This is a genomic window from Citrobacter sp. CK188 (genome assembly GCF_030333525.1).
GTDB lineage: Bacteria > Pseudomonadota > Gammaproteobacteria > Enterobacterales > Enterobacteriaceae > Citrobacter_B > Citrobacter_B koseri.
The window spans coordinates 1-57,671 of sequence record NZ_JAOWFU010000036.1; the positions used below are offsets into that span (position 1 = coordinate 1).

Sequence of the window (57,671 nt, forward strand, 5' to 3'; positions counted from 1 at the left end):
TTTGCTCTTTAAAAATCTGGATCAAGCTGAAAATTGAAACGACACACGTAAAGTGTGTATGAGTCTCTCAAATTTTCGCAACGCGAAGTGTTTCACGAAACATCTTCGGGTTGTGAGGTTAAGCGACCAAGCGTACACGGTGGATGCCCTGGCAGTCAGAGGCGATGAAGGACGTGCTAATCTGCGAAAAGCGCCGGCGAGGTGATATGAACCCTTGACCCGGCGATGTCCGAATGGGGAAACCCAGTGTGATTCGTCACACTATCGTTAGCTGAATACATAGGCTAACGAGGCGAACCGGGGGAACTGAAACATCTAAGTACCCCGAGGAAAAGAAATCAACCGAGATTCCCTCAGTAGCGGCGAGCGAACGGGGAGGAGCCCAGAGCCTGAATCAGCTTGTGTGTTAGTGGAAGCGTCTGGAAAGTCGCACGGTACAGGGTGAAAGTCCCGTACACGAAAACGCACAGGCTGTGAGCTCGATGAGTAGGGCGGGACACGTGGTATCCTGTCTGAATATGGGGGGACCATCCTCCAAGGCTAAATACTCCTGACTGACCGATAGTGAACCAGTACCGTGAGGGAAAGGCGAAAAGAACCCCGGCGAGGGGAGTGAAAAAGAACCTGAAACCGTGTACGTACAAGCAGTGGGAGCCTCTTTATGGGGTGACTGCGTACCTTTTGTATAATGGGTCAGCGACTTATATTCTGTAGCAAGGTTAACCGAATAGGGGAGCCGAAGGGAAACCGAGTCTTAACTGGGCGTTAAGTTGCAGGGTATAGACCCGAAACCCGGTGATCTAGCCATGGGCAGGTTGAAGGTTGGGTAACACTAACTGGAGGACCGAACCGACTAATGTTGAAAAATTAGCGGATGACCTGTGGCTGGGGGTGAAAGGCCAATCAAACCGGGAGATAGCTGGTTCTCCCCGAAAGCTATTTAGGTAGCGCCTCGTGAATTCATCTCCGGGGGTAGAGCACTGTTTCGGCTAGGGGGCCATCCCGGCTTACCAACCCGATGCAAACTGCGAATACCGGAGAATGTTATCACGGGAGACACACGGCGGGTGCTAACGTCCGTCGTGAAGAGGGAAACAACCCAGACCGCCAGCTAAGGTCCCAAAGTCATGGTTAAGTGGGAAACGATGTGGGAAGGCCCAGACAGCCAGGATGTTGGCTTAGAAGCAGCCATCATTTAAAGAAAGCGTAATAGCTCACTGGTCGAGTCGGCCTGCGCGGAAGATGTAACGGGGCTAAACCATGCACCGAAGCTGCGGCAGCGACGCTTATGCGTTGTTGGGTAGGGGAGCGTTCTGTAAGCCGTTGAAGGTGTGCTGTGAGGCATGCTGGAGGTATCAGAAGTGCGAATGCTGACATAAGTAACGATAAAGCGGGTGAAAAGCCCGCTCGCCGGAAGACCAAGGGTTCCTGTCCAACGTTAATCGGGGCAGGGTGAGTCGACCCCTAAGGCGAGGCCGAAAGGCGTAGTCGATGGGAAACAGGTTAATATTCCTGTACTTGGTGTTACTGCGAAGGGGGGACGGAGAAGGCTATGTCGGCCGGGCGACGGTTGTCCCGGTTTAAGCGTGTAGGTGTGTGCTCCAGGCAAATCCGGTGCACTTTAACACTGAGGCGTGATGACGAGGCACTACGGTGCTGAAGTGACAAATGCCCTGCTTCCAGGAAAAGCCTCTAAGCATCAGGTAACACGAAATCGTACCCCAAACCGACACAGGTGGTCAGGTAGAGAATACCAAGGCGCTTGAGAGAACTCGGGTGAAGGAACTAGGCAAAATGGTGCCGTAACTTCGGGAGAAGGCACGCTGATATGTAGGTGAAGTGGTTTACCCATGGAGCTGAAATCAGTCGAAGATACCAGCTGGCTGCAACTGTTTATTAAAAACACAGCACTGTGCAAACACGAAAGTGGACGTATACGGTGTGACGCCTGCCCGGTGCCGGAAGGTTAATTGATGGGGTTATCCCTCGGGAGAAGCTCTTGATCGAAGCCCCGGTAAACGGCGGCCGTAACTATAACGGTCCTAAGGTAGCGAAATTCCTTGTCGGGTAAGTTCCGACCTGCACGAATGGCGTAATGATGGCCAGGCTGTCTCCACCCGAGACTCAGTGAAATTGAACTCGCTGTGAAGATGCAGTGTACCCGCGGCAAGACGGAAAGACCCCGTGAACCTTTACTATAGCTTGACACTGAACACTGGTCCTTGATGTGTAGGATAGGTGGGAGGCTTTGAAGTGTGGACGCCAGTCTGCATGGAGCCGCCCTTGAAATACCACCCTTTAATGGCTGGTGTTCTAACGTGGGCCCGTAATCCGGGTTGCGGACAGTGTCTGGTGGGTAGTTTGACTGGGGCGGTCTCCTCCTAAAGAGTAACGGAGGAGCACGAAGGTCAGCTAATCCTGGTCGGACATCAGGAGGTTAGTGCAATGGCATAAGCTGGCTTGACTGCGAGCGTGACGGCGCGAGCAGGTGCGAAAGCAGGTCATAGTGATCCGGTGGTTCTGAATGGAAGGGCCATCGCTCAACGGATAAAAGGTACTCCGGGGATAACAGGCTGATACCGCCCAAGAGTTCATATCGACGGCGGTGTTTGGCACCTCGATGTCGGCTCATCACATCCTGGGGCTGAAGTAGGTCCCAAGGGTATGGCTGTTCGCCATTTAAAGTGGTACGCGAGCTGGGTTTAGAACGTCGTGAGACAGTTCGGTCCCTATCTGCCGTGGGCGCTGGAGAACTGAGGGGGGCTGCTCCTAGTACGAGAGGACCGGAGTGGACGCATCACTGGTGTTCGGGTTGTCATGCCAATGGCACTGCCCGGTAGCTAAATGCGGAAGAGATAAGTGCTGAAAGCATCTAAGCACGAAACTTGCCCCGAGATGAGTTCTCCCTGACTCCTTGAGAGTCCTGAAGGAACGTTGAAGACGACGACGTTGATAGGCCGGGTGTGTAAGCGCAGCGATGCGTTGAGCTAACCGGTACTAATGAACCGTGAGGCTTAACCTTACAACGCCGAAGATGTTTTGGCGATTTGAGAGACGATTTTCAGCCTGATTACAGATTAGTGTTTAATGCCGGAGGCATTAGACGAACAGAATTTGCCTGGCGGCCGTAGCGCGGTGGTCCCACCTGACCCCATGCCGAACTCAGAAGTGAAACGCCGTAGCGCCGATGGTAGTGTGGGGTCTCCCCATGCGAGAGTAGGGAACTGCCAGGCATTAATTAAGTGAAGAGGCCATCCTGAGGGATGGCCTTTTTGCGTTCATGCGTCCGGGTGCATCCGGATGGCGGCCGCGCCTTATCCGGCCTACAGACTGTGTGCAAAATACCCGGGATGTTTTTACAGGCCGGATAAGGTGTTCACACCGCCATCCGGCATATATGCGCTGTTCTGCCGGATGACTATTCCCTCCGTATACTCCTAAATCGTTTTCCTGCTAACTAAAATATCGATCTCTGTCACAAAATAAATAATAACAATTATATAACATTTCATTCACTAAAAAAGACAGTGAAAAGCACCGACGAGCTCGGGTGGATCTTTGGCGGGAGTATATTTCTAATGACTGAAAGCAGTGTAACTGTAAACGGGTCGCTGGCAAGCAGTGACACCCGTCGTCGCGTATGGGCAATTGTGGGGGCATCATCAGGGAATCTGGTCGAGTGGTTTGATTTCTATGTCTATTCCTTCTGCTCTCTCTACTTTGCGCACATCTTTTTTCCTTCGGGAAATACCACCACTCAGCTTTTACAGACAGCCGGGGTTTTCGCCGCAGGCTTCCTGATGCGTCCCATTGGCGGCTGGCTTTTTGGTCGGATTGCCGATAAGCATGGTCGTAAGAAATCAATGCTTCTCTCTGTTTGCATGATGTGTATGGGCTCGTTAGTCATTGCCTGCCTGCCGGGGTATGCCACGATCGGCACCTGGGCTCCGGCTCTTCTGCTGTTGGCTCGTCTGTTTCAGGGGCTGTCTGTTGGAGGAGAATACGGAACCAGTGCGACCTATATGAGTGAGGTAGCTGTTGAAGGCCGCAAAGGTTTTTATGCATCGTTCCAGTATGTCACTCTGATCGGCGGTCAGTTACTGGCACTGCTGGTTGTGGTTATCTTGCAGCAAACGCTGGAGGAATCTTCCCTCAGAGAATGGGGATGGCGTATTCCTTTTGCATTGGGCGCCGTACTGGCCGTTGTCGCGCTTTGGTTGCGTCGACAGTTGGATGAAACCTCAAAACAAGAAACCCGCGCGCTGAAAGAGGCTGGATCGCTCAAAGGACTATGGCGTAACCGTAAAGCGTTTATCATGGTACTGGGATTTACCGCTGCGGGTTCGTTGTGTTTCTATACCTTCACAACCTATATGCAGAAGTATCTGGTGAATACCGCCGGTATGCATGCCAATGTCGCCAGCGGAATCATGACGGCAGCACTGTTTGTCTACATGATAATTCAACCCCTGTTTGGCGCCCTTTCAGATAAAATCGGCCGACGGACATCAATGCTCTGCTTTGGCGCTCTGGCTGCGCTATTTACCGTACCTATTCTGTCAGCATTACAGAATGTCACTTCACCTTACGCAGCCTTTGGGTTGGTGATGTGCGCCCTGTTGATCGTGAGTTTCTACACCTCAATCAGTGGGATCCTGAAGGCGGAAATGTTTCCTGCCCAGGTGCGGGCATTGGGGGTAGGGCTTTCCTATGCGGTGGCGAATGCGCTGTTCGGCGGCTCTGCGGAATATGTTGCGCTGTCTCTGAAGTCCGTTGGTATGGAGACATCATTCTTCTGGTATGTGACCATTATGGCTATCGTGGCATTTCTGGTGTCGCTGATGCTGCACCGCAAGGGAAAAGGGTTACGTCTCTAGTTCCGCGCCATTTGCCAGACGGCGTAACCTGTGGTTGCGCCTGCAACATCCCAGGCGAAGTCTTTCCAGCTCCAGCCGCTCCCTCCGGGGCGGCTGTCCCACATCTCTTTTGACGCACCGAGACTAATGGAGAACAGCAGCCCAACGGTTGCACTGCGATCGTGGCTCATTCCCTGATGCCGGGCATACTCATTCCCGGCGGCGGAAAGCATGGCTGATGCAATGAAGTGTTGCGCTTTATCCTGCCCGCTCCAGCTGTCATTGGACATATGGCTACAGCCTGAGAGCAACAACATGCCAAAAAGTATAAGGAAACGCACCGTGACCCTCACAGGAAAAACCCCGTCGCAGGGACGGGGCTTTTTGATTTACAGAATACGGCTGATTAATCTGTCGATTCGAATACGACGGAGTCTGCGGATGAGCTTACGGACTTTGACCGGATAGTCAGCGATGCTTTGTAGATCGCGGTAATGCTTAACAACCGTGGTGTGAGTGCGGATAAGCTCCAGCTCTTTCTCTCTCTGGGGAGCAAGTTCCTGTTTTGGATCGTGAATCAGAATTGCGTTTTCCAGATCCAGACGCCATGCTCGCGGGTTAAGGTTGTTCCCGGTGAGCAGCATCCACTTATCATCAACCCACATTCCTTTCAGGTGATAAGTATTGTCGTCATCTTTCCACAAACGCACTACGAGCTGATCGGTGTTGACGTAATACTGCAAGCGGCTGAGGAAGCGACGCAGGTTAATCTCGTAGAGATAGGGAAGCGCGCCGATGATTTTAAACGGCTCATCCTCAGGGATATAAAAGTCGTTGGCGGTTTTATCACCCACGATAATCTCAACCTTTTTCCCTTCGCGCAGCAGTTGGATGATGTTACGAACCAACAGCGCAGGCAAGTTGAAATAAGGTGTGCAAATTGTGAGCTTATGCTCTGCGCAGGGCATAAGATGGAAAATGGTCTTGTTCAGCAGGCTCGATTTTCCCAGCCCAACCAGTGGTGTAACGGAAAGTTGCTCGTTGTCGGCATCGCCCTGGAAATGGTATGACGCATCGCGCAATTCCTGGCGATACAAACGAATGTCGTTTTTAATCTCCGGGCTTTTCGGACGCTGGGCACTGTCCAGGCGATTTACGCCGCGACCGTTAAGCAGATTCTGCGTGACCCACTCATACATGATGTCGGCCATCTTTGCATTACGAATCAACTGGTAACGATCATAACGATATTTATCATGCTGATGCAGATAGACGTCGTTCAGGCTGGCACCGCTGTAAAGGACGCTATCATCAATGATAAAGCCTTTAAAATGCAGTACGCCAAGCGCTTCACGCGTGTTAATCGGCACGCCGTAGACAGGAATATCGATGCCTGGGTTTTCTTGCGCCATTCGGCAATACCAGTCAGCGTTGGTATTAGACGCGGCTGCGCCAATACGTCCACGCTGAGCGCGATGCCAGTCGACAAGTACCCGAACATCCAGCTCAGGACGCTGCCGTTTAGCCTCATAGAGCGCGTCGAGTATGCCCTTGCCGCCGTCATCCTGTTCAAGATACAGGGCAATAATGCAAATACGCTGCGTCGCGCTGGCTATCTTCTCCAGCAGAGTCTCCCTGAAATTAGCGGGAGCATAAAAGAAATCTACATCATCAACTGGCTGAGAGATCTTAGGTAGTTGGGCAAGGTGTTGTTGATGTTTATTACGCTTAAATTTTGACAACATCACAGTGCATTTCTTCTCTGTTCATTGAAGGGTCCTCTGTGCTATGCAGACGACATAAGCGAGCAATGATAACACCAGTACCCGTTAAAGTGGTCAACATTTCCAGTACCTTACTCACGATTCCTCGTATTGGGCCAGATTCAGCGTCAGCCCAACAATCCCCTCTTCGAGCTGGATATCAACATCAAACCCGAGCTTTCGGGCCAGTGCCACCATGCCGCGATTGTTTGGCATCGTAATGCCATTCAGGCGTCTCAGTCCGTGATCTCGGGTATAAGCAATCAATTTTTCCATTAATCGCCGGCCTAATCCTAACCCTTTGAGATCTGAGCGAACCAGCACGGCAAATTCTGCATCAATGTTATCCGGGTCGGAGATAGCGCGCGTTACCCCGAGGATCTCTTCAGTTTGATCAATACGGCGCACGGCAACAAATGCCATTTCCCGATCGTAGTCGATCTGCGTCATGTTGGCTAAATCTTCATGAGTAAATTCATTGATCTCGCTAAAATAACGGTAATACAAATCCTCTTTTGTCACCTGAGAAATGAACTGCTGTAGATAAGGCTCATCTTCCGGCAGGATAGGGCGAAACAGGCAACGTTCGCCGTTTTTCATCTCAACCCACTCTTCAAGCTGCTGCGGATAGGGGCGAATAGCGAGTCGGCTCTCGTTGTCGCCATCATAAGGGGCGATATCCAGCGTGACGTCCAGCGCGGTAAACTCGCCAGCAGAAGCCAGCAAGGGATGGATATCCAGACGCTGAATTTCCGGGCAATCGACAATCAGGTTCGAGACCTGTACCAGCAGCTGGCTTAACCCTGTGATATCCAGCGGGCGTAGCGCGCTCCGGCCACGAATTTTTTTACTTTTGATTCCCTGAATAACCAAATAGCGCGCCAGATTCATGTTTAACGGCGGCAGCGCGACGACGGCCTGCTCTTCGGGTCGCCACTCTACGCCGCCTTCGCCAAGCATAATCAGCGGCCCAAAGACCGGGTCGTGTTCGACGACGACGCGAAGTTCCTGCGCGCCGGCACGGTTCGCCATACTCTGGACTAACAGACCGTGAATGCGCGCCTGAGGCCAGGCCATTTTTACACGATCGAAAATGGCATTCGCGGCTTGCTGAACTTCCGTTGCCGTGCGCAGATAGAGCATTACCCCCTGAACTTCCGATTTATGCGGAATATCCGGCGAACGCAGTTTTAACGCTACCGGGTAGCCAATTTGCTCGGCGATATGCACTGCTTCCGCGCTGTCGCCAGCAATCCAGGTGGGAAGCGTGTGTAACCCATACGCCTGCAGGATGGGCTGAACTTCATGGGTATCCAGCGATGTTGCGCCCTCTGCAATCGCCTGCTGTAACAGGTTATGCGCTTGAGCCGTGTCTGAGGTCAGGTTGCCTGGCAACACCGGGGTTTCCCGTAATTGCTTCTGGTTACGCCGGTATTCCACCATGTGCATAAAGGCAGTGATGGTGCCTTCCGGTGTTCGATAGGTAGGTAATCCCGCTTCACTGAACATTTTGCGGGCTTCCTGAGAGGAAAACTCGCCGCACCAGTTGGTGAGTAAGGTGACGAATTTCCCTCTGGGATGATGTTTCATCGCTTCAATGAGCGCGTGCGCGCTTTCGGTGCCTGGTGCGGCGGCGCTGGGTGAGTGGATCACCATCAGCGCATCAAAATCCTGGCTGGCGAGTAAGATATTCAGCGTTTTGACGTAGTGTTCACAGCTGGCATCATCACGCAAATCCAGCGGGTTGGCGATATCGACGTGAGCAGGTAGCGCTTCGCTTAGCTTAAGTCGGATCTCTTCGCTCAGGGTGGCGAGTTTGCCGTTGCGCGACCACAGCTCATCCAGCGCCAGCGCGGCGGGCGCAGCGCCATTGCTGATGATCATCAACCTGTCGCCACGTAATGGCCGCATATGACTCAGCGTTTCGACCGCCGAGAAGAGTTCGTGAGTATCCTGCACGCGTAAAAGCCCCGCACGCTGGATGGCGGCATCCCATGCCGGGTCCATGCCGACACTGGTATTTAACAAACGTTGCGCCGCCGGGCTGCGACCGCTTTTAATCACCAGAATGGGTTTATTTCGCGATGCGCTACGGGCGGCGGAGACAAAGCGCCGCGCGTCGCTCAGATGTTCGAGATAGAGCAAAATGGCGCTGGTTTTACTGTCGCGCGCCAGATAATCCAGCAGTTCATCAACATCAATGTCCAGACTGTCGCCAAGCGCGATAAAATAAGAAAAGCCCATCTCCCGCTGTTGCGCCCAGTCGAGAATCGTATTGGAGACGGCGGCGGATTGCGAAATAAACGCGAGTTTTCCACGTTTGATCGGAACCGGAGAGAAACTGGCGTTAAGCCCTTGCCAGGGGGCGAGTAAACCCAGGCTGTTTGGGCCGAGTAGTCGCATTTTATAGCGTTGGGCACATGCCAGAAGTTCAGCGTGCTGCGCTGCGGGCGCCGACAAAATAATGCAGGTTTTACAGCCTTTTTCCCCCAGCGCCTCCAGCAACGCGATATTACGGCTGGCGTTGGTGCACAGAACGGCGAGATCCGGTGTAAAAGGCAAACTGGCGACGTCGGGCCAGGCCAGGACGCCTAAGACGGCTTTCCATGCGGGCGTTACAGGTAATACCGGGCCATTAAAGCCTCCTGCCAGCAGGTTACGCATCATCAGGTAACCTGCGCGATTGGGCTTCATCGACGCCCCTAGCACCGCTATCGATTTTGGTCGCAGTAGTGCTTCCAGTCCTCTCTGACTCATGCCGATCTCCCTTACGCAGAAGTGACCGAATGATTTTAAACGCTTTCTGCTGTTCCTGTTGTGACGCTTCCCTGATGTTGCGTTTTTCCTGCCAGATAGCGCGTTTTAAAGCGTGAGAAGTGATCGCCTAAATGGGTTGCCGCGGCCGTGTCGCCCGCCAGATCCAGCAGCGCTATTGCCACTTCGGCAGTGCAATACTGCCCTTCGGCATGAACTTCTCGCAGGTGATAGGCGGAAAGACGCGATAAATCAACGGAAATAACCGGCAGGTTATCGAGATAAGGGCTTTTACGGAACATTTTGCGCGCTTCCGGCCAGGTGCCGTCGAGCATGATAAACAGCGGCGGTTTTCCGGCTGGTGGCGTGAAAATGACCTCGCGTTCTTCCCCGGCATAGGAGGCGGGGAATACGACCATCGGCTGATAATCCGGGTTGTTAACCAGATCGAGCAGCGCCTGCGGCGGTTCGGTACGCGACCATTGAAAGGCCGTTGTATCCGGCAGAATATCGGCAATCAGACGCCCCGTATTGCTGGGTTTCATTGGCTCGGTATCAAACATCACCAGACAAAAACGGCTTGTCGCCTGAGAAGGCGAGAGCGTATCGCACAGGCAGAGTTTCAACGGGAGCAGACAGCGCTGACAGCGACGAATGCGGTTTCCTCTGGCAAGAAAAGGACGCGTGGCGCGTGCGAGGCGTTCGGCGCGTAACTGGAGAACAGCGTTATCAGTCATGGAAGAATACAGTGAAAAACGCTATTGTCGCAGAGGTGAAAACGGGGCACAAGATGCGCCCCGTGGAGATTACAGCGATTCGTTCAGCCAGCTGTCAAATGGCGCTTTAGGAACTGCGCCATTTAACATGTCGATGACTTCGCCGTTCTTAAAGATCATGATGGTCGGGATGCTTCGGATACCGAAACGGGCGCTGAGTTCACGTTCCGCTTCTGTGTTAACTTTCACAAAACGCACCTTACCGCTGCGCTCTTCCGCGACATCTTCAAAAATCGGGGCAAAGTTACGGCATGGGCCGCACCACGGCGCCCAGAAATCGACCACCACAGGGAGATCGTCTTTCAGCAGCTTATCCAGCGTTTCACCGGTCGCATTAATCACCTCTCCATCGAACAGGTCGTGACCACAGCGTCCACATTTTGCCGCATCCTGAATACGATCATCGGGAATGCGGTTGATTGCCTGGCAGCTGGTACAAACGGTATTCATAACTAACCTCTGGATGAGTAGGGTAGACTTTTCCGGCAATCACGCCGATATGTTTCCAATATGTTACATATTATCGATGAGACTGTTTTAAACAACAATGTGTTTTATTCAATGAGTACAATAGTCATTAGCTTTTAAATGAAATAATGGCTAACCGGGTGCACATCGGGTAATCTTCGCGCTTCGCGCAGCGCTGGTGGAGAAAAGCATGAACGATGAATTAAAGAACAAAAGCGGCAAGGTCAAAGTGATGTATGTCCGCAGTGATGATGACTCTGATAAACGCACCCATAACCCGCGTACCGGGAAAGGGGGAGGCCGTCCAGGAAAGTCTCGTACTGACGGTGGCCGTCGCCCCGCCCGCGATGCTCGTGATGAAAGAAGCGGTCAGATTCGCGATCGTAAGCGTGAAGACTCACCGTGGCGTACCGTTTCCCGTGCGCCAGGCGATGAAACGCCTGAGAAAGCCGATCACGGTGGAATCAGCGGTAAAAGTTTTATCGACCCTGAAGTTTTACGTCGCCAGCGTGCGGAAGAGACCCGTGTCTACGGCGAAAATGCCTGTCAGGCCCTGTTCCAGAGTCGCCCGGATGCGATTGTCCGCGCATGGTTCATTCAGAGCGTGACCCCTCGCTTTAAAGAAGCGTTACGCTGGATGGCGGCTAACCGCAAAGCGTACCACGTTGTGGATGAAGCTGAACTGGCGAAAGCCTCTGGAACTGAGCACCACGGCGGCGTTTGTTTCCTGATTAAAAAGCGTAACGGTACGACCGTTAAGCAGTGGGTAAGCCAGGCGGACGCGCAGGATTGCGTACTGGCGCTGGAAGATGTGGCTAACCCGCACAACCTTGGCGGCATGATGCGTAGCTGTGCGCACTTTGGCGTAAAAGGTGTGGTGGTACAGGACGCGGCGCTTCTTGAATCCGGTGCGGCGATCCGTACGGCGGAAGGCGGCGCGGAGCATGTTCAGCCGATCACGGGCGACAGCATTGTGGATGTGCTGGATGATTTCCGTCAGGCGGGTTATACGATCGTCACCACATCCAGCGATCAGGGCAAGCCGTTGTTTAGTACGGCGCTGCCAGCGAAAATGGTGCTGGTGTTAGGGCGTGAGCTGGAGTCCCTGCCGGAAGCCGCGCGTGAACCTGGCGATCTGTGCGTGAAAATTGATGGCACCGGAAATGTTGAAAATCTCAACGTCTCTGTCGCAACCGGCGTATTGCTGGGCGAATGGTGGCGTCAGAATAAAGCATAATCAGGTGTAAGTGCCTGATGGCGCTGCGCTTATCAGGCCTACGGCAATGATTCGTAGGCCGGGTACTCGGCGTAAACGCCTGATGGCGCTGCGCTTATCCGGGCCTGCGGTAATGATTCGTAGGCCGGGTAAGGCGAAGCCGCCACCCGGCGCAAAGCAAAAACTTATTCGCTCTCTGCCGGTAATACCGGCATCCAGTCAATCGGCTTCTCGCCGTGCTGCTCCAGCCACTGATTCGCCAATACAAAATGGTTACAGCCAAAGAATCCCCGATGTGCCGACAACGGCGACGGATGCGGCGCTCTCAACACGTAATGGCGCTGGCGATCGATAATCGCCCCTTTCTTTTGTGCGTGCGAACCCCAGAGTAAAAAGACGACCCCTTCACGATGTTCGTTAACAAGGCTGATCACTTTGTCTGTAAAGGTTTCCCATCCCAGACTGGCGTGAGAATGCGCCTGGCCTGCGCGGACGGTCAGCACGGTATTTAATAACAATACCCCCTGACGCGCCCAGCTCTCCAGATACCCATGAGCAGGGCGGGTAAAGCCCGGTATGGACGTTTCCAGTTCTTTATACATGTTCAGCAGAGAAGGCGGTGTGGCAATACCCGGACGAACAGAAAACGCCAGACCATGCGCCTGCCCAGGGCCGTGATAAGGGTCTTGCCCCAGAATCACCACTTTGACATCACCGAGTTCAGTGAAGCGAAACGCGTTAAATACATCCTTCTGTGGAGGATAGACTGTCATTCCTGACTGACGTTCGCCCGCAACGGTATGGAGTGTGTTAACAAAATAGGGCTGCTGCTTCTCATCTGCCAGCACATCGTGCCAGGTTAAATCGGTGGCCATCTCGCTCTCCTGCGAATTTTTCAATCTGCATAGCTTAACTGCTTATTTCTATGGTGCAAAATCGCGTGCGTCACAAACCCGGCTACCCCTTAAAGATAGTTGAAAATTTATGTAAAAAGTTTATGTGTGGATATAGCGTAAGTTGATGTAAAACAATAAATTCCATACAACACCCTCTTTGCGGTGTGGTTTTTGTTGATTTAAATCAAAGAATCAAGGGTGTGTGAGGGGTATATATACACTCAAGCAACAATGGTTTTACCAATTGGCCGCGAACAGGCCGATCATAATCAAACACTTTTGCCGGGGAGGCATCACATGATTACAGGTATCCAGATTACTAAAGCCGCTAACGACGACCTGCTGAATTCTTTCTGGTTGCTGGACAGCGAAAAAGGCGAAGCACGTTGCATCGCAGCGAAAGCCGGTTTTGCCGAAGATGAAGTGGTTGCAGTGAACAAACTGGGTGAAATCGAATACCGTGAAATTCCGATGGAAGTAAAACCGGAAGTTCGCGTTGAAGGCGGTCAGCACCTGAACGTTAACGTTCTGCGTCGCGAAACGCTGGAAGATGCCGTTAAGCACCCGGAAAAATATCCGCAGCTGACCATCCGTGTTTCTGGCTATGCCGTGCGTTTTAACTCCCTGACGCCGGAACAGCAGCGCGACGTTATCGCTCGTACCTTTACTGAAAGCCTGTAAGGCTGACTGATAACATAAAAACGCCGGGTTAGCCCCCGGCGTTTTTTTTACTCTTCGTTGGACTGCTCCTGCGCGTCCGTACCCGTACCAGCAGGCTTGCGGCGTTTACCAATGTTTTTGGTATCACGGTGACGTTTCTTCACGCGCGGCTTCTCTTTTTCTTGTTTTTTCTTCTCAGCACGTTTAGCCAGCACTTTCTTGGACGGCTTGCCGGTCAGTTTTTCGCTCGGCGCACGAGTGGTTGGACGCAATTCATCAATGACGCGCGCTTTCAGCGTCTCTTCAATATAGCGACCCACTTTTCCCAGCAGCAGATGGTCATGCGCTTCTACCAGGGAAATCGCCGTTCCTTTACGCCCTGCACGTCCGGTACGGCCGATACGGTGCAGATAGGTATCGCTGCTGCGTGGCATATCGAAGTTAAAAACATGGCTTACATCAGGGATATCAATCCCGCGAGCGGCGACGTCGGTCGCGATCAGCACGTTCACGCGGCCATCGGTCAGACGTTTGATCGCTTCGTTACGCTTACCCTGTACCATCTCGCCTTCGAGATAGCAGTTATTGATGCCTGCTTCGCGCAGCCAGCCTGCCAGCTCATGTACACGCTCACGTTTACGCACGAAGACGATAGAACGGGTGGCTTCAGGTTGTTTTAACAGGTGTACCAGCAAAGCCGTTTTGTGCTGGATGTCATCGGCACGGTAGTACCATTGATGAATCTTTTTGCGTTCGCGGGTAGACGGGGTCGCTGAGACCTCGACCGGATCTTCCAGCAGACGTTCAGCAAAATCGTTAATCGCGCCGCCTTCCAGCGTAGCGGAGAACAGCATGGTCTGTTTGCGCCAGCGGGTTTCACCTGCGATATGCTCGATATCCTGGGCGAAGCCCATGTCCAGCATACGGTCGGCTTCATCAAGAATCAGCGTTTCAACCGCGCGGCAGTCAAAGTTTTCTTCTTTAATATATTGCAGCAGGCGACCCGTGGTGGCGACCACAATATCCTGGTTCTCGCTGAACACCTCGGCATGGTTCATATAAGCCACGCCGCCGGTGATTGTCGCAATATCCAGATGGGTGTGTTTCGCCAGTTCACGGGCGTGATCGGCAACCTGCATCGCCAGTTCGCGGGTCGGCGTAAGGATCAGAATACGCGGCGGACCGGATTTTTTACGCGGGAAGTCGAGCAGGTGCTGCAACGCTGGCAGCAGGTATGCCGCCGTTTTACCGGTGCCTGTCGGCGCAGAACCGAGTACATCACGCCCATCGAGCGCAGGCGGAATGGCGGCAGCCTGAATGGCGGTCGGGCGAGTAAAGCCTTTATCCTGGAGGGCATCCAGCAGGCTTTCATCGAGTTCAAGTTCGGAAAAAGTCGTTACAGTCATGTTCTACCTCTGTGTGGGGCGCTGATTATAGACGTTACGGCTGCAATCTTCATCTGTTTGTATGGATATCGCTTCTCAGGTATTGTTTTCACCCTACGCTATTGCCGTTTTTCCAGGAAGGTTGTTCTTTCATGTCCCAGTCTACATCCACACTTCGTCGTAATGGATTTACCTTTAAGCAGTTTTTTGTGGCGCACGATCGCTGCGCGATGAAAGTCGGTACTGATGGTATTTTATTGGGAGCATGGGCACCAGTCGCAGGCGTAACGCGGATCCTTGATATTGGTACCGGCAGCGGTCTGCTGGCGCTGATGTTGGCGCAGCGTACCGACGAAAGCGTCACCATTGATGCCGTTGAGCTGGACAGCGAAGCGGCGACGCAGGCGCAGGAGAATATCACCCACTCACCGTGGCCGCAGCGGATAACGGTGCATACGGAAGATGTCCGGCAGTGGGTGCCGCGCCAGACCGCGCGCTTTGATCTTATCATCAGCAACCCGCCTTATTATGAACAAGGGGTGGAATGCGCAACACCGCAGCGAGAGCAGGCGCGTTATACCACCACGCTCAATCACGAAGCGTTACTTACCACCGCGGCTGAATGTATTACGGAAGAGGGATTCTTCTGCGTGGTGCTGCCGGAACAGACTGGCAACATCTTCACACAGCAGGCGTTAAGCATGGGCTGGCATTTGCGTTTACGTACCGACGTAGCCGAAACGGAGTCGCGATTGCCTCATCGGGTACTGTTGGCATTTTCCCCGCGAACGGGGGAATGCTTTAGCGATCGCCTGGTGATTCGTGGGCCAGACCAGCTTTACTCTGAAGGGTACACGGCGCTGACCCAGGCGTTTTATTTGTTCATGTAAGCGTTGAGCGGCGAAAGCACCGACGGGCCGGATTCCGGCAGCAATGCGGGGTAATCCAGCGTGTAGTGCAGGCCACGGCTCTCTTTACGCATCATCGCGCAGCGCACAATCAGTTCCGCGACCTGCACCAGGTTGCGCAGCTCCAGCAGATTATTCGATACGCGGAAGTTAGCGTAATATTCGTCGATTTCCTGTTGCAGCATCGTAATGCGTCGCAGGGCGCGCTCCAGACGTTTGGTGGTGCGCACAATGCCGACATAGTCCCACATAAACAGACGTAGCTCATGCCAGTTATGCTGGATCACGACCAGCTCATCCGGGTTTTCAACGCGACTTTCATCCCAGGCCGGAAGCGTACTAACGCTACGGGCATACGGCATACGTCTGTCGATATCTTCTGCCGCTGACCAGCCATACACCAGACACTCCAACAGGGAATTGGACGCCATGCGATTCGCACCGTGCAGGCCGGTATAGCTTACTTCGCCAATGGCATACAGACCGTCCACATCGGTTCGGCCAAAATCGTCGACCATCACGCCGCCGCAGGTGTAGTGGGCGGCTGGTACGACCGGAACCGGCTCTTTAGTCAGATCGATTCCCAACCCCAGCAATTTTTCATAAATCATTGGGAAGTGCTGACGGACAAATGCTTCCGGTTTATGGCTGATGTCGAGGAACATGCAGTCTGCGCCGAGACGCTTCATTTCGTGGTCAATGGCGCGGGCGACGATATCGCGCGGAGCCAGTTCGCCACGCTCATCAACATCAGGCATAAAGCGCGTGCCGTCCGGGCGCTTGAGATGCGCTCCTTCGCCACGCAGCGCTTCCGTCAGCAGAAAGTTTCGTGCCTGAGGATGGTACAGCGCGGTAGGGTGGAACTGATTAAATTCAAGATTCGCGACGCGGCACCCGGCGCGCCAGGCCATCGCGATACCGTCGCCGGAAGAGATATCCGGGTTGGTGGTGTACTGATACACTTTCGATGCCCCGCCTGTCGCCAGAACGACTGACTTCGCGTGACATGTTTCGACCGACTCTTTATTCCGATTCCAGATCCAGGCGCCGACGACGCGGCGTGTTCCTGGCAGGCCGATTTTATCGGAGATGATCAGATCGACGGCGTTACTCCGCTCCAGTACGCGAATATTCGGATGGTTCTGCGCCTTGCTGACCAGGGTGGTTTCCACTTCTTTGCCGGTGGCGTCAGCCGCATGCAGGATACGGCGATGGCTATGGCCACCTTCACGGGTCAGATGGTAGCTCTCTTCCCCGTTCGGTTGCACCTGGGTGTCAAATAATACACCCTGATCGATAAGCCACTGTACGCAAGAGCGGGCATTGCTGGCAACAAACTCCACCGCGTGGCGATCGCAAATACCGGCCCCGGCGATCAGCGTATCTTCAACATGCGAATCGATACTGTCCGTCTCGTCGAAAACGGCGGCAATGCCGCCCTGAGCATAAAACGTTGAGCCTTCGCTCACCGGGCCTTTACTCAGGACAATCACCTGATGTTTTTCAGCCAGGCGCAGCGCCAGAGAGAGTCCGGCAGCACCGCTGCCAATAATCAGCACGTCACAGGAAAGTTCAGGAGTCGTAGTCATAGCGTTTGTTTAATTTACTAAACAGTGTTTGGGCAGCATAGCACCATACTGCGCGATACAGCACGTTTTATTTTTGAATGTGTTGCAATGGCTAAACATTAAAGGAAAATTCAAGGGGAAGTAAAACAAAGAAAATATTTTGCGAAGCAGGCCGTTAGCGCCAGATTATGTGATGAAATAAAGTGGCTGTTGGGTTACTCTTCAAGCGGCTAAAAGGGCATTTCTATACAGATAGTGCGTTGTTCAGACTCTGTAGACTTATAATGAGAGATAATGATCTGTCTACAACATGACAAACAAAAACAGATGCGTAACGGAACTTTACGAAAAAGAGACACTCTAAGCTGTTGCTTGCTCATAGTGCAGTTTATGGAGTGGCGTTTCGAGAGCGCGTGGAAATTTGGTTTGGGGAGACTTTACCTCGGATGAGCGAGCAGTTAACGGACCAGGTCCTGGTTGAACGGGTCCAGAAGGGAGATCAGAAAGCCTTTAACTTACTGGTAGTGCGCTACCAGCATAAAGTGGCGAGCCTGGTTTCCCGCTATGTACCGTCGGGCGATGTTCCCGATGTGGTGCAAGAGTCATTTATTAAGGCCTATCGCGCGCTGGATTCTTTCCGGGGGGATAGCGCTTTTTATACCTGGTTGTACCGTATTGCCGTCAATACGGCGAAGAATTACCTGGTTGCTCAGGGACGCAGGCCGCCTTCCAGCGATGTTGATGCGATTGACGCAGAAAACTTCGAAAGTGGCGGCGCATTGAAAGAAATTTCGAACCCTGAGAACTTAATGTTGTCAGAAGAGCTGAGACAGATAGTTTTCCGAACTATTGAGTCCCTCCCCGAGGATTTACGCATGGCAATAACCTTGCGGGAGCTGGATGGCCTGAGCTATGAAGAGATAGCCGCTATCATGGATTGTCCGGTGGGTACGGTGCGTTCACGTATCTTCCGTGCGCGGGAAGCTATTGATAATAAAGTTCAACCGCTTATCAGGCGTTGACGATAGCGGGATACTGGAAAAGGTATTAGGCATGCAGAAAGAAAAACTTTCCGCTTTAATGGATGGCGAAACGCTGGACAGTGAGCTGCTGAAAGAACTGGCTCACGACCCGGAAATGCAAAAAACATGGGAGAGTTATCACCTGATCCGCGATTCCATGCGGGGTGATACCGCTGACGTTCTCCATTTCGATATTTCCGCCCGCGTAATGGCCGCCATCGAAAATGAGCCGGTACGCCAGACGGCGCCGCTGATTCCTGAGGCACAGCCCGCACCGCACCAGTGGCAGAAAATGCCATTCTGGCAGAAAATGCGTCCGTGGGCGGCGCAGCTCACTCAAATGGGTGTGGCTGCATGCGTATCACTTGCAGTTATTGTTGGCGTCCAGCACTATAATGGACAATCTGAAACGTCCCAGCAGCCCGAAACGCCGGTATTCAATACATTACCGATGATGGGCAAAGCCAGTCCGGTGAGCCTGGGAGTACCTTCTGACGCGACGGCTAACGGCGGTCAGCAACAGCAGGTGCAGGAGCAGCGTCGTCGCATTAATGCCATGTTGCAGGATTACGAACTGCAACGCCGACTGCACTCCGAACAGCTTCAGTTTGAGCAGGCGCAAACACAGCAAGCCGCTGTACAGGTGCCAGGAATTCAAACTTTAGGAACGCAATCGCAGTAATGAAGCAACTTTGGTTTGCCATGTCACTTGTGGCGGGTAGCCTGTTCTTCTCTGTTAACGCCTCGGCCAATACTGCGTCCGGGGCGTTATTGCAGCAGATGAATCTGGCCAGCCAGTCACTGAATTACGAGCTGTCATTCGTCAGCATCAATAAACAAGGCGTTGAGTCTCTGCGTTATCGACATGCACGCCTGGACAATCGTCCTCTTGCACAACTGTTGCAAATGGATGGCCCGCGCCGGGAAGTGGTGCAGCGTGGTAACGAAATCAGCTACTTCGAACCTGGGCTCGAACCGTTCACCCTGAACGGCGACTATATTGTCGATTCTCTGCCGTCCCTTATCTATGCCGACTTTAAACGTCTTTCTCCCTGGTATGACTTTATTTCCGTAGGCCGCACCCGCATTGCCGACAGGCTGTGTGAAGTCATTCGTGTTGTCGCGCGCGACGGCACCCGTTACAGCTATATCGTATGGCTGGATACCGAAACAAAGCTGCCGATGCGGGTGGATCTCCTTGATCGGGATGGTGAAACGCTGGAGCAGTTCCGCGTGATTTCCTTCGCCGTGAATCAGGACGTCGGTAATAGCATGCAGATGCTGGCAAAAGCGAATTTGCCGCCATTGCTCTCTGTTCCTGTGGGGGAAAAGGCGAAGTTTAACTGGAGCCCGACGTGGTTGCCGCAAGGGTTTAGCGAAGTCTCCAGCAGCCGACGCCCGCTGCCTACAATGGATAATCTGCCTATCGAGTCACGCCTCTATTCTGACGGCCTGTTCAGTTTCTCTGTGAACGTGAATCGTGCGACGCAGAACAGCACCGATCAGATGCTGCGAACCGGGCGCAGAACGGTCAGCACCAGCGTACGTGAAAACGCTGAAATTACGATTGTCGGCGAACTTCCGCCGCAAACCGCGAAACGCATTGCGGACAATATTAAGTTCGGGGCGGCACAATGATTAAAGAGTGGGCGACCGTTGTCTCCTGGCAAAATGGCCAGGCACTGGTGAGCTGCGACGTCAAAGCATCGTGCAGCAGTTGCGCCTCACGGGCCGGATGCGGCAGTCGTGTGCTGAATAAACTTGGGCCGCAGACCACACATACTATTGTGGTGCCAAGTGCCGAACCGCTGGCGCCTGGTCAAAAAGTGGAACTGGGCATTGCCGAAGGCAGCCTGCTGGGGTCAGCAATGCTGGTTTACCTGTCGCCGCTGGTTGGGCTGTTTATCTTCGCGGCGTTGTTCCAGGTACTGTTTGGTTCTGATATTGCCGCGTTGAGCGGCGCGGTGCTGGGCGGCGTCGGGGGTTTTCTGATTGCGCGCGGCTACTCGCGTAAACTGGCTGAACGCGAGGCCTGGCAGCCGGTCATTCTTAACGTTGCTCTTCCTCCCGGTCTGGTTCGCGTTGAAACACCATCTTCCGAAACGAACCCGTGATATTTTTGCCGGATGGCGGCTTCGCCTGATCCGGCCTGGGAACGATAAGCAGACTCTCCAGGCCCGATAAGCTCGCGCTATCGGGCATCATGCTTCCCTTACGACGTTTTACATTAGAAAAGCGATGCCGTTTCCGGTTCCCGCTATCCTTGCTGTATGAACATTTCCTCGCCTCAGTGTTGTAGTGTAGAATGCGGCGTTTCAGTTAAACAGACGTTAAGCTCAGAACAGCGACTTCTAAGAGCCTGCTCAGGCAGGCGTAAGGCACAATAATTACTCTATATGAAGAACATACGTAACTTTTCGATCATTGCTCATATCGACCACGGTAAATCGACGCTGTCTGACCGCATTATCCAGATCTGCGGTGGCCTGTCTGACCGTGAAATGGAAGCGCAGGTTCTCGACTCAATGGATCTTGAGCGTGAGCGCGGTATTACTATCAAAGCGCAAAGCGTGACGCTGGATTACAAAGCGGCTGATGGTGAAACCTATCAACTGAACTTTATCGACACCCCAGGCCACGTTGACTTCTCATATGAAGTTTCCCGCTCACTGGCTGCGTGTGAAGGCGCACTACTGGTGGTTGACGCCGGGCAGGGCGTCGAAGCGCAAACGTTGGCGAACTGCTATACCGCGATGGAAATGGATCTCGAAGTGGTGCCGGTTCTGAACAAGATTGACCTGCCAGCCGCCGATCCTGAGCGTGTGGCTGAAGAGATCGAAGACATTGTCGGCATTGATGCGACCGATGCCGTTCGCTGCTCGGCAAAAACCGGCGTAGGCGTACAGGATGTGCTGGAACGTCTGGTGCGCGATATCCCGCCGCCGGAAGGCGATCCAGAAGGCCCGCTGCAAGCGCTGATTATCGACTCCTGGTTCGATAACTACCTCGGCGTAGTGTCGCTGGTGCGTATTAAAAACGGCACCATGCGTAAAGGCGACAAAGTCAAAGTGATGAGCACCGGGCAGGTTTATAACGCTGACCGTCTGGGGATCTTCACGCCGAAGCAGATTGACCGTACCGAACTGAAGTGCGGCGAGGTAGGCTGGCTGGTTTGCGCAATTAAAGACATTCATGGCGCCCCGGTTGGCGATACATTAACGCTGGCGCGTAACCCGGCAGAGAAAGCGCTGCCGGGCTTCAAAAAAGTGAAGCCGCAGGTATACGCCGGTCTGTTCCCGGTGAGTTCTGATGACTATGAGAACTTCAGGGATGCGCTCGGCAAGCTGAGCCTGAACGATGCCTCTCTGTTCTACGAGCCGGAAAGTTCAACCGCGCTGGGCTTCGGCTTCCGCTGTGGCTTCCTGGGTCTGCTGCACATGGAGATCATTCAGGAGCGTCTGGAACGTGAATACGATCTGGACCTGATCACCACCGCGCCGACCGTTGTGTACGAAGTGGAAACCACGGCGAAAGAAATTATCTATGTCGATAGCCCGTCCAAGCTGCCGCCGCTGAATAACATCTATGAACTGCGCGAGCCGATTGCCGAGTGTCACATGCTGCTGCCTCAGGCATACCTGGGCAACGTCATTACGCTGTGTGTCGAGAAGCGCGGCGTCCAGACCAACATGGTGTACCACGGTAACCAGGTGGCGCTGACTTATGAAATCCCGATGGCGGAAGTGGTGCTCGATTTCTTCGACCGCCTGAAATCAACGTCTCGTGGTTATGCGTCGCTGGATTATAACTTCAAGCGCTTCCAGGCGTCCGACATGGTGCGCGTCGACGTGCTGATCAACAACGAACGTGTCGATGCGCTGGCGCTGATCACTCACCGTGGTAATTCGCAGAGCCGTGGTCGTGAGCTGGTGGAGAAGATGAAAGAGCTGATCCCTCGTCAGCAGTTCGACATTGCGATTCAGGCAGCGATTGGCACGCATATTATTGCGCGTTCTACCGTGAAGCAGTTGCGTAAAAACGTTCTGGCCAAGTGTTACGGCGGTGATATCAGCCGTAAGAAAAAGCTGCTACAGAAACAGAAAGAAGGTAAGAAGCGAATGAAGCAGATCGGTAACGTCGAACTGCCTCAGGAAGCGTTCCTCGCCATTCTGCATGTCGGTAAAGACAGCAAATAATCCTAAGGAGTTGGCATGGCGAATATGTTTGCCCTGATTCTGGTGATTGCCACACTGGTGACGGGCATTTTATGGTGCGTTGATAAATTTATCTTCGCGCCAAAACGTCGGGAACGTCAGGCAGCGGCACAGGCCGCTGCGGGTGATTCACTGGATAAAGCCACGTTGAAAAAAGTGGCGCCTAAGCCGGGCTGGCTGGAAACAGGGGCTTCGGTTTTTCCGGTACTGGCGATTGTGCTGGTGGTGCGTTCATTTATTTATGAACCTTTCCAGATCCCGTCGGGTTCGATGATGCCGACGCTGTTAATCGGTGACTTTATTCTGGTGGAGAAATTCGCCTATGGAATTAAAGATCCGATTTACCAGAAAACGTTGATTGAAACGGGTCATCCGAAACGCGGTGATATCGTGGTCTTTAAATACCCGGAAGATCCGCGCCTGGACTACATTAAACGCGCTGTCGGCCTGCCGGGTGACAAAGTGACGTACGATCCGGTAGCCAAAGAGGTTACTGTACAGCCAGGGTGCCGTTCCGGTCAGGCATGTGAAAACGCGCTGCCGGTGACTTACTCCGACGTTCAGCCCAGCGATTTCGTGCAGACCTTTGCCCGCCGTAATGGGGGAGAAGCCAGCAGTGGGTTCTTCGAAGTGCCATTAAACGAAACGAAAGATAACGGCATTCGTCTGGCGGAGCGTAAAGAGACGCTGGGCGACGTAACCCACCGTATTCTGACCGTACCGATCGCACAGGATCAGGCGGGGATGTATTACCGTCAGCCGGGGCAGCAACTGGCGACCTGGATCGTACCGCCAGGACAATACTTCATGATGGGTGATAACCGCGATAACAGCGCGGACAGCCGTTACTGGGGATTTGTACCGGAAGCGAATCTGGTTGGTAAAGCGACCGCGATCTGGATGAGTTTCGACAAACAGGAAGGTGAATGGCCGACCGGCGTACGCTTAAGCCGTATTGGTGGGATCCATTAATTTCTGATAATCGTTCATGTTGTCGTCATTGCGGCGACAACATGAATTATTTATTGGATAAATCTCCGCAGACTAACGACATCCCCTGTCGTTGTGTATAGAATATTCCCCCGAAGTTTTAGGTTGGCGCCGTCAGGTTGCCACGGCACACTAAACAGCGTTGGTTTCCTCAGGTCTGTTTCGTGTGCTGAATTGTTGACGCATTCATTTATTGGTATCGCATGAACCCCATCGTAATTAATCGGCTTCAACGGAAGCTGGGCTACACTTTTACTCATCAGGAGCTGTTGCAGCAGGCATTAACCCACCGCAGCGCCAGCAGTAAACACAATGAGCGTTTAGAATTTTTAGGCGACTCGATTTTGAGCTTTGTTATCGCCAACGCGCTTTATCACCGCTTCCCGCGTGTGGACGAAGGTGATATGAGCCGTATGCGCGCCACGCTGGTGCGCGGCAATACGCTGGCGGAATTGGCCCGTGAATTTGATCTGGGTGAATGCTTACGTTTAGGGCCAGGTGAACTGAAAAGCGGCGGCTACCGTCGTGAATCTATTCTGGCGGATATCGTAGAAGCGTTAATCGGCGGCGTTTTTCTCGACAGCGATATTCAAACCGTCGAGAAGTTGATCCTTAACTGGTATCAAACGCGCCTGAATGAAATCAGCCCGGGCGATAAACAAAAAGATCCGAAAACGCGTTTGCAGGAATATTTGCAGGGTCGTCATCTCCCGCTGCCGTCTTATCTGGTGGTGCAGGTGCGCGGCGAAGCACACGATCAGGAATTTACTATCCACTGCCAGGTCAGCGGCCTGAGTGAACCGGTGGTTGGCACGGGTTCGAGCCGTCGTAAGGCGGAGCAGGCTGCCGCCGAACAGGCGCTGAAAAAACTGGAGCTGGAATGAGCGAAGATAAAAGCTATTGCGGATTTATTGCCATCGTCGGACGTCCGAACGTAGGCAAATCCACCCTGTTGAACAAGCTGCTCGGACAGAAGATCTCGATCACGTCCCGTAAAGCACAGACCACGCGTCACCGTATCGTCGGTATCCATACCGAAGGGGCGTACCAGGCTATCTATGTTGATACGCCGGGGCTGCATATGGAAGAAAAACGCGCCATCAACCGCCTGATGAACAAGGCGGCAAGCAGCTCGATTGGCGACGTTGAGCTGGTCATTTTTGTCGTGGAAGGCACCCGCTGGACGCCGGACGACGAGATGGTGCTGAATAAACTGCGCGACGGTAAAGCGCCGGTCATTCTGGCCGTTAACAAAGTGGATAACGTACAGGAAAAAGCCGATCTGCTGCCGCATCTGCAATTCCTGGCAAGCCAGATGAACTTCCTCGATATCGTGCCAGTTTCTGCGGAAACTGGCATGAACGTGGATACCATCGCTGGTATCGTGCGTAAGCACCTGCCAGAAGCGACTCATCACTTCCCGGAAGATTACATCACCGATCGTTCACAGCGCTTTATGGCGTCTGAAATCATCCGTGAAAAACTGATGCGTTTCCTCGGTGCCGAACTGCCGTATTCCGTAACCGTTGAGATTGAACGTTTCATTTCTAACGAACGCGGCGGTTACGATATTAACGGCCTGATCCTCGTTGAGCGCGAAGGGCAGAAGAAGATGGTCATTGGCAACAAAGGGGCCAAAATCAAGACCATCGGTATCGAAGCGCGAAAAGACATGCAGGAAATGTTCGAAGCGCCGGTACACCTGGAACTGTGGGTGAAAGTGAAATCCGGCTGGGCCGATGACGAGCGTGCGCTGCGCAGTCTCGGTTATGTAGACGACCTCTGAGTTAGCACTACGTGGAAGGCTGGCAGAGAGCTTTCGTCCTGCATAGTCGCCCCTGGAGCGAAACCAGCCTGATGCTGGACGTCTTCACGGAAGAGTCGGGACGCGTGCGTCTGGTTGCCAAAGGCGCACGCTCTAAACGTTCCAGTCTGAAAGGCGCATTACAACCTTTTACGCCACTGTTGCTCCGCTTTGGCGGGCGCGGCGAGGTGAAAACCTTACGCAGCGCTGAAGCGGTCTCTCTGGCGCTCCCCTTAAGCGGTATCACGCTTTATAGCGGTTTGTACATCAACGAACTGCTTTCCCGCGTTCTGGAATACGAAACGCGCTTCTCTGAACTCTTTTTTGATTACCTGAACTGTATTCAGTCGCTGGCTGGCGCGACCGGTTCGCCCGAACCTGCGCTTCGCCGTTTCGAGCTCGCCCTGCTGGGACATCTGGGCTACGGCGTGGATTTTCTGCATTGCGCAGGGAGCGGCGAGACGGTCGATGACACCATGACCTACCGCTATCGCGAAGAGAAGGGATTCATGGCCAGCGTGGTCATTGATAACAGCACCTTTACCGGGCGGCATCTGAAAGCGCTGGATGCACGAGAATTTCCTGATGTTGATACGTTGCGCGCGGCGAAACGCTTTACCCGCATGGCGCTAAAGCCGTATCTTGGTGGTAAGCCGTTAAAAAGCCGGGAACTGTTTCGACAATTTATGCCGAAACGGCCAGGGCGGGCAGAAAATACGAATAATGATTAACGAGGATTGTCATGGCTGAATTACTGTTAGGCGTCAACATTGACCATATTGCCACTTTACGTAATGCGCGTGGTACTGCTTACCCCGACCCGGTACAGGCGGCGTTTATCGCCGAGCAGGCGGGGGCGGATGGTATAACCGTACACCTGCGCGAGGATCGTCGCCATATTACCGACCGTGATGTACGCATTTTGCGCCAGACGCTGGATACGCGTATGAATCTGGAAATGGCGGTGACTGAAGAGATGCTGGCGATTGCCGTTGAGACGAAGCCGCATTTTTGCTGCCTGGTGCCGGAAAAACGTCAGGAAGTGACCACCGAAGGCGGGCTGGACGTCGCGGGTCAGCGTGACAAAATGCGTGATGCCTGCAAACGGCTGGCAGATGCAGGCATTCTGGTATCGCTGTTCATTGATGCCGATGAAGAACAGATTAAAGCCGCTGCGGACGTTGGCGCACCGTACATTGAAATCCACTCCGGTTGTTATGCGGATGCTAAAACGGATGCTGAGCAAGCGCAGGAACTGGCGCGCATCGCCAAAGCGGCGACGTTTGCGGCAAGCCTGGGGCTGAAAGTGAACGCCGGTCATGGCCTGACCTATCACAATGTGCAGGCCATTGCCGCACTGCCGGAAATGCATGAACTGAACATCGGTCATGCCATTATTGGGCGGGCGGTCATGAGCGGCCTGAAAGAGGCGGTCTCCGAGATGAAACGCCTGATGCTGGAAGCGCGCGGCTAATGGCGATTCTGGGGTTAGGCACGGATATTGTGGAGATCGCCCGCATTGAGGCGGTGATCTCCCGTTCTGGAGAGCGCCTGGCAAGACGCGTGCTTAGCGACAACGAATGGGCTATCTGGGAGACGCATCAGCAACCGGTGCGTTTTCTCGCCAAGCGTTTTGCGGTAAAAGAGGCGGCGGCAAAAGCGTTCGGCACCGGCATTCGCAACGGGCTGGCGTTCAATCAGTTTGAAGTGTTTAACGATGAGCTGGGTAAACCGCGTTTGCGTTTGTGGGGCGAGGCGTTGAAACTGGCGGAGAGGCTGGGCGTGGCGCATATGCATGTGACATTAGCGGATGAACGTCATTACGCCTGTGCGACGGTGATCATCGAAAGCTAGATTCGGGTCTTTGTAGGCCGGATAAGGCGTTTACGCCGCCATCCGGCCTGGCGTCATCCCATCAGGGAGGGTTACAGCTTATCCGCGTGATGCATCAGAACAAACTTATCCCACAGCTGTTCTTCCGTTTCGACATGCGCCGGGTCTTTGAGAATGGTATTGGGGATCGGGCACACCTTCTGGCAGGTCGGCGTTTCGTAATGGCCCACGCATTCGGTGCACTTGTCGCTGTTAATCTCGTAAATGCTGTCGCCCATTGAAATCGCCTCATTCGGGCATTCAGGCTCGCACATATCGCAATTGATACACTTTTTAGTGATTAACAGGGCCATCAGGAAACTCTCAAAACATCACAAACCGGGCGGGCATTATACGCGCATTCTTTGCTCAGACCAGTTTTTTTACCAGGGCCTCACTGTGGCGAATACGCTCTGGCGCGCGCCCCAAATCCTGCTGTACCAGCGCCATAAAGAGCAAATCCGTCAACATCGTCTGCGCATGCGTAGAGGAGATTGCGGCGCTGCGCGTGGCCTGCTCTTCGGCGATCGTATACAGGCAACGGGTGGCGCGTTGTTGCAGGGCATTCGGTGTAAAGCCGGTGATCGCCAGAACCTTTCCTCCTACCCGCAACGTTTCATCCGCCGCCATATTCAACTCTCTGCGCTCGCCGCTATAGGAGATAGCCAGCAGGAGATCGTCCGGCGCCAGCGCCTGCACGGTGGCTAACAGCGCATGCATATCGTGTTCGGCGACGACATTGAATCCTATCTTCATCAGCTTCCAGGCGAAGTTCTGCGCCACCAGGCCCGATGTGCCAATACCGGTTATGACAACACGCCGGGCATTGCGCAGCATCATGACGCTTTCGAACAATTTCTCTTCGCTGTTAACATCGAGCGTTGCGTGCATTGCGGCGACATTTTCCTCGATCAATTTTTCGCCGACAAGCCGCATCGGATCGTCGCCCCGGATCTGATTATGTACCGGAATAGAGTGAGGATTTGGATTGCTGGCCAGCGCTTCGCTGATCGCCAGCTTCAGTGCCGGAAAGCCTTTGAAGCCCAGTTTCTGCGCGAATTTCACCACGCTGGACTGACTGACGCCCGCCTCAACGGCAAGCTGTTGTGAGCTGAGATGCCGTGTATCATCCGGCTGAGCAAGAATATAATCAGCAAGCTTTTTATCGCTTTGTGCGAGGTCCGGATAACGCTGACGTATACGAATCAAACAGTTCATGAGGACTCCTGGCGAAAAACATGACGGGGATCATAAAAAGATTTTCCCTCGCCCGAAAGAATATAATATTCCATTATTATAGTTATTATGAATTAAAAATTCCTAAGGAACAAAAATGAATCTCGGCTCGTTAGTTTCAGAAACCCGCAATCCACAGACTATGGATCTTGACGCACTCCCTACGCTTGAGCTGGTTCATCGTTTTAATCAACAGGATACGCTTGTAGCGCAAGCAGTAAAAGAGACGCTGCCAGACGTTGCCCGCGCGGTAGATGCCGCCGCCGACGCCTTAAAGGCGGGAGGGCGCATTATTTATATGGGCGCAGGCACCAGCGGACGCCTTGGCGTTCTGGACGCCTCCGAATGCCCACCAACGTTTGGCGTACCGCACGGGCTGGTGATCGGGCTGATTGCCGGCGGGCCTGGCGCGCTGCTGAAAGCGGTGGAAGGCGCGGAAGACAGTCAGCAGTTAGGGGAGGACGATCTCCTGGCGCTTAACGTGACCGCGCAGGATCTGGTTGTCGGGCTGGCGGCGTCCGGTCGTACGCCGTACGTCATTGGCGGGTTGAAATACGCGCGTCAGGTGGGCTGCGTCACGGTGGCTATCTCCTGTAATCCCGATTCTCCCATCGCGCATGAAGCTGACATCGCCATTTCGCCGGTCGTTGGGCCGGAGGCGCTAACCGGTTCGACGCGACTGAAATCCGGTACTGCGCAAAAACTGGTGCTCAATATGATCTCCACCGGGGCGATGGTGAAGTTCGGCAAGGTGTACCAGAACCTGATGGTGGACATGAAAGCCACCAACGTTAAGCTCGTCGACAGAGCGTGCCGGATGGTGGTTGAGGCTACCGGGATTATGCGTGAAGAGGCCGAAGCGTTGCTTAAGCAGACAGATTTTGAGGTTAAACCGGCCATTCTGATGGCGCTTACCGGGCTGAATGCCGAAGACGCAAGGGCGAAATTGTCCGCTCACCAGGGATTTCTACGGGCGGCGTTAGAACGCTAACGTTACCGGAAAATTGAGGTTCTATCTGTTAGTCTATCTGGTAACGATTATCGCCGGGTTGCGGTTAACCCGGCTATTGGGCTTCAACAATCCAGAGGAGTAGGGTTTGGTTAATCACGAGCGTCGTGTCGTATTTTTTGATTTGGACGGTACGTTGCACCAGCAGGATATGTTTGGCAGTTTCCTGCGTTATCTGTTGCGTCGCCAGCCGCTGAATGCGTTGCTCGTGCTGCCGTTATTGCCGGTTATTGGGATTGGCTTGTTGATTAAAGGTCGGGCGGCGCGTTGGCCGATGAGCCTGCTGTTATGGGGTTGTACCTTCGGTCACAGTGAAGCGCGGCTCAAGGCGCATCAGGCGGATTTCGTTCGCTGGTTTCGCGATAACGTCACGGCGTTTCCGGTTGTTCAGGAGCGCCTGACGACCTATCTGTTAAGCTCTGACGCTGATATCTGGCTGATTACCGGCTCTCCGCAATCGCTGGTGGAACAGGTCTATTTCGATACGCTCTGGCTGCCACGCGTGAACCTGATCGCCAGCCAGATGCGGCGTGGCTACGGCGGCTGGCTGCTGACTATGCGCTGTCTGGGGCACGAGAAGGTCGCCCAACTGGAACGCCAGATTGGTGCGCCGTTACGTCTGTACAGCGGCTACAGCGACAGTAAGCAGGATAACCCGCTTCTCTATTTTTGCCAGCATCGCTGGCGCGTCACGCCGCGAGGGGAGCTCCAGCAACTCGAATAGAGTTAACGATAGCGCCCATGTATAATGCGCCCGCTTTTATTACCGGAGTGTCTCCTTTGTCTGATGTTGAATTTAGCCACGAATACTGGATGCGTCATGCGTTGACGCTGGCGAAACGCGCCTGGGATGAGCGTGAAGTGCCGGTTGGCGCGGTATTGGTGCATAACAATCGCGTCATTGGCGAAGGCTGGAACCGCCCGATAGGTCATCATGATCCCACTGCGCACGCTGAAATCATGGCGCTACGTCAGGGCGGGCTGGTGCTTCAGAACTACCGTTTGCTGGATACCACGCTTTACGTGACGCTGGAGCCGTGCGTGATGTGCGCGGGAGCAATGGTACACAGCCGCATTGGTCGGGTGGTATTTGGCGCTCGCGACGCGAAAACCGGCGCGGCAGGGTCGCTGATGGACGTATTGCATCATCCGGGCATGAACCACCGCGTAGAGATCACCGAAGGTGTGTTACGCGATGAGTGCGCAGCGCTGCTCAGTGATTTCTTCCGCATGCGTCGCCAGGAGATCAAAGCGCTAAAAAAATCTTCGCAAGAATCGTTGTAGGGCGGCCAGGGCGTGAAAGCGTCCAGCCCTGTGAGATTAGTTTTCGTCTTTCTTCTTCAGTGAAAACGGCAAAGAAGGAGAGTGTGACAGGTAGTTCGATGACGGCTGCGATAAGAAAGAAGAGAAAGGAAATGTCTCCGTGTCAAACTCGGCCGGAGACACTGCCGGGTAATCCTGCGCCAGCTTTATCGCTTCTGCCGTCTGCTTCTCTTTTTCTTGCAGATAGCCGACCAGGCTAATCTGATACTTCCGAATATTTTCCACATAAGCGTAGGCTTCATGCCCGCGCGCATAGCCGTACGTCAGCTTGCTGTAATATTGTTTCTGGCTGAGCAGCGGCAGCCGTTGTTTTACATCGGCCCAGCTATCCGGGTTGCCCCTGGTCTTGACCGTCAACGCACGGGCGTCAAGCATATGTGCATAACCCATGTTATAGGCGGCGAGCGCAAACCAGATACGCTCCTCTTCCGGCACGGTTTCAGGCACTTTACCCATCATATCCTGGATATAACGCACACCGCCGCTGATGCTCTGTTCCGCATCGGTACGATCCGTCAGCCCCAGACTTTGCGCGGTGTTTTTGGTGAGCATCATCAGACCGCGAACGCCCGTCGGGGAGGTGGCCAGCGGGTCCCAGTGTGACTCCTGATAGGAAATTGCGGCCAGCAGGCGCCAGTCTATCTCCTGCGCGTATTTTTCAAACAATGGCTGGAGATCGGGCAGTACGCCGTCCACGGCCCGCAGGAAGGTGCGGGTATCGACATAATCAAAATCGTCGCCGTGCCCCAGATACTTCTCTTCCATACGCGCCAGTGAGCCGTCTTCATTAATAGCGTTGAAGAAATCGAGCAGCGCAGCGGAAAGCGTGTTGTCATCGTCCAGTTGGCTAAACCAGGTGACAGGCTGCTCATCGGTGACATCCAGCGCGACGGCCAGTTCAGGATGTACGCGCTGGAACAGGCTGATCGCGACAGAATCGGCAATGGTATAGTCCAGATTGCCGCTGATGACTTCGCTGAGCAGCGCCGCCGTCCCTTTTTTGTCATCGACTTTCCAGCTCAGATCGGGAAATTTTGTCTCTTTCAGCGCCTGCAAGTCATTCACCACGACATGCCCAGGCGCGATAGAGAGCTGGCTTTCATTCACCGTGGCCAGCGTGCGAGGCCGGTATTGTCCTACCCGGTAAACCAGCTGTTGCGAAACGGAATAGTAGGTCGGGCCGGGTTGATAATTCTTCACGCGCTCGCTGTTGTAAACCAGTCCTGCCGCCAGCAGATCGGCGTTGCCATTATCTAAATCGTCAAATAGCTGGCTGATATTCTGGCGTACGGTAATTTTCAGCTTTACGCCAAGATAGCTGGCGAACTGCTGCGCCAGTTCGTAATCCAGACCGTACTTTTTTCCGTTAATGCGGGCGTAGGTCAGCGGCGACTCTATTGTCGAGACGCGTAACTCTCCCCGCGATTGGATCGCGGCGATACGATTGTCGGCTTTGCCGAACCAGGGGATTGATGGCCAGAGGGCCGCTGCCAGCAGCAGAGTCAATATGCCGATGAACAGATAATTAATCTTTAATTTTTTCAATTAGTTAATTCTCTGAATCGTGCGTAATCTCAGCCTGCTAATGTCATTTGGGTGGGTTAAAATCATCATGAATGTGCGGCATTTTGCGCAACAATGCGCCAGTTGGCAACTAATTAGAATGATTGGCCGCACCGTATGATAAGAAAAGGCGGCGATTTTATTTCGACGCAAACGGTTTCGTCGGGGCGTCAGATTCTTTATAATGTCGCCCGTTTCCCCCCTTGCGCACACTTAAAGCGCCTCAGGCGCTTCGAAGACGAGAGACTTATGATGGAAATTCTGCGTGGTTCGCCTGCACTGTCTGCATTCCGTATTAACAAACTGCTGGCGCGTTTTCAGGCGGCCAATCTTCAGGTCCACAATATTTACGCTGAGTATGTCCATTTTGCTGACCTGAGCGCCCCCTTAAACGAGGATGAGCACGCGCAACTTGCACGTTTGCTGAAATATGGGCCGAGCTTAAGCAGCCATACCCCTGAAGGAAAGCTGCTGCTGGTCACGCCGCGTCCTGGCACCATCTCCCCCTGGTCTTCCAAAGCGACTGATATCGCCCATAACTGCGGTCTGCAACAGGTAAGCCGCCTGGAGCGCGGCGTTGCATACTACGTTGAAGCCGCTACGCTCACGGCTGAACAGTGGCAGATGATTGCCGCTGAACTGCACGACCGGATGATGGAGACCGTGTTCTCTTCTTTATCTGATGCGGAAAAACTGTTTGTTCATCACCAGCCTGCGCCGGTTGCCAGTGTGGATCTGCTGGGTGAAGGGCGTCAGGCGCTGACTGACGCCAACCTGCGTCTGGGTCTGGCGCTGGCGGATGACGAAATTGATTACCTGCAAGACGCCTTCACGAAGCTGGGGCGCAATCCGAACGATATCGAACTGTATATGTTCGCGCAGGCAAACTCCGAACACTGTCGCCATAAGATTTTTAACGCTGACTGGGTTATCGACGGGAAACCGCAGCCGAAGTCGCTGTTTAAGATGATCAAAAACACCTTTGAAACCACGCCGGATCATGTGTTGTCTGCCTATAAAGATAACGCGGCGGTGATGGAAGGTTCTGACGTGGGACGCTACTTCGCTGACCACGAGAGCGGTCGCTATGACTTCCATCAGGAGCCCGCGCATATCCTGATGAAGGTGGAAACCCATAACCACCCGACGGCGATCTCGCCGTGGCCGGGCGCGGCGACCGGTTCCGGTGGTGAGATTCGTGATGAAGGCGCAACCGGACGCGGCGCGAAGCCAAAAGCAGGTCTGGTGGGCTTCTCCGTGTCTAACCTGCGTATTCCGGGCTTTGAGCAGCCGTGGGAAGAAGATTTTGGTAAACCAGAGCGTATCGTTACCGCGCTGGACATTATGACCGAAGGCCCGCTGGGCGGCGCGGCGTTTAATAATGAATTTGGTCGCCCGGCGTTGAACGGGTACTTCCGTACTTACGAAGAAAAAGTAAACAGCCACAACGGCGAAGAGCTGCGCGGCTACCACAAGCCGATCATGCTGGCGGGCGGGATCGGCAACATCCGCGCCGATCACGTACAGAAAGGCGAGATCGTCGTTGGCGCGAAGCTGATCGTGCTCGGTGGGCCGGCGATGAACATTGGCCTGGGGGGCGGGGCGGCGTCCTCTATGGCTTCTGGTCAGTCGGATGCGGATCTCGATTTTGCCTCCGTACAGCGTGATAACCCGGAAATGGAACGTCGCTGCCAGGAAGTGATCGACCGCTGCTGGCAGTTAGGCGATGCCAACCCGATCCTGTTTATTCACGACGTCGGGGCCGGCGGTCTCTCCAACGCGATGCCGGAGCTGGTGAGCGACGGCGGGCGCGGCGGTAAATTTGAGCTGCGCGATATACTCAGCGATGAGCCGGGTATGAGCCCGCTGGAAATCTGGTGTAACGAGTCTCAGGAGCGTTATGTGCTGGCCGTGGCCGCCGACCAGTTGCCGCTGTTTGATGAGTTGTGCAAGCGTGAGCGCGCGCCGTATGCGGTGATCGGTGAGGCCACCGAAGAACAGCATCTGTCCCTGAACGATCGTCATTTCGATAATCAACCGATCGATCTGCCGCTGGACGTGCTGCTGGGTAAAACGCCGAAAATGACCCGCGACGTGCAGACGCTGACAGCGAAAGGCGATGCGCTGGATCGTGCTGATATCACGATTGCTGACGCGGTTAAACGGGTTCTGCATCTGCCGACCGTGGCGGAGAAAACATTCCTGGTGACCATCGGCGACCGTACCGTGACCGGTATGGTGGCGCGCGATCAGATGGTCGGCCCGTGGCAGGTGCCGGTGGCGAACTGCGCGGTGACCACCGCCAGCCTCGACAGCTACTACGGTGAAGCGATGTCTATCGGTGAACGTGCGCCGGTAGCGTTGCTGGACTTTGCCGCTTCCGCCCGTCTGGCCGTTGGCGAAGCGCTGACGAACATCGCCGCGACCCAGATTGGCGATATCAAACGCATCAAGCTGTCCGCAAACTGGATGGCGGCGGCCGGTCATCCGGGTGAAGATGCCGGTCTGTATGACGCGGTGAAAGCGGTAGGCGAAGAACTCTGCCCGCAGCTTGGCCTGACGATTCCGGTGGGCAAAGACTCTATGTCGATGAAAACCCGCTGGCAGGAAGGCAACGAGCAGCGCGAAATGACCTCGCCGCTGTCGCTGGTGATTTCCGCGTTTGCCCGCGTGGAAGATGTGCGTCATACCATCACGCCGCAGCTCTCGACCGAAGATAACGCGCTGCTGCTGATCGATTTGGGTCAGGGGCATAACGCACTGGGCGCAACGGCGCTGGCGCAGGTGTATCGTCAACTGGGCGACAAACCGGCAGACGTGCGCGATGTGGCACAGTTGAAAGGCTTCTACGATGCGATTCAGGCGCTGGTGGCGCAGCGTAAACTGCTGGCGTATCACGACCGTTCCGACGGCGGCCTGCTGGTCACGCTTGCCGAGATGGCCTTTACCGGTCACTGCGGCATCCAGGTTGATATTGCAACATCTGGCGACGATCGTCTGGCGGCGCTGTTTAACGAAGAGCTGGGCGCAGTGATTCAGGTGCGGGCGGCCGATCGCGAAGCGGTCGAGGCGCTGCTGGCGAAGTACGGTCTGAGTGACTGCGTACACTATTTAGGTCAGGCCGTTTCCGGCGACCGTTTTGTGATTGAATCCAACGGGCAGGTCGTCTTCAGCGAAAGCCGCACCACGCTTCGTACCTGGTGGGCGGAAACGACCTGGCAGATGCAGCGCCTGCGCGACAACCCGGAATGTGCCGATCAGGAACATGACGCAAAAACCAACGATGCCGACCCGGGTCTGAACGTGAAATTGTCGTTCGATATCAATGAAGATATCGCCGCGCCGTATATTGCTACCGGCGCGCGTCCGAAGGTTGCCGTACTGCGCGAACAGGGCGTGAACTCCCACGTTGAGATGGCGGCGGCGTTCCATCGCGCGGGCTTTGACGCGATTGATGTGCATATGAGCGATCTGCTGGCTGGCCGTATTGGGCTGGGTAATTTCCAGGCGCTGGTTGCCTGTGGCGGTTTCTCTTACGGTGACGTGCTGGGCGCGGGTGAAGGCTGGGCGAAATCGATTCTGTTCAACAATCGCGTACGCGACGAGTTCGAAACGTTCTTCCACCGCCCGCAGACGCTGGCGCTTGGCGTATGTAACGGTTGCCAGATGATGTCTAACCTGCGTGAACTGATTCCGGGGAGCGATCTGTGGCCGCGTTTTGTGCGTAACCATTCTGACCGTTTTGAAGCGCGCTTCAGCCTGGTGGAAGTGACCCAAAGCCCGTCTCTGCTGTTGCAGGGAATGGTTGGCTCACAGATGCCTGTCGCGGTGTCCCACGGTGAAGGACGCGTTGAAGTGCGTGACGATGCGCATCTGGCTGGGCTGGAAAGCAAAGGTCTGGTTGCGCTGCGTTATGTCGATAACTTCGGTAAGGTTACGGAAAACTACCCGGCCAACCCGAACGGATCGCCAAATGGCATCACCGCCGTTACCACGGAAAACGGTCGTGCAACCATTATGATGCCGCACCCGGAGCGCGTCTTCCGCACCGTCAGCAACTCCTGGCACCCGGAAAACTGGGGCGAAGACAGCCCGTGGATGCGTATTTTCCGCAATGCGCGTAAGCAGTTAGGTTAATCCGCACGTAAATGGCCCGATAAGCAAAGTACTATCGGGCCTGGACATACGCCGTAGGCCGGATAAGGCGAAGCCGCCATCCGGCAAGGAAGCTTCCGTGAAGGGCGTGTATTTATCCGTTAAACGGAGAACCTTTTTATTCTGGTAAATTTTTCCGTTCACTTTATGTCCCGCATTTCTCTGAAGACTCAGTACCCGTGAACGTGCAAGGGAGGCTCACCGCCGCCTCCCTTGCAACCCTGGCTCTCCGGCAAGGAAAATCGCCGCTGCGCGGTTTATTCGCCTTATTCCGTCTGCCTTTCGGGTCGGGGCCGAGCCTGCATCCCGGCAGGCCGTCCCCTCCGCCCGCGTCCCTGCGGGCGGACCCGGTCAGCCGTCAACGTCTCATCGATTTTCAGCCGGAACAGGGGCATTGCTGTAATGCCCTGATTTTCAGTTGCACCGGTTTTGCTGTTAAAAAAACAAACCGCAGAAATGGTCAGGTGTGGGCAGATCCGGCTGAAAATTGCCGACGTGTTTCCGTAAGGCCGGAGGAACCCGCATGGATGCGGGTTCAGGGCGCGCTTTGCAGGGATGCTACCTCGCGCCCGCCCCGGTAGCCTGGAGGAATAAGCGGAGGGTATTGCGAAGCAACAATTTTCCTGCCGGGAGCGGGGATTGTTAAGGGGGCAGCGATAGCCCCCTTAACGCGTTCACGGGTGATGAAGCGCCAGAGAAATGCGGGACATAAAGTGAACGGCATAATACTCTGGGATACTATGTTCTCTCTTCAGAATAATTCCGCTCACTGGATGGCAATATTTTTTGCCCTGCCATCAACCATAAAGGTGTCGGGAAATGCCGACATCAGCAGATTGTTTGTGTCGCCAAAAGGAGACATTTAACTCATTGATTTACAAAGATGGCGTAAGGTTTGTTTTTAGATGTCTCTGAATGGCGACACCTTGCTGAAATTTTGTTCGTTTTGTAACGGTGATGATTTCTCTATAAAACCAAATAAAATCATAATGTTAATTATTTGTTTTTAAAATTGGCACACTTACTGCATAATAGTAACCAGTGGCTCATTCACCTTCTTATGTCAGCCCCTTCGGGAAGCGCTACATAAACTTCGAATGACGCACAACAAGGTGCCTGCCGTCCAACTTCTGATAATAGCGTCGCTTTATCAACCACCGGGCGAAACGTCGAGTTAGGCACCGCCTTATTCCACAACAAAGCCGGGTTAATCCCGGCTTTGTTGTATCTGATGTTCCCCTCGGTTAGCATCCTTGTATCCTTATCCGATGAGAGTAACGCCTTGAAGCGCTGGTCTGTTTTCCCCCGGTCCTTGCGACAACTGGTTATGCTGGCATTTCTGCTGATTCTGTTGCCTTTGTTGGTACTGGCCTGGCAGGCCTGGCAAAGTCTCAACGCGCTCAGCGCCCAGGCGGCGCAGACTAACCGCACCACGCTGATAGATGCCCGGCGCAGCGAAGCGATGACCAACGTGGCGCTGGAGATGGAGCGCAGCTACCGGCAATATTGCGTGCTCGACGACCGTACGCTGGCGAAGGTGTATCAGAGCCAGCGAAAACGCTACAGCGAAATGCTGGACGCACATGCGGGAGTATTGCCGGACGCTAAACTTTACCAGGCACTACGCGATGATCTGAACGGTCTTGCACAATTACAGTGTAAAAATAGCGGCCCTGACGCTACCGCCGCCGCGCGGCTGGAGGCTTTTGCCAATGCCAATACGGAAATGGTGCAGGCAACGCGCACGGTGGTGTTCTCGCGCGGGCAGCAGTTACAGCAGGAAATCGCAGAGCGCGGACAATTCTTTGGCTGGCAGGCGCTGGTGCTGTTTCTGGTCAGCCTGGCGATGGTGCTGCTTTTTACAAGGATGATCATTGGGCCGGTGAAAGGGATAGAACGGATGATTAACCGGCTGGGAGAAGGGCGCTCTCTGGGGAATACCGTGTCGTTTACCGGGCCGCGCGAGCTGCGTTCGGTGGGGCAGCGCATTATCTGGTTGAGTGAACGTCTGTCCTGGCTGGAATCCCAACGGCATCAGTTTTTACGCCACCTGTCGCATGAGCTGAAAACGCCGCTGGCCAGTATGCGCGAAGGGACAGAGCTGCTGGCCGATCAGGTCGTGGGGCCATTGACGCCGGAGCAAAAAGAGGTCGTCGGCATTCTGGACGATAGCAGCCGCAACTTACAGAAGTTGATTGAGCAACTGCTTGATTACAACAGGAAACTGGCGGACAGCGCGATTGAGATGGAAACCGTGGAGCTTGAACCGCTGGTGGATATGGTGGTTTCCGCTCACAGTTTGCCTGCGCGCGCTAAAATGATGCATACCGAGGTCAGGCTGGCTATCGACAGTTGTCTGGCCGAGCCGATGCTATTAATGAGCGTGCTGGACAATCTTTATTCCAATGCGGTGCACTATGGCGCTGAATCCGGTAACATTTGTATTCGCAGCAATGTATATGGTTCAAAGGCGCACATTGATGTGATCAATACGGGCACGCCGATCCCGGAAGCGGAAAGAGCCATGATTTTTGAGCCCTTTTTCCAGGGAAGCCATCAGCGTAAAGGCGCGGTGAAGGGGAGCGGATTAGGGTTAAGTATCGCCAGGGACTGCATCCGTCGTATGCAGGGGGAACTGTATCTGGTCGATGAGAATGCGCAAGAAGTTTGCTTCCGTATCGAACTGCCGCTATCTGCATCGAAAAACCACTAAAAATGAAGCTAAGCCTGGTGAGTATGCCACACGTTTTTGTTCGAGTTCTGAAGCGATTATTTTCCCGAAGAGGATGGTTAGCGAGTGTGCCTTGCCTGGTGCTGATGGGGTGCGCGCCACATGCCGCGAAGCATGTCGTAAATGATGCGTCGCAGGAAAAAATTCCACCGTATCAGCTGGCGGATTATCTCTCTACCGACTGTTCGGATATCTGGTTACTCAAAGGGCCATCGACGGATAACAATCCGCTTTACTGGCAGCGGGCAATTGATTGTGCCGATCGCCTGTTGCCTGTTCAGTCACGCAATGAAGCGCGAGCTCTGGAAGATGGCAGCTGGCAGAACACGTTCAAACGCGGGATTCTGCTGGCGGATGCTAAAATTACGCCCCTTGAACGGCGCGATATGGTCACTCGCCTCGATGCGCTAAGCGCGCAAATTCCCGCTCAGGTGCGCCCGCTCTATCAGCTCTGGCGCGACGGTCAGGCGCTACAGTTACAGCTTGCCGAAGAGCGCCAGCGTTACAGTAAACTCCAGCAAGCGTCGGATAGCGAGCTTGATACGTTGCGTCAGCAGCATCAGCACTTACAGGCGCAGCTCGATCTCACGACGCGCAAGCTGGAGAATCTGACTGATATTGAGCGCCAGCTCTCCACGCGCAAACCCGCAGGCAACTACAATCCTGACGCGACACACGGAAATGACAAACCCGCAGCGCCTGACGACGGCGCATCTTCCACACTGCCACAAGATGAGGTAACGCCATGATAAGCCGCAAACCGGCACATCTGCTGCTCGTGGACGATGACCCGGGGCTGTTGAAACTGCTTGGGATGCGCCTGACCAGCGAAGGCTACAGCGTCGTGACGGCGGAAAGCGGTCAGGAAGGGCTGCGCGTACTGAATCGCGAAAAAGTGGATCTGGTCATTAGCGATCTGCGAATGGATGAAATGGATGGCATGCAGCTGTTCACGGAAATCCAGAAAGTCCAGCCTGGTATGCCCGTCATCATTTTGACCGCACACGGCTCCATTCCTGATGCGGTGGCGGCGACGCAAAAAGGCGTGTTTAGCTTTCTGACCAAACCGGTCGATAAAGATGCGCTGTATCAGGCCATTGATGACGCGCTTGAACAATCGGCGCCGGCAATGGACGACAGCTGGCGCGAATCAATCGTTACGCGCAGTCCGTTGATGATACGCTTGCTGGAACAGGCGCGGATGGTGGCGCAATCGGATGTCAGCGTGCTGATTAACGGGCAAAGCGGCACCGGGAAAGAGATTTTCGCGCAGGCTATCCATAACGCCAGCCCGCGCAGCAGTAAACCTTTCATCGCCATTAACTGCGGCGCGCTGCCGGAACAGCTACTGGAGTCCGAACTGTTTGGCCACGCGCGCGGGGCGTTTACCGGCGCGGTCAGCAACCGTGAAGGGTTATTTCAGGCGGCGGAAGGCGGCACGCTGTTTCTTGACGAAATCGGCGATATGCCCGCGCCGTTACAGGTTAAGCTGCTGCGCGTTCTGCAAGAGCGCAAAGTCAGACCGCTTGGCAGCAATCGCGATATCGATATTGATGTGCGCATTATCTCCGCAACGCACCGCGATCTGCCTAAGGCGATGGCGCGTGGTGAATTTCGCGAAGACTTATATTACCGTCTGAACGTGGTGAGTCTGAAGATCCCGACGCTGGCGGAGCGTACGGAAGATATTCCGCTGCTGGCGAATCATCTTCTGCGCCAGTCAGCAGAGCGGCATAAACCGTTTGTGCGGGCGTTTTCAACGGATGCGATGAAGCGCCTGATGACCGCAAGCTGGCCGGGAAACGTGCGTCAGTTGGTGAACGTTATTGAGCAGTGCGTGGCGTTAACTTCCTCGCCGGTCATCAGCGACGCGCTGGTGGAGCAGGCGCTGGAAGGCGAAAATACGGCGCTGCCGACGTTTGTTGAGGCGCGTAATCAGTTTGAGCTTAACTACTTGCGTAAACTGCTGCAAATCACCAAAGGGAATGTCACCCATGCGGCGAGAATGGCAGGGCGTAACCGGACGGAATTTTATAAGCTGCTCTCGCGCCATGAGTTGGATGCAAACGATTTCAAAGAGTAGTTTTCATGCCGTAAAGTAGCGTGAATTATGTTACGTTTATCAGATTAAAAGACAGGCGACCTTTTCAAGGAATAGCATGAAAAAGATTGATGCGATTATTAAACCCTTCAAGCTGGACGACGTCCGTGAAGCGCTGGCTGAGGTAGGCATTACCGGTATGACGGTTACTGAAGTGAAAGGCTTTGGGCGTCAGAAAGGCCATACCGAGCTGTACCGTGGCGCGGAATATATGGTGGATTTTCTGCCGAAGGTGAAAATTGAAATCGTGGTGACCGACGATATCGTGGATACCTGCGTTGACACCATTATTCGCACCGCGCAGACGGGGAAAATTGGTGACGGTAAAATTTTCGTCTTTGACGTTGCGCGCGTGATTCGTATTCGTACCGGCGAAGAAGACGACGCGGCAATTTAAGCCGCGTCGTGCTTGCCGGATGGCGGTGTAAACACTTTATCCGGCCTACAAAATCCCGTAGGCCTGATAAGCGCAGCGCCATCAGGCATGACTTAATTACAGCACTTTATGTGGGCCGAAGCATTCGTAATGAATGTTTTCGCTTTTCACGCCCAGCCCTGTCAGCTGCTTCGCAGCAAACTGCATAAAGCCGACCGGACCGCACAGATAAAACTGCATTGCCGGATCGCTGATCGCACTTTCCAGTTTGTTTAAATCCATCAGACCTGTGCTGTCAAACGCGCCATTCGCACGATCGGCTTCTGTCGGTTCGCGATACCAGGTATGTGCGGTAAAGCGCGGCAGGGTTTTACCCAGCTCGCTCACTTCATCTGCAAACGCATGCACGTCGCCGTTTTCCGCCGCGTGGAACCAGTTCACCTGCGCGGTGTGGTTGGCTTTGGTCAGCGTATCCAGCATAGCCAGCATCGGAGTCTGGCCGACGCCTGCGGAAATCAGAGAAACAGGCGTATCCGTTGCGACATCCATGAAGAAATCACCTGCCGGAGCGGCTAAGTGGACGATATCGCCGACGCTTGCGTGGTTGTGCAGCCAGCTGGAAACCTGACCGCCATCTTCACGCTTAACTGCGATGCGATAACCTTTACCATCCGGCTTGCGGGTCAGGGAATACTGACGGATCTCCTGATGCGGGAAGCCTTCCGGTTTCAGCCAGACCCCCAGGTATTGACCCGGATGATATTCTGCGACCGGGCCGCCATCGACCGGTTCAAATTCAAAGCTGGTAATCAGGGCGCTGCGCGGCGTTTTCGCGACGATGCGGAACGGACGAGTGCCTTCCCAGCCGCCATTCTTGCTGGCGTTTTCGCTGTAGATTTGCGCTTCGCGATTGATAAAGACATTGGCCAGAACGCCATACGCTTTACCCCAGGCATCCAGCACTTCCTGGCCTGGGCTGAACATTTCGTCCAGCGTTGCCAGCAGGTGGCCGCCAACGATGTTGTACTGTTCTGGTTTGATCTGGAAGCTGGTGTGCTTCTGGGCGATTTTTTCTACCGCAGGCAGCAGCGCAGGCAGGTTTTCGATATTGCTGGCATAGGCCGCGATGGCGTTAAACAGCGCTTCACGTTGATCGCCATTTCGCTGGTTACTCATGTTAAAAATTTCTTTGAGTTCAGGGTTGTGGGTAAACATGCGATCGTAGAAATGGGCGGTCAGTTTTGGACCGGTTTCAACCAGCAGGGGAATGGTGGCTTTTACTGTGGCGATGGTTTGAGCGTCAAGCATACTGTCTTCCTTTATCTGAGACTTTAATGATGTATGTCAAATACATCTTATAAAAAATAACCCTGTATTGTAAATGGTTCTTTGTAACTTTGCGTTTTTAACGTTACAACGTGAAAAATCTGCATCACAAACCTGAAAAGAAATTCGTTGAAATTCGTAAGGTCTTCATTCGACAAAGCCTTGTACAGCATGAAGGTAATCGTTTGCGTAAAATCCTTTGTCAAGACCTGTTATCGCAGAATGATTCGGTTATACTGTTGGCCGTTGTCCCACGGGATTGCCTTTTTAGGCCAAAAATTTATCGTTAGCTGAGTCAGGAGATGCGGATGTTAAAGCGTGAAATGAACATTGCCGATTATGATGCCGAACTGTGGCAGGCTATGGAGCAGGAAAAAGTACGTCAGGAAGAGCACATCGAACTGATCGCCTCCGAAAACTACACCAGCCCGCGCGTGATGCAGGCGCAGGGGTCTCAGCTGACCAACAAATATGCTGAAGGATATCCGGGCAAGCGCTACTACGGCGGTTGCGAATATGTGGATGTCGTTGAGCAACTGGCGATTGACCGCGCGAAAGAACTGTTTGGCGCAGACTACGCCAACGTCCAGCCGCACTCTGGTTCTCAGGCTAACTTCGCGGTCTACACTGCGCTGCTGCAACCGGGCGACACCGTTCTGGGTATGAACCTGGCGCAAGGTGGCCACCTGACTCACGGTTCTCCGGTAAACTTCTCCGGTAAACTGTACAACATCGTGCCTTACGGCATCGATGAGTCCGGTAAAATTGACTACGAAGAGATGGCGAAGCTGGCTCAGACTCACAAACCGAAGATGATCATCGGCGGCTTCTCTGCTTATTCCGGCGTCGTTGACTGGGCAAAAATGCGTGAAATTGCCGACAGCATTGGCGCGTACTTGTTTGTTGATATGGCGCACGTCGCGGGTCTTATCGCCGCAGGCGTTTACCCGAACCCGGTTCCGCATGCTCACGTTGTGACCACCACCACGCACAAAACCCTGGCGGGTCCGCGCGGCGGCCTGATCCTGGCGAAAGGCGGTGACGAAGAGTTGTACAAAAAACTGAACTCTGCCGTTTTCCCTAGTGCTCAGGGTGGCCCGCTGATGCATGTGATCGCCGGTAAAGCGGTGGCGCTGAAAGAAGCGATGGAACCGGAGTTCAAAGTCTACCAGCAGCAGGTTGCCAAAAACGCCAAAGCGATGGTGGAAGTGTTCCTGAACCGTGGCTACAAAGTGGTTTCCGGCGGTACAGAGAACCACCTGTTCCTGCTGGATCTGGTGGACAAAAACCTGACCGGTAAAGAAGCTGACGCCGCGCTGGGTCGTGCCAACATCACCGTTAACAAAAACAGCGTGCCGAACGATCCGAAGAGCCCGTTCGTCACTTCCGGTATCCGTATCGGTTCTCCGGCCATTACGCGTCGCGGCTTTAAAGAAGCTGAAGCCAAAGAGCTGGCTGGCTGGATGTGCGATGTGCTGGACAACATCAACGATGAAGCGGTTATCGAGCGCATCAAAGGCAAAGTGCTGGACATCTGCGCACGCTTCCCGGTTTACGCGTAAGCGATACGCCTGGCATCGTGAAAAAGGCTTCCTGCGGGAAGCCTTTTTTATTTCCGGGTCACGCCGTGCGGGCGAATCCAGGCGCGGCTTTGATACCCGGTTATATGAATAATTTTAATACTACGCCGGTGGTTTTCGTTCGACAGGCGGATCTCCTTTCATCGCAGGGTGTCGGACTTATACTCAGATCGCGTTTAGCTGTGATTCGACGTACAGATAGCCGATCCCCATCAACTGTTGCGAACGACTGAGTGTGCCAAAGCCGATCCGGGTGGACCTTGCCTGCGGGTTATCGCCATGATCAAAGGGATTAAACCCCGTTTGCTGCACCAGCGTATTCAGCCAGCTTTCGCCAAAGGCGCAACTGCGGCCATAAATCCAGATTTGGTTAATATTCAGGATATTCAGAAAGTTATATAAACTCAGGCCAATCGCGCTGGCGGCGTGTTCCACCCAGGCCTGGATGCGGACATCGCCCTGTTGCCAGGTGGTAATCAGTTGATCGATGGTGATAGTTTCTGGGTCGCAATCCGCCGTGGGCTGCGTTTTCATCCACCGTCGGGCCTGCTTTTTAAGCGCGCTGAGCGAAGCCACGGTTTCCAGACAGCCGTAGCGGCCGCAATCACAGGCCACCCCGTCCGGGTTGACGATGGTATGTCCGATCTGACCGCTGCCATACAAACTGCCGCGCCAGATGTTGTCGTTGATGACAAAGGAGGAACCAATCCCGTAATCGACGTTAATGACGCAGAAATCGCGGTTTGCCGCCGGGTTTTGCCACTTCTCCGCCAGCGCCAGCATCACGCAGTCATTGTCTAACCGCACCTGTACGCCGAGCATCTCTTCCAGCAAATATTTAATCTCAACCGGGGTTTTCCACGGTGCCTGCGGCATGGTTTTTGACGCCCCGGTAATGGGATCGACCTGACCGTGAACGCCTAATGCCAGATTGATGGTCACGTCGGGATAGCGCTGACGATATTCCCGCCAGTGCACGGCAAGCGCGGTCAACAAGGCTTTTGGCGAACCGGCATTGATCTCCGCATGGCGCCAGTCGCCCACGGCGACCAGACGCGCATCTGCCAGCTGGCTGGTGATGCTGGTGGGCGTCACGTTCATACACAGCGTCCAGTCTCCCTGTTCGGGCAGATGATAGCTGCCGCTACTCAGCCCTCGTTGGCTTAACGTCTCCCGGGAATGGCAAATTCTTCCCTCATCGATCAACTCCTCCAGAATATTGCTGACCGCCGGAATCGACAGGCCGCTGAGCTGCGCCAGCCGGGATTTACTGAGCTGTTTTTCACGCCACAGGTGCGACAGAAAGATCTGCTTGTTGGCTTGCCTGACCCGGGCGTTATTGAACCCTGTACGCTGCATACACTTAACTCCCTTAACTATATTGCGTGAGCATTGCGTATTTTAACGCCAGTTATCTGCCCCAGAATAGCAGCAAGGTGAAATTTTACTTTTGTTTGTTTAGTGGAGAATGACATGTACGGTTCAGTTAAGGTCTGGCAGGAAACACTCTCACTCCCTACGTGGACAACCGGCGAAGAAGATCCGAACCCGATGTTCCTGGAAAAGCGGGTTTATCAGGGGTCTTCAGGCGCGGTTTATCCTTATGGCGTCATCGATACGCTGACCGGTGAACGTGAAATGCGCGAGTATCAGGCAGTCTGGATGGAGAATGATTTTATTCGCATCATGCTGTTGCCGGAACTGGGCGGACGTATTCATCGCGCGTATGACAAAGTGCAGCAGCGTGATTTTGTTTACTACAACGAAGTGGTGAAACCCGCGCTGGTCGGGCTGCTGGGGCCGTGGATCTCCGGTGGGATTGAATTTAACTGGCCGCAGCATCACCGTCCTACCACATTTATGCCGGTGGATTTTACCTGTCAGCAGGGCGAACACGGAGAACAAACCGTGTGGATGGGGGAAGTAGAACCCATGCGCGGCTTGCAGGTGATGACCGGATTTACGCTGTACCCCGATCGGGCATTAATTGAAATCACCGGAAAAGTCTTTAACGGCAACGCTACGCCGCGCCATTTTTTGTGGTGGGCAAACCCGGCGGTGAAAGGCGGAGACGACCACCAGAGCGTTTTCCCGCCGGACGTCACTGCCGTATATGATCACGGTAAACGGGATGTCTCCGCCTTTCCGATCGCGACGGGTACTTATTACAAAGTGGACTACTCTGCCGGCGTGGATATCTCGCGTTATAAAAATGTGCCGGTGCCGACCTCTTATATGGCTGAAAAGTCAGATTATGATTTTGTCGGCGCCTGGCATCATGGCGAACGAGGGGGACTGCTGCATGTGGCCGACCACCATATTTCGCCGGGTAAAAAACAGTGGACGTGGGGATACGGTGATTTTGGCGTGGCCTGGGATCGCAACCTGACCGATGACAACGGCCCGTACATTGAACTCATGACCGGGGTCTTCACCGACAACCAGCCAGATTTTACCTGGCTTGCGCCGTATGAAGAGAAAGTCTTCGTGCAGAATTTCCTGCCCTACAGTGAACTGGGCATGGTGCAAAACGCCAGTACGCAGCTTGCGCTGCACCTTGAGCGAGAAGGGAACCAGCTTTCATCCGGCGTTTATGCCGTTGCGCCGCTACATGACGTTCAGGTAACGCTTTGTGCCCAGGGGCAACCGTTCTTTGAAAAAACACTCACGCTGGAACCCGGTCAAAGCTGGCGCGCCGATCTTTCTGACGCGGGCCACGCGCGGGTGAAAATGACCGTTGCCCGTCGTGATGGCGTCACGCTGCTGGCGTATGAGGAGCATATCGCGGAGGACTTGCCGTTGCCGAAAGCGGCCTGTGCGCCCGAACTACCAGAGGCGCTGTCCAGTACTGATGAGCTCTATTTTATTGGTCAGCATCTGGAGCAGTACAACCATGCCAGCCGCTATGCAGAAGAGTATTACCAGCGAGCGCTGGACGTGGATCCGCATGACTATCGCAACAATGTCGCGCTGGGCACGCTGGCGCTGAATCGTGCGGACTGGGCGCAGGCAGAGCGCTGTGCGCAGTCCGCCTTACAGCGGGCGCATAAGCTCAATAAAAATCCGCGTGATGGGGAGGCGAGTATGCTGCTGGCCGCCGCGCTGGAACGCCAGGGCAAGGACGACCTCGCCCGCGAGCACTATTACAAAGCCAGCTGGAGCGGCAACTGTCGTGACGCGGCCTTCTGGTCGCTGGCGCGAATCGCCATGAAGCGGAATGATTACGACGATGCGCTGGAGAAAGTGAATCTGAGTTTGCGCTTTAATGGCAGCAATAATCTGGCGATGGGGCTGAAAGCACTGGTTCTGGCCGGACTCGGGCGCACAGCCGAAGCGCTGGCGTATATTTCACAGCAGCTTATTGAGTACCCGCTGAGTTACACCCTGCATTATGCGCGTTGGGCTATCCGTCAGGATGAGGCGGCGAAAGAGGCGCTTATCGCCATTACCGGGCGCCGTGGCACCAACGCCTGCGAGCTGGCGGGCTGGCTGGTCTCTTGTGGGCAAAAAGAGGCCGCCCGCGCGGTGCTGACGCTGCTCGACAGCCAGGAGACGCTGCCCATGCTGTGGCGCGCATCGCTGAGTGATGATCCGCAACCGTTTATTGCGCAGGCTCGCGACTGTTTGCACAACCGCGTTCGTTTTCCCAACACGCTCGACGAAGTGCAAATGCTGCAAACGCTGTCGGATTGCGCCTTCGCTCGCTATCTGCTGGGTTGTTTCTGGTACAGCAAACGTTGTTATGAAGAGGCGGTGAATTGCTGGCAGTTTACGCTGGAGCAGGAACCGAATTTCGCGCCGGTGCATCGGCTGCTGGGGATTTACGCCTGGAACAAACAGCACGATGCGCAGAAAGCGCTGAAATACCTGTCTCAGGCAGTCGTGCTGGAGCCGAAGAATGCCCGCTTCCTGTTTGAGCTGGATTATCTGAACAAACTGATGGCAGCGCCAGCCGAGGCGCGTTTACAACGGCTGGAGGCCAGCAAAGAGATTGTTTTCCATCGCGACGATCTGACCGTGGAATTGCTTAGCGTATGGAATAGCCTCGGTCGCTACGAAGCGGCCGCCGGGGTGTTGCGCGAACGTGTTTTTCACCCCTGGGAAGGCGGGGAGGGCAAAGCCACCGGGCAATATTTACTGAATCAGATCCATCAGGCGCTGGAGGCTATTCGCCGTGGCGAGCCGCAAAACGCTACCGTTTTGCTTCAGCAGGCGTTGCACTATCCGCACAATCTCGGCGAGGGGCGTTTACCGGGACAAACGGATAATGACATCTGGTATTTGCTGGGCTATTGCGCGCGCCAGCAAGGTCATCATGATGAGGCGCAGCGCTATTTCACCCGCGCGACTCGCGGAGGCAGCTCGCTGGACGCGGGACGTTACTACAATGACCAGCCGGTGGATTATCTCTTCTGGCAGGGGATGGCGCTGAAAGCGTCAGGTGACTGCACTGAAGCGAACCTTCTTTTCCAGAGTTTCCTGCAATGGGTGGAGACGCAGCGTGACAAGGTTCCCGACGTCGATTTCTTCGCCGTATCGTTACCGGATCTGGTGGTGCTGGATACACCCGCGCAGGAGAAACACCAGCAGCACTGTCTGTTCATTACCGCGCTGGGCCATCTGGGGCTGGGTGATATCCCGGCGTGCCAGCAGGCGCTAAACGCGCTCCTGCAACGCAATCCGACGCATGACAAGGCGCAGCTGCTGCGCCATGCGCTCAACATACCGTTATTTCAATAGACCCTGAACAGGTGGAGGCGACTCCACCTGAAACCTGCTGTTCCCTGCGTTTCCCTGAAAGAGGAATCATAATGAATAACACGCAGACACATTTAAGAATCGGTTATGTCTGGACTATCTGTCTGGTTGCCGCCTGCGGCGGCTTGCTGTTTGGCTATGACTGGGTGGTGATTGGCGGCGCCAAACCGTTCTACGAAGCCTATTTTTCAATTACCGATCCCGCGCAGTCCGGCTGGGCGATGAGTTCCGCGCTGGTCGGCTGTATCTTTGGCGCACTGATGTCCGGCTGGTGCGCTGATAAATTTGGGCGAAAAATGCCGCTGATTCTGGCCGCGATCCTGTTCAGCGCATCGTCCTGGGGAACCGCTGTCGCCAGCAATTTCGATATGTTTGTGATTTACCGTATCGTTGGCGGCGTAGGAATCGGCCTGGCGTCCGCCCTTAGCCCGCTGTACATCGCGGAAGTCAGCCCGGCGGAAAAGCGTGGACGTTTTGTGGCGGTCAACCAACTCACGATCGTGATCGGCGTGCTGGCGGCCCAGCTCATTAACCTGATGATTGCTGAACCGGTGGCGACCGACGCGACCCGGCAGGCGATTGTTGAAAGCTGGAATGGGCAGATGGGCTGGCGCTGGATGTTTGGCGCGGAACTGGTGCCTGCGCTGGCGTTTCTGGTTCTGATGTTCTTTGTGCCGGAATCACCGCGCTGGCTGGTCAAAGCGGGCAAACCTGAACGAGCCCGCGCCATGCTGCAACGGATTGGCTCAGCGGAGTATGCCGGGCAGACGTTGCGGGAAATAGAACATACTCTGCTGAAAGACAACCACAAAGTGGCCTGGTCAACGCTGTTGCAGCCGCAGATTAAACCGATTGTCATCATCGGCATGGTGCTGGCCGTCTTCCAGCAATGGTGCGGGATCAATGTGATCTTCAACTATGCGCAGGAGATCTTCGCTTCCGCAGGGTTTGATATCAACGGAACGTTAAAATCCATTGTCGCCACAGGGATCATTAACCTCGTCTTCACCCTCGCAGCGCTGCCGCTGGTCGATAAAATTGGTCGCCGAAAACTGATGCTGTTTGGCGCTTCAGGACTCACGGTGATTTATGTACTGATTGCCGCCGCTTACGGGATGGGGATTATGGGCTGGCCGGTTCTGGTGCTGGTGCTGGCGGCTATTGCGATTTACGCCCTGACGCTGGCGCCAGTCACCTGGGTTCTGTTGTCGGAAATCTTCCCGAACCGCGTCCGTGGTCTGGCGATGTCGCTGGGGACGCTGGCGCTCTGGATTGCCTGCTTCCTGCTGACCTACACGTTCCCGCTGCTTAATGCGGGGCTGGGAGCGGCGGGCAGTTTCCTGCTTTACGGCGTTATCTGCGCGATGGGGTATTTCTACGTGCTGCGCAATGTGCCTGAAACGAAAGGCGTGACGCTGGAGGCGCTGGAAGAGCAACTGGCGGCGCGGCATGTGAAATCCAGCCCGTCAACTCAACAGCGAAGCGCACGGTAATGGACGATACGCTGACATTACAAAACACGCATCTGCGGATGCGTGTTGATCCACAGGGCGGCAGATTGTTGAGTTTGTTTTCATTAGCGCATCAGCAGGCCGTTTTACGTGAGGGATGCGGCGTAAAACCCGGCGAATGCGGCCTGTTCCCCATGCTGCCGGTCGCCAATCGCGTTGCCGAAAACCGTTTTCTGTTCAGGGGAGAGGCGGTGAATCTTCCCCGGCATGAGGAGGATGCCGTTTTCTTTCTGCACGGTGATGGCTGGCTCAGGCGCTGGGATACGATTGCCGTTCATGAGGATGCCTGTCATCTGCGTTCAGGTCGTCAAATGGCGTGCGGTTATGATTATGTCGCAGATCTTCACTATCAGCTGGACGCCTCTGTGCTTCATGCCTCGCTGACGATAACGCACCGGGGGGAACGACCGATGCTTTATGGTTGCGGATTCCACCCGTACTTTGCTTTTGATCGTCACAGTACCGTGCAGTTTGCCGCCAGCGGTCACTGGCCGGAAGGTAAGCAGCATCTGCCGCAGGAATGGCAGAGCGATATTCCCCGGCAGGCAGATTTTTCCGGTGCGCAATATGGCGAGGATGCGTGGCTTAACGTAGGGTATTCCGGCTGGAGCGGGCGGGCGATCGTGCAGCGTGATGTGATGAAGGTCACGCTTTTATCGCAAACGCCCTGGCTTATGCTATTCAGAATGCAAGGGGAGTCATTCTTGTGTCTGGAACCGCAGTCGCACCCGGTAAATGCCCACAACATGCCGGGGCAACCGGGACTCCAGGCTTTAGCTCAGGGAGACCAGTGCCATTTCGCGATGCAAATCGCTGTTGTTTAGGCCAAAAAAGATATTATTCGCCTGTTAATGCTCTCTTGCGCCAGCCTGCATTTATCGCCAGACTATCGCCTCCATACGGGAGGGAATCATGGTTTTGCACTCCACGCGCTGGCTGGCGCTCGGTTATTTTACCTACTTCTTTAGCTACGGTATTTTTCTGCCATTCTGGAGCGTCTGGCTTAAAGGCCTGGGACTGACGCCGGAAACCATCGGTCTCCTGCTGGGGGCGGGGCTGGTGGCGCGTTTCCTCGGTAGCCTGTTGATTGCGCCACGGGTGAGCGATCCTTCCCGCTTGATTTCTGCGTTACGCCTTCTGGCGCTGCTGACGCTGGTGTTTGCCCTCGCATTCTGGGCAGGGACGCACGTCGCGTGGCTGATGGTGGTGATGATCGGTTTTAACCTCTTCTTCTCGCCGCTGGTGCCGCTCACCGATGCGCTGGCCAATACCTGGCAAAAACAGTTAACGATGGACTATGGCCGGGTGCGTTTGTGGGGGTCCATTGCGTTTGTGATCGGCTCGGCGTTGACCGGGAAACTGGTGAGCCTCTTTGATTATCAGGCGATTCTGGGGCTATTGACGCTTGGGGTGGCCTCGATGCTGCTAGGTATGCTGCTGCGACCGAGCGTATTACCGCAGGGGGAAAGCCGTCATCAGGAGAGCGCGGGCTGGCCTGCCTGGCGTACGCTCGTCGTCCAGAGCTGGCGCTTTCTCGCCTGCGTGTGCCTGCTGCAAGGCGCGCATGCCGCTTATTACGGCTTCAGCGCGATTTACTGGCAGGGGGCGGGCTATTCCGCCTCGGCAGTGGGGTATTTGTGGTCGCTGGGCGTGGTGGCGGAAGTGGTTATTTTTGCGCTGAGCAACAAACTGTTCCGCCGTTTTAGCGCTCGCGATCTGCTATTGCTCTCCGCCGTATGCGGCGTCATTCGCTGGGGATTAATGGGCTGGAGCACCGCGCTGCCGTGGTTGATAGCGATCCAGATTCTGCATTGCGGCACCTTTACCGTTTGCCATCTGGCCGCGATGCGTTACATCGCCGCTCGCCAGGGAAGCGAAGTGATTCGTCTACAGGCGGTCTATTCTGCCGTGGCGATGGGCGGCAGCATTGCCATCATGACTGTATTCGCCGGATTCCTGTATCAGCATTTAGGGAACGGCTTATTCTGGGTGATGGCATTGGTGGCGTTGCCTGCTATTTTCTTACGGCCTAACGTCGCCGCGTCATCATGATTCCAGTATTTTGCGGATCTGCTGCTGTTGGTGTGCGGTAAGTGACAGGTCCGCATGAATCAACGGCGGCGAAAAGAGCGGCAGCGGTGTGGCATACGGGGTGACAATCAGCGCCACGCCGCGCGGCGAACCTTCTTTCTGGAAGGTCTGCGTTGGCACATGCTTAATATTGAGCGGCAGGAGCGTCAGTTCTCGTAATTGCTGCTCAATATGTGCCTCCAGTTCGCCGTTATTGCCTGTCAGTAGCACGATCTGCTTTTCGTGCAGGTCGTTCTCCTGCATCAGCCATGCGCCAAAAATTACCGCGACCAGCCCTGTCTCTTCATCAGAGAAACGCACACCGTATTCGCTTTCAAACCCGGCGAGGGCGTCACGCGTGGTGCGCACCAGCCGAGGGTAGAGGCGACTGAACTCTTCCGGCAGCGTGTTATCAATACCAATGGCGAATAAACTTCGGCTCAGCGCCTGGGCAAGGTGCACATAGAGTTGGTCGTTAAGTCCCTGTTCGTCGCTGAAGCGTACCTGCCCCATTTCCCGAAAGCGCAACACCAGCCGGGCGACAGCCAGGCGCAGGCGGCGATCCTGCTGATGGTTGTCGTGGATAGGGTCGGGGATGCGAATCATGGAAAACAGTAAAGCCATAAACAGCGTTTCGTCGGGCGGCGCGTTTTGCATGACGCGGCGCTGCCAGTGACGGCCAATCTCCAGCGCGAGCGGGTATTCGGCGCAGGACTGCGCCCACTGTTTCTGTAGCGGATTAAACGCCGGTGCGATGCCCGCATGATGCTGTAGCAGGCAATATTGTAAAAACAGCCGCAGAAACTGCACATCCCGGCATTCAAACGGTTTTTGCAGCCGCCGCGAGCAAAGGTTGATCAGCGCATGCAGATTGGTATCGTCATACAACGTACGCGCGATCCCTCTCCGTTTAAGCTCGGTTTTTAATGCCGGCGTAAACTGTTGCGTAATGAAGGTCGGGCATATGCGTAAGCCGCGTCTGAGCCAGTGTAAAAGGCACAAACGTTGGTTGAGCGCAGCCCCCTCGATTCGGTAGCGTCCGTTCTGACCCGTTGTGATGGCGAGTCGATGATAGCGCTGGATCTCCAGGCCTGTTTCGGTGATATCCTCACGGGCAATTTCATCATCGACGCCATTGAGCGCGCTGAATGTTTCCGTGGTGGCGATTTGCCCCGGCTGGAAAAGCGTCAGTAAAACCCGGCAGCGGCGCTGGGGAGCAGAAAGTACAGACGGCGGAGTAAGCGTTGGCATCATCTGTCTGGTCTCCCGTTAGTTTGTTTGATAAGGATAGCTAAAGTTTGTGCGTGGAAATGGTTATAAGAGGGCTTTACGCCAGGAATGCTGGCGAGCATCACAGAATTTTTAACGTGAGGAACAGATGCAATTAGTTAAACGCAGCGCTTTAACACTCTTTCTCGCTGTTTTATCTTTCACAGCGCAGGCGCACCCTCATAGCTTTATTCGATTGCAGACGCAGCTGGTGAGTGAAAACGATCGGTTTGTGGCGCTAAAAATGCGCTGGACGATGGATGAAATCACCTCCGCAGACCTGCTTTACGACGCGGGAGACGCGAAGCCCGGTTCGGAGATCTGGAAAAAGCTGGCGGCGGAAGTGATGGCGAACGTGCTCGGCCAGCACTACTTCACCGAAGTGTGGCACAACGGACAAAAGGTCAAGTTTAAAAATCGCCCGACGGAATACGGAATGGAACGGGAAGCGCACCAGGCGGTGTTGACGTTTGTCCTGCCGCTGGCTGAACCGCAGCCGCTGAGCGGCCAGACTTACACTTTTTCGACCTTCGATCCCACATACTATGTGGATATGAGCTACGCCAACGATCGGGACGCCTCGTTGCCGCAGGCGTTAAGCACACAATGCAGCATGAGCGTGCATACGCCGACGCCGAGTGAAGAGACGCTCAGTTTTGCGCAGTCGCTGGATAAAGAAGACGCGCCGCCGGAGGATATGGATTTGGGTAAACAGTTCGCGCAGAAGGTAACGGTGCAATGTCAGTAATCTCCCAACAACGCCCGCGCTCCCGACGCTGGCTGCCGCTGTGGCCGCTGGCGGTATTTCTGTTGCTGGCCATCGCGGGCGGGCTGTGGTTATGGCAGGCCTGGCCGCAGGTGATGGTGAAAAGCATTGTCTGGCAGCGGGAAGTGAATCAGCAGATGAGCGCCTTATTAAAAGCGGTGGCGGCGAATCCGGCGCAGGCGGGCGGTTCGCTGCTGTTGTTTAGCTTTCTGTATGGCGTACTCCATGCGCTGGGGCCGGGTCATGGTAAAGTGGTGATTACCACATGGCTGGCGACGCATCCATCAAAGCTGAAATCAAGCATCGGCCTGACGCTGGCCTCATCGTTGTTGCAGGGGCTGGTGGCCATTGCGCTGGTGGTTGTGGTGCTGACGGTATTGCAGCTTCCGGCGAGGCAGTTACATCTGAGCAGCTTCTGGCTGGAGAAGGGCAGTTATGCGTTAGTCGGCGTGCTGGGAATATTGCTTTGCTGGCGGGCGCTAAAGACGCTTCGCGCGCTGCTGCGCAAGCCGAAATTTATCTCATTTACGCCGCATCATGTTCACCACGAACATTGCGGCTGTGGGCATCAGCATCTGCCGAACCCAGAGCAACTCAGGAATGGCGATGACTGGCGCGCGCGGCTGATGATTATTCTGTCGATGGGGATGCGCCCCTGTTCCGGCGCGATTATGGTGCTGCTGTTCAGTAAAGTTATTGGCGTCTTTAGTTGGGGAATGGCGTCGGCGCTGGCGATGGCGGCGGGAACCTCGCTGACCATTACCTCTCTGGCGTTGCTGGTTCACAGTTTCCGCGCACTGGCGGTAAAATTAAGCGGTAATAAAACGCCGGTACTGTGGCGACAGATTGGCTGGGCAACGCTGGCGTTAGCCGGTGGCGTGATTTTGGTTGTGGCGGCGGTGGTGATGTGGATGAGTGCGGTGCCGGTGGGCAGGGGATTAAGACCGTTTTAGCACAGTTGTAGGATGAATGCCTGATGGCGCTTCGCTTATCAGGCCTACGGGAAACTCCCCTGGTAGGCCGGATAAGGCGCTAGCCGTCATCCGGCATCAAACGATTAGCGCTTCAGCGCATCACTCAATTCGTCGCGCATGCTTGCCAGCATCGCTTTAACCACGCGCGGGTTACCGGCCACGATGTTACCGGTCGTCATGTAGTTATGGCCGCCGGTAAAGTCGCTGACAATACCGCCCGCTTCACGCACCAGCAGTTCGCCGCCGGCGAAATCCCACGGACGCAGACCGATCTCAAAGAAACCGTCAACGCGACCCGCAGCCACATACGCCAGATCCAGCGCAGCAGAACCGGTGCGACGGAAGTCAGCGCATTCGGTGAACAGTTTGCTAACGATATTGATGTAGGTGGTCGCATACTGTTTGGCTTTGAACGGGAAACCGGTCGCCAGGATGGTGCCATCCAGGTCGCGCGCGGTGCTGCCGCGCAGACGGTAACCGTTCAGCTGTGCGCCCTGACCGCGAGTGGCGGTGAACAGTTCGTTACGCATAGGATCGTAAACTACCGCGACTTCAGTACGGCCTTTGATGCGTACGGCGATAGATACCGCGAAGTGCGGCAGACGTTTGATAAAGTTGGTGGTGCCATCCAGTGGATCGATAACCCATTGAACATCCTGATCGGTACCTTCATGTTCACCGCTTTCTTCGGTAATGATGGTGTGCTGTGGGTAAGATTTGCGGATCGTTTCGATAATAATCGCTTCGGCGGCTTTATCGACGTTGGTCACAAAATCATTGCTGCCTTTCTGGCTGGTTTCTACTGAGTCAGGCGTTTCGTAGTGTTTGGCAATTACATTACCCGCCTTGCGCGCTGCGCGCACGGCGATGGTCAGCATCGGATGCATCGGTCTCTCTCACTGGATGTTAAAGAACGGGAAAACGGCGCAGAGTATAGCAGCGAGTTCGGAATATGTCTCCGTTTTATGATAATATGCCCGAATAATCTTTAGCCGAAGAAAGACAATGCTGCAAAATATTCGAATTGTGCTGGTGGAAACCTCTCACACCGGCAATATGGGTTCTGTTGCCCGCGCCATGAAAACAATGGGTTTAACAAACCTGTGGCTGGTAAATCCGTTGGTCAAGCCGGATTCCCAGGCTATCGCGCTGGCGGCTGGCGCCAGCGATGTGATCGGCAATGCGCAGATCGTCGATACGCTCGATGACGCGCTGGCAGGGTGTAGCCTGGTGGTCGGCACCAGTGCGCGTTCCCGCACGCTGCCGTGGCCGATGCTGGACCCGCGCGAATGCGGTCTGAAAAGCGTGGCGGAAGCCGCGAATACGCCGGTTGCGCTGGTCTTTGGCCGCGAGCGCGTTGGTCTGACCAACGACGAACTGCAAAAATGCCATTACCATGTGGCGATTGCCGCAAACCCGGAATACAGCTCGCTCAACCTGGCGATGGCGGTACAGGTGATCGCCTACGAAGTGCGTATGGCCTGGCTGGCAACGCAGGAAAACGACGAGGCGGCGGAACATGAAGAGATGCCATATCCGCTGGTGGACGACCTGGAACGTTTTTACGGCCATCTGGAGCAGACGCTGCTTTCAACCGGCTTTATCCGTGAAGGCCATCCGGGGCAGGTCATGAACAAACTGCGTCGTCTGTTTACGCGCGCGCGCCCGGAAAGCCAGGAACTGAATATCCTGCGCGGCATTCTTGCTTCTATTGAGCAGCAGAATAAAGGCAAGTAAGCGTGTTGATGCCGGATGGCTGCACGATTTGCAG

General features: G+C 54.6%; 47 protein-coding genes, 2 rRNA genes and 1 pseudogene. 34 read left to right on the plus strand and 16 right to left on the minus strand.

Features of this window, described 5'->3' with window-relative positions; translation table 11 throughout:
- Positions 1–116: 116 nt before the first annotated feature.
- The 3 genes from OGV67_RS17625 to OGV67_RS17635 all read left to right on the plus strand — a co-directional run bounded on the left by OGV67_RS17625 (position 117) and on the right by OGV67_RS17635 (position 4,877).
- A 23S ribosomal RNA gene (locus OGV67_RS17625) occupies positions 117–3,022 on the plus strand.
- 95 nt (positions 3,023–3,117) lie between these two features.
- Positions 3,118–3,233 (plus strand): 5S ribosomal RNA (gene rrf, locus OGV67_RS17630).
- 345 nt (positions 3,234–3,578) lie between these two features.
- Entirely contained in the window at positions 3,579–4,877 is a 1,299-nt protein-coding gene (locus OGV67_RS17635) for an MFS transporter (RefSeq protein ID WP_024130104.1), read from the plus strand.
- Here OGV67_RS17635 and OGV67_RS17640 read toward each other — a convergent pair.
- From OGV67_RS17640 to trxC, 5 genes are all read right to left on the minus strand, one after another.
- Positions 4,874–5,197 (minus strand): YfiM family lipoprotein, encoded by a 324-nt coding sequence (locus OGV67_RS17640; RefSeq protein ID WP_049010147.1) that lies wholly within the window; start codon positions 5,195–5,197, stop codon positions 4,874–4,876. The two genes, OGV67_RS17635 and OGV67_RS17640, sit on opposite strands and share 4 nt — an antisense overlap.
- A gap of 48 nt (positions 5,198–5,245) precedes the next feature.
- Positions 5,246–6,601, minus strand: a complete 1,356-nt coding sequence (gene pssA / locus OGV67_RS17645; protein ID WP_012131199.1) for a CDP-diacylglycerol--serine O-phosphatidyltransferase — start codon at positions 6,599–6,601, stop codon at positions 5,246–5,248.
- A gap of 114 nt (positions 6,602–6,715) precedes the next feature.
- Positions 6,716–9,376 carry a bifunctional acetate--CoA ligase family protein/GNAT family N-acetyltransferase gene (locus OGV67_RS17655; protein ID WP_115614546.1) on the minus strand — a complete coding sequence of 887 codons (2,661 nt, stop codon included), beginning with the start codon at positions 9,374–9,376 and terminating at the stop codon, positions 6,716–6,718.
- Between the two features lie 35 nt (positions 9,377–9,411).
- Complete coding sequence (gene tapT, locus OGV67_RS17660; protein ID WP_115614547.1) at positions 9,412–10,110, minus strand: tRNA-uridine aminocarboxypropyltransferase; 699 nt, start codon at positions 10,108–10,110, stop codon at positions 9,412–9,414.
- A 69-nt stretch (positions 10,111–10,179) separates the two neighbouring features.
- Positions 10,180–10,599, minus strand: coding sequence for a thioredoxin TrxC (gene trxC / locus OGV67_RS17665; RefSeq protein WP_047461913.1), 420 nt, complete (start codon positions 10,597–10,599; stop codon positions 10,180–10,182).
- A 208-nt stretch (positions 10,600–10,807) separates the two neighbouring features.
- Here trxC and OGV67_RS17670 point away from each other — a divergent pair, with 208 nt between their 5' ends.
- Entirely contained in the window at positions 10,808–11,854 is a 1,047-nt protein-coding gene (locus OGV67_RS17670; protein ID WP_115625818.1) for a tRNA/rRNA methyltransferase, read from the plus strand.
- Positions 11,855–12,018: 164 nt separating this feature from the next.
- On the opposite strand, the gene ung is transcribed toward OGV67_RS17670, so the two are convergent.
- Complete coding sequence (gene ung, locus OGV67_RS17675; RefSeq protein ID WP_047461918.1) at positions 12,019–12,708, minus strand: uracil-DNA glycosylase; 690 nt, start codon at positions 12,706–12,708, stop codon at positions 12,019–12,021.
- A 318-nt stretch (positions 12,709–13,026) separates the two neighbouring features.
- Between ung and grcA the strand changes: the two genes are divergently transcribed.
- A complete protein-coding gene (grcA, locus tag OGV67_RS17680; RefSeq protein ID WP_012131205.1) occupies positions 13,027–13,410 on the plus strand; it encodes an autonomous glycyl radical cofactor GrcA in 384 nt (127 codons plus the stop codon).
- Positions 13,411–13,457: 47 nt separating this feature from the next.
- Here grcA and srmB read toward each other — a convergent pair whose 3' ends face one another.
- Positions 13,458–14,795, minus strand: a complete 1,338-nt coding sequence (gene srmB / locus OGV67_RS17685; RefSeq protein ID WP_071258086.1) for an ATP-dependent RNA helicase SrmB — start codon at positions 14,793–14,795, stop codon at positions 13,458–13,460.
- 131 nt (positions 14,796–14,926) lie between these two features.
- Between srmB and trmN the strand changes: the two genes are divergently transcribed.
- Positions 14,927–15,664: a tRNA(1)(Val) (adenine(37)-N(6))-methyltransferase TrmN gene (trmN, locus tag OGV67_RS17690; RefSeq protein WP_115614548.1), complete on the plus strand. Its 738-nt coding sequence runs from the start codon at positions 14,927–14,929 to the stop codon at positions 15,662–15,664.
- Here the strand turns inward: trmN and nadB are convergent.
- Positions 15,649–17,271 (minus strand): L-aspartate oxidase, encoded by a 1,623-nt coding sequence (gene nadB, locus OGV67_RS17695; protein WP_012131208.1) that lies wholly within the window; start codon positions 17,269–17,271, stop codon positions 15,649–15,651. The genes trmN and nadB overlap by 16 nt on opposite strands.
- 273 nt (positions 17,272–17,544) lie before the next feature.
- On the opposite strand from nadB, the gene rseD reads away from it, so the two are divergent.
- From rseD to acpS, 12 genes are all read left to right on the plus strand, one after another.
- The gene (gene rseD / locus OGV67_RS17700; protein ID WP_123907454.1) at positions 17,545–17,700 is read left to right on the plus strand and encodes a rpoE leader peptide RseD; all 156 of its coding nucleotides are present in this window, start codon (positions 17,545–17,547) and stop codon (positions 17,698–17,700) included.
- Positions 17,697–18,272 carry an RNA polymerase sigma factor RpoE gene (rpoE, locus tag OGV67_RS17705; RefSeq protein WP_006176728.1) on the plus strand — a complete coding sequence of 192 codons (576 nt, stop codon included), beginning with the start codon at positions 17,697–17,699 and terminating at the stop codon, positions 18,270–18,272. Before rseD ends, rpoE begins: the two co-directional genes overlap by 4 nt.
- Before the next feature lie 31 nt (positions 18,273–18,303).
- Complete coding sequence (gene rseA / locus OGV67_RS17710) at positions 18,304–18,954, plus strand: anti-sigma-E factor RseA (protein WP_047461936.1); 651 nt, start codon at positions 18,304–18,306, stop codon at positions 18,952–18,954.
- Positions 18,954–19,910: a sigma-E factor regulatory protein RseB gene (gene rseB, locus OGV67_RS17715; RefSeq protein ID WP_012131210.1), complete on the plus strand. Its 957-nt coding sequence runs from the start codon at positions 18,954–18,956 to the stop codon at positions 19,908–19,910. Before rseA ends, rseB begins: the two co-directional genes overlap by 1 nt.
- Positions 19,907–20,386, plus strand: coding sequence for a SoxR-reducing system protein RseC (gene rseC / locus OGV67_RS17720; protein ID WP_012131211.1), 480 nt, complete (start codon positions 19,907–19,909; stop codon positions 20,384–20,386). The genes rseB and rseC overlap by 4 nt, the downstream gene beginning before the upstream one ends.
- Before the next feature lie 282 nt (positions 20,387–20,668).
- Positions 20,669–22,468 carry a translation elongation factor 4 gene (gene lepA, locus OGV67_RS17725; protein WP_047461945.1) on the plus strand — a complete coding sequence of 600 codons (1,800 nt, stop codon included), beginning with the start codon at positions 20,669–20,671 and terminating at the stop codon, positions 22,466–22,468.
- Between the two features lie 15 nt (positions 22,469–22,483).
- Entirely contained in the window at positions 22,484–23,458 is a 975-nt protein-coding gene (gene lepB / locus OGV67_RS17730) for a signal peptidase I (protein ID WP_012131213.1), read from the plus strand.
- Positions 23,459–23,679: 221 nt separating this feature from the next.
- Positions 23,680–24,360 (plus strand): ribonuclease III, encoded by a 681-nt coding sequence (gene rnc / locus OGV67_RS17735; protein ID WP_286465833.1) that lies wholly within the window; start codon positions 23,680–23,682, stop codon positions 24,358–24,360.
- The gene (era, locus tag OGV67_RS17740; RefSeq protein WP_049009470.1) at positions 24,357–25,262 is read left to right on the plus strand and encodes a GTPase Era; all 906 of its coding nucleotides are present in this window, start codon (positions 24,357–24,359) and stop codon (positions 25,260–25,262) included. The genes rnc and era overlap by 4 nt, the downstream gene beginning before the upstream one ends.
- An 11-nt stretch (positions 25,263–25,273) precedes the next feature.
- Positions 25,274–26,011, plus strand: a complete 738-nt coding sequence (recO, locus tag OGV67_RS17745) for a DNA repair protein RecO (protein ID WP_024130108.1) — start codon at positions 25,274–25,276, stop codon at positions 26,009–26,011.
- An 11-nt stretch (positions 26,012–26,022) separates the two neighbouring features.
- Entirely contained in the window at positions 26,023–26,754 is a 732-nt protein-coding gene (gene pdxJ, locus OGV67_RS17750) for a pyridoxine 5'-phosphate synthase (protein ID WP_115614549.1), read from the plus strand.
- The gene (acpS, locus tag OGV67_RS17755) at positions 26,754–27,134 is read left to right on the plus strand and encodes a holo-ACP synthase (protein ID WP_012131217.1); all 381 of its coding nucleotides are present in this window, start codon (positions 26,754–26,756) and stop codon (positions 27,132–27,134) included. Before pdxJ ends, acpS begins: the two co-directional genes overlap by 1 nt.
- A gap of 71 nt (positions 27,135–27,205) precedes the next feature.
- On the opposite strand, the gene yfhL is transcribed toward acpS, so the two are convergent.
- Entirely contained in the window at positions 27,206–27,466 is a 261-nt protein-coding gene (gene yfhL, locus OGV67_RS17760) for a 4Fe-4S dicluster ferredoxin YfhL (RefSeq protein WP_012131218.1), read from the minus strand.
- A gap of 55 nt (positions 27,467–27,521) precedes the next feature.
- The gene (locus tag OGV67_RS17765; protein WP_012131219.1) at positions 27,522–28,370 is read right to left on the minus strand and encodes a MurR/RpiR family transcriptional regulator; all 849 of its coding nucleotides are present in this window, start codon (positions 28,368–28,370) and stop codon (positions 27,522–27,524) included.
- 115 nt (positions 28,371–28,485) lie between these two features.
- Here OGV67_RS17765 and murQ point away from each other — a divergent pair, with 115 nt between their 5' ends.
- The 3 genes from murQ to tadA all read left to right on the plus strand — a co-directional run bounded on the left by murQ (position 28,486) and on the right by tadA (position 30,681).
- Positions 28,486–29,379: an N-acetylmuramic acid 6-phosphate etherase gene (murQ, locus tag OGV67_RS17770; RefSeq protein ID WP_115614550.1), complete on the plus strand. Its 894-nt coding sequence runs from the start codon at positions 28,486–28,488 to the stop codon at positions 29,377–29,379.
- A 106-nt stretch (positions 29,380–29,485) separates the two neighbouring features.
- A complete protein-coding gene (yfhb, locus tag OGV67_RS17780) occupies positions 29,486–30,121 on the plus strand; it encodes a phosphatidylglycerophosphatase C (RefSeq protein ID WP_012131221.1) in 636 nt (211 codons plus the stop codon).
- Positions 30,122–30,138: 17 nt separating this feature from the next.
- Positions 30,139–30,681, plus strand: coding sequence for a tRNA adenosine(34) deaminase TadA (gene tadA, locus OGV67_RS17785; RefSeq protein WP_012131222.1), 543 nt, complete (start codon positions 30,139–30,141; stop codon positions 30,679–30,681).
- A gap of 36 nt (positions 30,682–30,717) precedes the next feature.
- Here the strand turns inward: tadA and mltF are convergent, their stop codons facing one another.
- A complete protein-coding gene (gene mltF / locus OGV67_RS17790) occupies positions 30,718–32,265 on the minus strand; it encodes a membrane-bound lytic murein transglycosylase MltF (RefSeq protein WP_071258082.1) in 1,548 nt (515 codons plus the stop codon).
- A 267-nt stretch (positions 32,266–32,532) separates the two neighbouring features.
- Between mltF and purL the strand changes: the two genes are divergently transcribed.
- The 5 genes from purL to glnB all read left to right on the plus strand — a co-directional run bounded on the left by purL (position 32,533) and on the right by glnB (position 41,667).
- The gene (gene purL, locus OGV67_RS17800) at positions 32,533–36,420 is read left to right on the plus strand and encodes a phosphoribosylformylglycinamidine synthase (protein ID WP_115614552.1); all 3,888 of its coding nucleotides are present in this window, start codon (positions 32,533–32,535) and stop codon (positions 36,418–36,420) included.
- Between the two features lie 1,300 nt (positions 36,421–37,720).
- Positions 37,721–39,151 carry a two component system sensor histidine kinase QseE/GlrK gene (qseE, locus tag OGV67_RS17805; RefSeq protein WP_047461964.1) on the plus strand — a complete coding sequence of 477 codons (1,431 nt, stop codon included), beginning with the start codon at positions 37,721–37,723 and terminating at the stop codon, positions 39,149–39,151.
- A 23-nt stretch (positions 39,152–39,174) separates the two neighbouring features.
- Complete coding sequence (gene qseG, locus OGV67_RS17810) at positions 39,175–39,918, plus strand: two-component system QseEF-associated lipoprotein QseG (protein WP_115614553.1); 744 nt, start codon at positions 39,175–39,177, stop codon at positions 39,916–39,918.
- On the plus strand, positions 39,918–41,252 hold the full coding sequence (gene glrR / locus OGV67_RS17815) for a two-component system response regulator GlrR (protein WP_024130114.1): 1,335 nt from the start codon (positions 39,918–39,920) through the stop codon (positions 41,250–41,252). The genes qseG and glrR overlap by 1 nt, the downstream gene beginning before the upstream one ends.
- Before the next feature lie 76 nt (positions 41,253–41,328).
- On the plus strand, positions 41,329–41,667 hold the full coding sequence (gene glnB / locus OGV67_RS17820; RefSeq protein WP_002914032.1) for a nitrogen regulatory protein P-II: 339 nt from the start codon (positions 41,329–41,331) through the stop codon (positions 41,665–41,667).
- On the opposite strand, the pseudogene OGV67_RS22195 reads toward glnB, so the two are convergent.
- Positions 41,664–41,759: pseudogene (locus OGV67_RS22195) on the minus strand (hypothetical protein); the annotation flags it as partial. The gene glnB and the pseudogene OGV67_RS22195 sit on opposite strands and share 4 nt — an antisense overlap.
- 4 nt (positions 41,760–41,763) lie before the next feature.
- Positions 41,764–42,954: an NO-inducible flavohemoprotein gene (gene hmpA, locus OGV67_RS17825; RefSeq protein WP_012131231.1), complete on the minus strand. Its 1,191-nt coding sequence runs from the start codon at positions 42,952–42,954 to the stop codon at positions 41,764–41,766.
- A 326-nt stretch (positions 42,955–43,280) separates the two neighbouring features.
- Between hmpA and glyA the strand changes: the two genes are divergently transcribed.
- Positions 43,281–44,534, plus strand: coding sequence for a serine hydroxymethyltransferase (gene glyA, locus OGV67_RS17830; RefSeq protein WP_049009096.1), 1,254 nt, complete (start codon positions 43,281–43,283; stop codon positions 44,532–44,534).
- A gap of 183 nt (positions 44,535–44,717) precedes the next feature.
- Here the strand turns inward: glyA and OGV67_RS17835 are convergent, their stop codons facing one another.
- On the minus strand, positions 44,718–45,911 hold the full coding sequence (locus OGV67_RS17835) for an ROK family transcriptional regulator (protein WP_115614554.1): 1,194 nt from the start codon (positions 45,909–45,911) through the stop codon (positions 44,718–44,720).
- 114 nt (positions 45,912–46,025) lie between these two features.
- Between OGV67_RS17835 and OGV67_RS17840 the strand changes: the two genes are divergently transcribed.
- The 4 genes from OGV67_RS17840 (at position 46,026) to OGV67_RS17855 (ending at position 52,873) form a co-directional block, all read left to right on the plus strand.
- Positions 46,026–49,292: a DUF5107 domain-containing protein gene (locus tag OGV67_RS17840; RefSeq protein ID WP_115614555.1), complete on the plus strand. Its 3,267-nt coding sequence runs from the start codon at positions 46,026–46,028 to the stop codon at positions 49,290–49,292.
- A gap of 71 nt (positions 49,293–49,363) precedes the next feature.
- Positions 49,364–50,803 carry a sugar porter family MFS transporter gene (locus OGV67_RS17845; RefSeq protein ID WP_049009092.1) on the plus strand — a complete coding sequence of 480 codons (1,440 nt, stop codon included), beginning with the start codon at positions 49,364–49,366 and terminating at the stop codon, positions 50,801–50,803.
- The gene (locus OGV67_RS17850; RefSeq protein WP_115614556.1) at positions 50,803–51,645 is read left to right on the plus strand and encodes an aldose 1-epimerase; all 843 of its coding nucleotides are present in this window, start codon (positions 50,803–50,805) and stop codon (positions 51,643–51,645) included. The genes OGV67_RS17845 and OGV67_RS17850 overlap by 1 nt, the downstream gene beginning before the upstream one ends.
- An 88-nt stretch (positions 51,646–51,733) precedes the next feature.
- Positions 51,734–52,873, plus strand: a complete 1,140-nt coding sequence (locus OGV67_RS17855; RefSeq protein ID WP_012131239.1) for a 3-phenylpropionate MFS transporter — start codon at positions 51,734–51,736, stop codon at positions 52,871–52,873.
- On the opposite strand, the gene csiE is transcribed toward OGV67_RS17855, so the two are convergent.
- Positions 52,868–54,145, minus strand: coding sequence for a stationary phase inducible protein CsiE (gene csiE / locus OGV67_RS17860; RefSeq protein ID WP_115614557.1), 1,278 nt, complete (start codon positions 54,143–54,145; stop codon positions 52,868–52,870). The two genes, OGV67_RS17855 and csiE, sit on opposite strands and share 6 nt — an antisense overlap.
- Positions 54,146–54,269: 124 nt before the next feature.
- Here csiE and OGV67_RS17865 point away from each other — a divergent pair, with 124 nt between their 5' ends.
- Together OGV67_RS17865 and OGV67_RS17870 are read left to right on the plus strand one after the other, a co-directional pair.
- Positions 54,270–54,908 carry a DUF1007 family protein gene (locus tag OGV67_RS17865; RefSeq protein WP_047461991.1) on the plus strand — a complete coding sequence of 213 codons (639 nt, stop codon included), beginning with the start codon at positions 54,270–54,272 and terminating at the stop codon, positions 54,906–54,908.
- Positions 54,899–55,879 carry a nickel/cobalt transporter gene (locus tag OGV67_RS17870; protein WP_115614558.1) on the plus strand — a complete coding sequence of 327 codons (981 nt, stop codon included), beginning with the start codon at positions 54,899–54,901 and terminating at the stop codon, positions 55,877–55,879. Before OGV67_RS17865 ends, OGV67_RS17870 begins: the two co-directional genes overlap by 10 nt.
- A 104-nt stretch (positions 55,880–55,983) precedes the next feature.
- On the opposite strand, the gene suhB is transcribed toward OGV67_RS17870, so the two are convergent.
- On the minus strand, positions 55,984–56,787 hold the full coding sequence (gene suhB, locus OGV67_RS17875; RefSeq protein ID WP_024130116.1) for an inositol-1-monophosphatase: 804 nt from the start codon (positions 56,785–56,787) through the stop codon (positions 55,984–55,986).
- A gap of 118 nt (positions 56,788–56,905) precedes the next feature.
- On the opposite strand from suhB, the gene trmJ reads away from it, so the two are divergent.
- Positions 56,906–57,637, plus strand: coding sequence for a tRNA (cytosine(32)/uridine(32)-2'-O)-methyltransferase TrmJ (gene trmJ, locus OGV67_RS17880; RefSeq protein WP_115614559.1), 732 nt, complete (start codon positions 56,906–56,908; stop codon positions 57,635–57,637).
- The last annotated feature ends 34 nt before the right edge of the window (positions 57,638–57,671 follow it).

Coding starts and splice junctions, on each gene's coding strand:
- OGV67_RS17635 (WP_024130104.1), top strand. CDS start 3,579: ATGACTGAAAGCAGTGTAACTGTAAACGGGTCGCTGGCAAGCAGTGAC.
- pssA (WP_012131199.1), bottom strand. CDS start 6,601: ATGTTGTCAAAATTTAAGCGTAATAAACATCAACAACACCTTGCCCAA.
- OGV67_RS17655 (WP_115614546.1), bottom strand. CDS start 9,376: ATGAGTCAGAGAGGACTGGAAGCACTACTGCGACCAAAATCGATAGCG.
- tapT (WP_115614547.1), bottom strand. CDS start 10,110: ATGACTGATAACGCTGTTCTCCAGTTACGCGCCGAACGCCTCGCACGC.
- trxC (WP_047461913.1), bottom strand. CDS start 10,599: ATGAATACCGTTTGTACCAGCTGCCAGGCAATCAACCGCATTCCCGAT.
- OGV67_RS17670 (WP_115625818.1), top strand. CDS start 10,808: ATGAACGATGAATTAAAGAACAAAAGCGGCAAGGTCAAAGTGATGTAT.
- ung (WP_047461918.1), bottom strand. CDS start 12,708: ATGGCCACCGATTTAACCTGGCACGATGTGCTGGCAGATGAGAAGCAG.
- grcA (WP_012131205.1), top strand. CDS start 13,027: ATGATTACAGGTATCCAGATTACTAAAGCCGCTAACGACGACCTGCTG.
- srmB (WP_071258086.1), bottom strand. CDS start 14,795: ATGACTGTAACGACTTTTTCCGAACTTGAACTCGATGAAAGCCTGCTG.
- trmN (WP_115614548.1), top strand. CDS start 14,927: ATGTCCCAGTCTACATCCACACTTCGTCGTAATGGATTTACCTTTAAG.
- nadB (WP_012131208.1), bottom strand. CDS start 17,271: ATGACTACGACTCCTGAACTTTCCTGTGACGTGCTGATTATTGGCAGC.
- rseD (WP_123907454.1), top strand. CDS start 17,545: ATGATCTGTCTACAACATGACAAACAAAAACAGATGCGTAACGGAACT.
- rpoE (WP_006176728.1), top strand. CDS start 17,697: ATGAGCGAGCAGTTAACGGACCAGGTCCTGGTTGAACGGGTCCAGAAG.
- rseA (WP_047461936.1), top strand. CDS start 18,304: ATGCAGAAAGAAAAACTTTCCGCTTTAATGGATGGCGAAACGCTGGAC.
- rseB (WP_012131210.1), top strand. CDS start 18,954: ATGAAGCAACTTTGGTTTGCCATGTCACTTGTGGCGGGTAGCCTGTTC.
- rseC (WP_012131211.1), top strand. CDS start 19,907: ATGATTAAAGAGTGGGCGACCGTTGTCTCCTGGCAAAATGGCCAGGCA.
- lepA (WP_047461945.1), top strand. CDS start 20,669: ATGAAGAACATACGTAACTTTTCGATCATTGCTCATATCGACCACGGT.
- lepB (WP_012131213.1), top strand. CDS start 22,484: ATGGCGAATATGTTTGCCCTGATTCTGGTGATTGCCACACTGGTGACG.
- rnc (WP_286465833.1), top strand. CDS start 23,680: ATGAACCCCATCGTAATTAATCGGCTTCAACGGAAGCTGGGCTACACT.
- era (WP_049009470.1), top strand. CDS start 24,357: ATGAGCGAAGATAAAAGCTATTGCGGATTTATTGCCATCGTCGGACGT.
- pdxJ (WP_115614549.1), top strand. CDS start 26,023: ATGGCTGAATTACTGTTAGGCGTCAACATTGACCATATTGCCACTTTA.
- acpS (WP_012131217.1), top strand. CDS start 26,754: ATGGCGATTCTGGGGTTAGGCACGGATATTGTGGAGATCGCCCGCATT.
- yfhL (WP_012131218.1), bottom strand. CDS start 27,466: ATGGCCCTGTTAATCACTAAAAAGTGTATCAATTGCGATATGTGCGAG.
- OGV67_RS17765 (WP_012131219.1), bottom strand. CDS start 28,370: ATGAACTGTTTGATTCGTATACGTCAGCGTTATCCGGACCTCGCACAA.
- murQ (WP_115614550.1), top strand. CDS start 28,486: ATGAATCTCGGCTCGTTAGTTTCAGAAACCCGCAATCCACAGACTATG.
- tadA (WP_012131222.1), top strand. CDS start 30,139: ATGTATAATGCGCCCGCTTTTATTACCGGAGTGTCTCCTTTGTCTGAT.
- purL (WP_115614552.1), top strand. CDS start 32,533: ATGATGGAAATTCTGCGTGGTTCGCCTGCACTGTCTGCATTCCGTATT.
- qseG (WP_115614553.1), top strand. CDS start 39,175: ATGCCACACGTTTTTGTTCGAGTTCTGAAGCGATTATTTTCCCGAAGA.
- glnB (WP_002914032.1), top strand. CDS start 41,329: ATGAAAAAGATTGATGCGATTATTAAACCCTTCAAGCTGGACGACGTC.
- hmpA (WP_012131231.1), bottom strand. CDS start 42,954: ATGCTTGACGCTCAAACCATCGCCACAGTAAAAGCCACCATTCCCCTG.
- glyA (WP_049009096.1), top strand. CDS start 43,281: ATGTTAAAGCGTGAAATGAACATTGCCGATTATGATGCCGAACTGTGG.
- OGV67_RS17835 (WP_115614554.1), bottom strand. CDS start 45,911: ATGCAGCGTACAGGGTTCAATAACGCCCGGGTCAGGCAAGCCAACAAG.
- OGV67_RS17840 (WP_115614555.1), top strand. CDS start 46,026: ATGTACGGTTCAGTTAAGGTCTGGCAGGAAACACTCTCACTCCCTACG.
- OGV67_RS17845 (WP_049009092.1), top strand. CDS start 49,364: ATGAATAACACGCAGACACATTTAAGAATCGGTTATGTCTGGACTATC.
- OGV67_RS17850 (WP_115614556.1), top strand. CDS start 50,803: ATGGACGATACGCTGACATTACAAAACACGCATCTGCGGATGCGTGTT.
- OGV67_RS17855 (WP_012131239.1), top strand. CDS start 51,734: ATGGTTTTGCACTCCACGCGCTGGCTGGCGCTCGGTTATTTTACCTAC.
- csiE (WP_115614557.1), bottom strand. CDS start 54,145: ATGATGCCAACGCTTACTCCGCCGTCTGTACTTTCTGCTCCCCAGCGC.
- OGV67_RS17865 (WP_047461991.1), top strand. CDS start 54,270: ATGCAATTAGTTAAACGCAGCGCTTTAACACTCTTTCTCGCTGTTTTA.
- OGV67_RS17870 (WP_115614558.1), top strand. CDS start 54,899: ATGTCAGTAATCTCCCAACAACGCCCGCGCTCCCGACGCTGGCTGCCG.
- suhB (WP_024130116.1), bottom strand. CDS start 56,787: ATGCATCCGATGCTGACCATCGCCGTGCGCGCAGCGCGCAAGGCGGGT.
- trmJ (WP_115614559.1), top strand. CDS start 56,906: ATGCTGCAAAATATTCGAATTGTGCTGGTGGAAACCTCTCACACCGGC.